General features: G+C 60.1%; 57 protein-coding genes (2 of these 57 cut by a window edge). 29 read left to right on the top strand and 28 right to left on the bottom strand.

Annotated features, from left to right (window positions below; translation table 11 throughout):
* From C5L12_RS06215 to C5L12_RS06205, 3 genes are all read right to left on the bottom strand, one after another.
* Positions 1 to 276 carry the start of an ATP-binding cassette domain-containing protein gene (locus C5L12_RS06215; RefSeq protein WP_105371154.1) on the bottom strand. It extends 504 nt beyond the left edge of the window, so the window shows 276 of its 780 coding nt (coding positions 1–276); the start codon lies at positions 274 to 276; its stop codon lies beyond the left edge, outside the window.
* A 1-nt stretch (position 277) separates the two neighbouring features.
* Positions 278 to 1342 (bottom strand): ABC transporter permease, encoded by a 1065-nt coding sequence (locus C5L12_RS06210; RefSeq protein ID WP_105371153.1) that lies wholly within the window; start codon positions 1340 to 1342, stop codon positions 278 to 280.
* Positions 1343 to 1480: 138 nt separating this feature from the next.
* On the bottom strand, positions 1481 to 2506 hold the full coding sequence (locus C5L12_RS06205) for a sugar ABC transporter substrate-binding protein (RefSeq protein WP_105371152.1): 1026 nt from the start codon (positions 2504 to 2506) through the stop codon (positions 1481 to 1483).
* A gap of 307 nt (positions 2507 to 2813) precedes the next feature.
* Between C5L12_RS06205 and C5L12_RS06200 the strand changes: the two genes are divergently transcribed.
* Positions 2814 to 4055: an ROK family transcriptional regulator gene (locus C5L12_RS06200; protein WP_105371151.1), complete on the top strand. Its 1242-nt coding sequence runs from the start codon at positions 2814 to 2816 to the stop codon at positions 4053 to 4055.
* A gap of 14 nt (positions 4056 to 4069) precedes the next feature.
* Here C5L12_RS06200 and uxuA read toward each other — a convergent pair whose 3' ends face one another.
* The 8 genes from uxuA to C5L12_RS06160 form a co-directional block, all read right to left on the bottom strand.
* Positions 4070 to 5266: a mannonate dehydratase gene (gene uxuA, locus C5L12_RS06195; protein WP_105371150.1), complete on the bottom strand. Its 1197-nt coding sequence runs from the start codon at positions 5264 to 5266 to the stop codon at positions 4070 to 4072.
* Between the two features lie 23 nt (positions 5267 to 5289).
* Entirely contained in the window at positions 5290 to 6333 is a 1044-nt protein-coding gene (locus tag C5L12_RS06190) for an L-idonate 5-dehydrogenase (RefSeq protein WP_105371149.1), read from the bottom strand.
* A gap of 9 nt (positions 6334 to 6342) precedes the next feature.
* Positions 6343 to 7755, bottom strand: coding sequence for a TRAP transporter large permease (locus C5L12_RS06185; protein WP_105371148.1), 1413 nt, complete (start codon positions 7753 to 7755; stop codon positions 6343 to 6345).
* A gap of 5 nt (positions 7756 to 7760) precedes the next feature.
* On the bottom strand, positions 7761 to 8333 hold the full coding sequence (locus tag C5L12_RS06180) for a TRAP transporter small permease (protein WP_105371316.1): 573 nt from the start codon (positions 8331 to 8333) through the stop codon (positions 7761 to 7763).
* A 66-nt stretch (positions 8334 to 8399) separates the two neighbouring features.
* Positions 8400 to 9374 carry a sialic acid TRAP transporter substrate-binding protein SiaP gene (locus C5L12_RS06175; RefSeq protein ID WP_105371147.1) on the bottom strand — a complete coding sequence of 325 codons (975 nt, stop codon included), beginning with the start codon at positions 9372 to 9374 and terminating at the stop codon, positions 8400 to 8402.
* Between the two features lie 40 nt (positions 9375 to 9414).
* On the bottom strand, positions 9415 to 10155 hold the full coding sequence (locus C5L12_RS06170; RefSeq protein WP_105371146.1) for a FadR/GntR family transcriptional regulator: 741 nt from the start codon (positions 10153 to 10155) through the stop codon (positions 9415 to 9417).
* A 147-nt stretch (positions 10156 to 10302) separates the two neighbouring features.
* Positions 10303 to 10557, bottom strand: coding sequence for a WGR domain-containing protein (locus C5L12_RS06165; protein WP_105371145.1), 255 nt, complete (start codon positions 10555 to 10557; stop codon positions 10303 to 10305).
* 84 nt (positions 10558 to 10641) lie between these two features.
* On the bottom strand, positions 10642 to 11397 hold the full coding sequence (locus C5L12_RS06160) for an IclR family transcriptional regulator (protein WP_105371144.1): 756 nt from the start codon (positions 11395 to 11397) through the stop codon (positions 10642 to 10644).
* A gap of 233 nt (positions 11398 to 11630) precedes the next feature.
* On the opposite strand from C5L12_RS06160, the gene C5L12_RS06155 reads away from it, so the two are divergent.
* The 4 genes from C5L12_RS06155 (at position 11631) to pcaF (ending at position 14728) form a co-directional block, all read left to right on the top strand.
* Positions 11631 to 11915 (top strand): acylphosphatase, encoded by a 285-nt coding sequence (locus tag C5L12_RS06155; protein WP_105371143.1) that lies wholly within the window; start codon positions 11631 to 11633, stop codon positions 11913 to 11915.
* A gap of 189 nt (positions 11916 to 12104) precedes the next feature.
* Positions 12105 to 12812 (top strand): 3-oxoacid CoA-transferase subunit A, encoded by a 708-nt coding sequence (locus C5L12_RS06150; protein ID WP_105371142.1) that lies wholly within the window; start codon positions 12105 to 12107, stop codon positions 12810 to 12812.
* Positions 12809 to 13513, top strand: coding sequence for a 3-oxoacid CoA-transferase subunit B (locus C5L12_RS06145; RefSeq protein WP_105371141.1), 705 nt, complete (start codon positions 12809 to 12811; stop codon positions 13511 to 13513). Before C5L12_RS06150 ends, C5L12_RS06145 begins: the two co-directional genes overlap by 4 nt.
* A gap of 9 nt (positions 13514 to 13522) precedes the next feature.
* Positions 13523 to 14728, top strand: a complete 1206-nt coding sequence (gene pcaF, locus C5L12_RS06140) for a 3-oxoadipyl-CoA thiolase (RefSeq protein WP_105371140.1) — start codon at positions 13523 to 13525, stop codon at positions 14726 to 14728.
* An 82-nt stretch (positions 14729 to 14810) separates the two neighbouring features.
* Here pcaF and C5L12_RS06135 read toward each other — a convergent pair whose 3' ends face one another.
* A complete protein-coding gene (locus C5L12_RS06135; RefSeq protein WP_105371139.1) occupies positions 14811 to 15188 on the bottom strand; it encodes a VOC family protein in 378 nt (125 codons plus the stop codon).
* 35 nt (positions 15189 to 15223) lie between these two features.
* Positions 15224 to 16753: a S10 family peptidase gene (locus tag C5L12_RS06130; protein ID WP_245422780.1), complete on the bottom strand. Its 1530-nt coding sequence runs from the start codon at positions 16751 to 16753 to the stop codon at positions 15224 to 15226.
* 165 nt (positions 16754 to 16918) lie between these two features.
* On the opposite strand from C5L12_RS06130, the gene C5L12_RS06125 reads away from it, so the two are divergent.
* The 4 genes from C5L12_RS06125 to C5L12_RS06110 all read left to right on the top strand — a co-directional run bounded on the left by C5L12_RS06125 (position 16919) and on the right by C5L12_RS06110 (position 20079).
* On the top strand, positions 16919 to 17290 hold the full coding sequence (locus C5L12_RS06125; protein WP_105371138.1) for an antitoxin Xre/MbcA/ParS toxin-binding domain-containing protein: 372 nt from the start codon (positions 16919 to 16921) through the stop codon (positions 17288 to 17290).
* Positions 17256 to 17798 (top strand): RES family NAD+ phosphorylase, encoded by a 543-nt coding sequence (locus tag C5L12_RS06120; RefSeq protein WP_425350747.1) that lies wholly within the window; start codon positions 17256 to 17258, stop codon positions 17796 to 17798. Before C5L12_RS06125 ends, C5L12_RS06120 begins: the two co-directional genes overlap by 35 nt.
* Before the next feature lie 161 nt (positions 17799 to 17959).
* Positions 17960 to 19666 carry a sensor histidine kinase gene (locus tag C5L12_RS06115; RefSeq protein ID WP_105371136.1) on the top strand — a complete coding sequence of 569 codons (1707 nt, stop codon included), beginning with the start codon at positions 17960 to 17962 and terminating at the stop codon, positions 19664 to 19666.
* Positions 19667 to 19677: 11 nt separating this feature from the next.
* Positions 19678 to 20079 (top strand): response regulator, encoded by a 402-nt coding sequence (locus C5L12_RS06110; protein WP_105371135.1) that lies wholly within the window; start codon positions 19678 to 19680, stop codon positions 20077 to 20079.
* Between the two features lie 91 nt (positions 20080 to 20170).
* On the opposite strand, the gene C5L12_RS06105 is transcribed toward C5L12_RS06110, so the two are convergent.
* Positions 20171 to 20662, bottom strand: a complete 492-nt coding sequence (locus C5L12_RS06105) for a MarR family winged helix-turn-helix transcriptional regulator (RefSeq protein ID WP_105371134.1) — start codon at positions 20660 to 20662, stop codon at positions 20171 to 20173.
* A 161-nt stretch (positions 20663 to 20823) separates the two neighbouring features.
* On the opposite strand from C5L12_RS06105, the gene C5L12_RS06100 reads away from it, so the two are divergent.
* A complete protein-coding gene (locus C5L12_RS06100; RefSeq protein ID WP_105371133.1) occupies positions 20824 to 20982 on the top strand; it encodes a YqaE/Pmp3 family membrane protein in 159 nt (52 codons plus the stop codon).
* Positions 20983 to 20985: 3 nt separating this feature from the next.
* Here the strand turns inward: C5L12_RS06100 and C5L12_RS06095 are convergent, their stop codons facing one another.
* The 4 genes from C5L12_RS06095 to C5L12_RS06080 all read right to left on the bottom strand — a co-directional run bounded on the left by C5L12_RS06095 (position 20986) and on the right by C5L12_RS06080 (position 25566).
* On the bottom strand, positions 20986 to 21984 hold the full coding sequence (locus tag C5L12_RS06095) for a GlxA family transcriptional regulator (RefSeq protein WP_105371132.1): 999 nt from the start codon (positions 21982 to 21984) through the stop codon (positions 20986 to 20988).
* A gap of 140 nt (positions 21985 to 22124) precedes the next feature.
* Positions 22125 to 23318 (bottom strand): NnrS family protein, encoded by a 1194-nt coding sequence (locus C5L12_RS06090; protein WP_105371131.1) that lies wholly within the window; start codon positions 23316 to 23318, stop codon positions 22125 to 22127.
* A complete protein-coding gene (gene ric / locus C5L12_RS06085) occupies positions 23315 to 23986 on the bottom strand; it encodes an iron-sulfur cluster repair di-iron protein (protein ID WP_105371130.1) in 672 nt (223 codons plus the stop codon). Before ric ends, C5L12_RS06090 begins: the two co-directional genes overlap by 4 nt.
* A gap of 65 nt (positions 23987 to 24051) precedes the next feature.
* Positions 24052 to 25566 (bottom strand): UbiD family decarboxylase, encoded by a 1515-nt coding sequence (locus tag C5L12_RS06080; protein WP_105371129.1) that lies wholly within the window; start codon positions 25564 to 25566, stop codon positions 24052 to 24054.
* A gap of 166 nt (positions 25567 to 25732) precedes the next feature.
* Here C5L12_RS06080 and napE point away from each other — a divergent pair, with 166 nt between their 5' ends.
* The 5 genes from napE (at position 25733) to C5L12_RS06050 (ending at position 30105) form a co-directional block, all read left to right on the top strand.
* On the top strand, positions 25733 to 25939 hold the full coding sequence (gene napE / locus C5L12_RS06075; RefSeq protein ID WP_105371128.1) for a periplasmic nitrate reductase, NapE protein: 207 nt from the start codon (positions 25733 to 25735) through the stop codon (positions 25937 to 25939).
* 226 nt (positions 25940 to 26165) lie between these two features.
* Entirely contained in the window at positions 26166 to 26453 is a 288-nt protein-coding gene (locus C5L12_RS06065) for a chaperone NapD (RefSeq protein ID WP_105371126.1), read from the top strand.
* Positions 26428 to 28932: a periplasmic nitrate reductase subunit alpha gene (gene napA / locus C5L12_RS06060; RefSeq protein WP_105371125.1), complete on the top strand. Its 2505-nt coding sequence runs from the start codon at positions 26428 to 26430 to the stop codon at positions 28930 to 28932. Before C5L12_RS06065 ends, napA begins: the two co-directional genes overlap by 26 nt.
* Complete coding sequence (locus C5L12_RS06055; protein ID WP_105371124.1) at positions 28902 to 29393, top strand: nitrate reductase cytochrome c-type subunit; 492 nt, start codon at positions 28902 to 28904, stop codon at positions 29391 to 29393. The genes napA and C5L12_RS06055 overlap by 31 nt, the downstream gene beginning before the upstream one ends.
* Before the next feature lie 4 nt (positions 29394 to 29397).
* Positions 29398 to 30105: a NapC/NirT family cytochrome c gene (locus C5L12_RS06050; RefSeq protein WP_105371314.1), complete on the top strand. Its 708-nt coding sequence runs from the start codon at positions 29398 to 29400 to the stop codon at positions 30103 to 30105.
* A 1-nt stretch (position 30106) separates the two neighbouring features.
* Here C5L12_RS06050 and C5L12_RS06045 read toward each other — a convergent pair whose 3' ends face one another.
* From C5L12_RS06045 to C5L12_RS06035, 3 genes are all read right to left on the bottom strand, one after another.
* The gene (locus C5L12_RS06045; protein ID WP_105371313.1) at positions 30107 to 31723 is read right to left on the bottom strand and encodes a copper resistance CopC/CopD family protein; all 1617 of its coding nucleotides are present in this window, start codon (positions 31721 to 31723) and stop codon (positions 30107 to 30109) included.
* Positions 31724 to 31744: 21 nt separating this feature from the next.
* A complete protein-coding gene (locus C5L12_RS06040; protein WP_105371123.1) occupies positions 31745 to 32272 on the bottom strand; it encodes a YcnI family copper-binding membrane protein in 528 nt (175 codons plus the stop codon).
* A 169-nt stretch (positions 32273 to 32441) separates the two neighbouring features.
* Entirely contained in the window at positions 32442 to 32798 is a 357-nt protein-coding gene (locus C5L12_RS06035) for a hypothetical protein (RefSeq protein WP_105371122.1), read from the bottom strand.
* A 335-nt stretch (positions 32799 to 33133) separates the two neighbouring features.
* Here C5L12_RS06035 and bcoG point away from each other — a divergent pair, with 335 nt between their 5' ends.
* Genes bcoG through C5L12_RS06015 form a run of 5 tightly spaced genes read left to right on the top strand, consistent with a single transcriptional unit; the run spans position 33134 to position 39562 of the window.
* A complete protein-coding gene (gene bcoG, locus C5L12_RS06030; protein ID WP_105371121.1) occupies positions 33134 to 34036 on the top strand; it encodes a 3-dehydrocarnitine:acetyl-CoA trimethylamine transferase BcoG in 903 nt (300 codons plus the stop codon).
* Positions 34037 to 34041: 5 nt separating this feature from the next.
* On the top strand, positions 34042 to 35532 hold the full coding sequence (locus tag C5L12_RS28360; RefSeq protein WP_170109058.1) for a carnitine 3-dehydrogenase: 1491 nt from the start codon (positions 34042 to 34044) through the stop codon (positions 35530 to 35532).
* A 27-nt stretch (positions 35533 to 35559) separates the two neighbouring features.
* A complete protein-coding gene (locus C5L12_RS28355; RefSeq protein ID WP_170109057.1) occupies positions 35560 to 36720 on the top strand; it encodes an acyl-CoA dehydrogenase family protein in 1161 nt (386 codons plus the stop codon).
* 2 nt (positions 36721 to 36722) lie between these two features.
* On the top strand, positions 36723 to 38780 hold the full coding sequence (locus C5L12_RS06020) for an acetate--CoA ligase family protein (protein WP_105371120.1): 2058 nt from the start codon (positions 36723 to 36725) through the stop codon (positions 38778 to 38780).
* On the top strand, positions 38777 to 39562 hold the full coding sequence (locus C5L12_RS06015) for a carnitinyl-CoA dehydratase (protein ID WP_105371119.1): 786 nt from the start codon (positions 38777 to 38779) through the stop codon (positions 39560 to 39562). Before C5L12_RS06020 ends, C5L12_RS06015 begins: the two co-directional genes overlap by 4 nt.
* 3 nt (positions 39563 to 39565) lie before the next feature.
* Here the strand turns inward: C5L12_RS06015 and C5L12_RS06010 are convergent, their stop codons facing one another.
* Positions 39566 to 39802 carry a hypothetical protein gene (locus C5L12_RS06010; RefSeq protein WP_105371118.1) on the bottom strand — a complete coding sequence of 79 codons (237 nt, stop codon included), beginning with the start codon at positions 39800 to 39802 and terminating at the stop codon, positions 39566 to 39568.
* A 189-nt stretch (positions 39803 to 39991) separates the two neighbouring features.
* Here C5L12_RS06010 and C5L12_RS06005 point away from each other — a divergent pair, with 189 nt between their 5' ends.
* Positions 39992 to 40339 carry a GNAT family N-acetyltransferase gene (locus C5L12_RS06005; protein ID WP_105371312.1) on the top strand — a complete coding sequence of 116 codons (348 nt, stop codon included), beginning with the start codon at positions 39992 to 39994 and terminating at the stop codon, positions 40337 to 40339.
* Here the strand turns inward: C5L12_RS06005 and C5L12_RS06000 are convergent.
* Genes C5L12_RS06000 through C5L12_RS05985 form a run of 4 tightly spaced genes read right to left on the bottom strand, consistent with a single transcriptional unit; the run spans position 40336 to position 46895 of the window.
* Positions 40336 to 40737, bottom strand: a complete 402-nt coding sequence (locus C5L12_RS06000) for a GFA family protein (RefSeq protein WP_105371117.1) — start codon at positions 40735 to 40737, stop codon at positions 40336 to 40338. The genes C5L12_RS06005 and C5L12_RS06000 overlap by 4 nt on opposite strands.
* 7 nt (positions 40738 to 40744) lie before the next feature.
* Positions 40745 to 41974, bottom strand: coding sequence for an aromatic ring-hydroxylating oxygenase subunit alpha (locus C5L12_RS05995; protein WP_105371116.1), 1230 nt, complete (start codon positions 41972 to 41974; stop codon positions 40745 to 40747).
* Positions 41975 to 41997: 23 nt separating this feature from the next.
* Complete coding sequence (locus C5L12_RS05990; RefSeq protein ID WP_105371115.1) at positions 41998 to 44448, bottom strand: GcvT family protein; 2451 nt, start codon at positions 44446 to 44448, stop codon at positions 41998 to 42000.
* The gene (locus tag C5L12_RS05985; RefSeq protein WP_105371114.1) at positions 44445 to 46895 is read right to left on the bottom strand and encodes a GcvT family protein; all 2451 of its coding nucleotides are present in this window, start codon (positions 46893 to 46895) and stop codon (positions 44445 to 44447) included. The genes C5L12_RS05990 and C5L12_RS05985 overlap by 4 nt, the downstream gene beginning before the upstream one ends.
* A 103-nt stretch (positions 46896 to 46998) precedes the next feature.
* On the opposite strand from C5L12_RS05985, the gene C5L12_RS05980 reads away from it, so the two are divergent.
* The 6 genes from C5L12_RS05980 to C5L12_RS05955 all read left to right on the top strand — a co-directional run bounded on the left by C5L12_RS05980 (position 46999) and on the right by C5L12_RS05955 (position 52050).
* Positions 46999 to 47880 carry a LysR family transcriptional regulator gene (locus C5L12_RS05980; RefSeq protein ID WP_105371113.1) on the top strand — a complete coding sequence of 294 codons (882 nt, stop codon included), beginning with the start codon at positions 46999 to 47001 and terminating at the stop codon, positions 47878 to 47880.
* An 82-nt stretch (positions 47881 to 47962) separates the two neighbouring features.
* Positions 47963 to 48736, top strand: coding sequence for a DUF1194 domain-containing protein (locus tag C5L12_RS05975; protein WP_105371112.1), 774 nt, complete (start codon positions 47963 to 47965; stop codon positions 48734 to 48736).
* A gap of 114 nt (positions 48737 to 48850) precedes the next feature.
* Complete coding sequence (locus C5L12_RS05970; protein WP_245422778.1) at positions 48851 to 49750, top strand: TIGR02587 family membrane protein; 900 nt, start codon at positions 48851 to 48853, stop codon at positions 49748 to 49750.
* 9 nt (positions 49751 to 49759) lie between these two features.
* Positions 49760 to 50170, top strand: a complete 411-nt coding sequence (locus C5L12_RS05965; protein ID WP_105371111.1) for a TIGR02588 family protein — start codon at positions 49760 to 49762, stop codon at positions 50168 to 50170.
* Between the two features lie 179 nt (positions 50171 to 50349).
* Complete coding sequence (locus C5L12_RS05960; RefSeq protein WP_105371110.1) at positions 50350 to 50883, top strand: DUF992 domain-containing protein; 534 nt, start codon at positions 50350 to 50352, stop codon at positions 50881 to 50883.
* 261 nt (positions 50884 to 51144) lie between these two features.
* On the top strand, positions 51145 to 52050 hold the full coding sequence (locus C5L12_RS05955) for a S1C family serine protease (protein ID WP_105371109.1): 906 nt from the start codon (positions 51145 to 51147) through the stop codon (positions 52048 to 52050).
* A gap of 44 nt (positions 52051 to 52094) precedes the next feature.
* On the opposite strand, the gene C5L12_RS05950 is transcribed toward C5L12_RS05955, so the two are convergent.
* The gene (locus tag C5L12_RS05950) at positions 52095 to 53351 is read right to left on the bottom strand and encodes a glycerate kinase type-2 family protein (protein ID WP_105371108.1); all 1257 of its coding nucleotides are present in this window, start codon (positions 53349 to 53351) and stop codon (positions 52095 to 52097) included.
* A 145-nt stretch (positions 53352 to 53496) separates the two neighbouring features.
* Here C5L12_RS05950 and C5L12_RS05945 point away from each other — a divergent pair, with 145 nt between their 5' ends.
* The gene (locus C5L12_RS05945) at positions 53497 to 53829 is read left to right on the top strand and encodes a hypothetical protein (RefSeq protein ID WP_105371107.1); all 333 of its coding nucleotides are present in this window, start codon (positions 53497 to 53499) and stop codon (positions 53827 to 53829) included.
* Here C5L12_RS05945 and pcaQ read toward each other — a convergent pair whose 3' ends face one another.
* Positions 53830 to 54756 (bottom strand): pca operon transcription factor PcaQ, encoded by a 927-nt coding sequence (pcaQ, locus tag C5L12_RS05940; RefSeq protein WP_105371310.1) that lies wholly within the window; start codon positions 54754 to 54756, stop codon positions 53830 to 53832.
* A gap of 94 nt (positions 54757 to 54850) precedes the next feature.
* Between pcaQ and pcaD the strand changes: the two genes are divergently transcribed.
* Positions 54851 to 55514, top strand: the 5' portion of a protein-coding gene (gene pcaD / locus C5L12_RS05935) for a 3-oxoadipate enol-lactonase (RefSeq protein ID WP_105371106.1). The gene runs 134 nt beyond the window's last position; 664 of the gene's 798 nt are visible here — the first part of the coding sequence; the start codon lies at positions 54851 to 54853; its stop codon lies off the right edge, out of view.

Here is a 55514-nt window from a genome sequence, read left to right as displayed (position 1 = left end):
GAGCGCGAGGTTCTGGTAGACCGTTTCGATGCCGGCTTCGCGCGCTTCCATCGGCGACTTGAACTGGACCTGCTGGCCTTCCAGCCTGATTTCCCCTTCATCGGGGGTGACCGCGCCGGATATGGCCTTGATCAACGATGACTTTCCGGCGCCGTTGTCGCCGATCACGGCAAGAATTTCGCCCGGGTAGAGATCGAAATCAGCATAGTCGAGTGCGGTGACCCGTCCGTAACGCTTGACGAGGCCGCGAGCCGAAAGAATGGGTTCGATTGCCATGTTACACCGACACCTTTCTGATCCACTGGTCGACCGCAACGGCCGCGATGATGAGAACACCGGTCAAAAGAACCTTCCACTGCGGATCGGCTCCGAGCATGTTCAATCCCATCGAGACCACGCCGACGATCATGGCACCGAACAGCGTGCCGAGGATCGAGCCACGCCCGCCGAAGAGGGAGATACCGCCGATCACAGTCGCGGTGATCGCCTGAAGGTTATAGTCGGTGACCGCAGCCGACGGCGAGATGGATCCATTGCGGCCGATCGATACCCAGGCCGCAAAGGCCGCGATCACGCCGGAGATCGTATAGACCGCGAGCAGGACACGCTTGGTCTGAATACCGGAAAGCTTTGCCGCTTCGGGGTCGTCGCCAACTGCATAGACATGCCTGCCCCAGGCCGTGTGATTGAGAATATACCAGAGCGCCAGAACAAGCAGGACCATGGCAATGACGCCCAGCGTCAGTACGGCGGTACCAAGTCTGAAACTGACAGCGAATAGATGCAGCAGAGGTGCCTGGGCGTCGACATCGGCATCGCGAATGGTTTCATTTGCCGAATAGATGAAGTTCGTCGCCATGACGATACTCCAGGTGCCGAGCGTCACGATAAACGGCGGCAGCTTCATAAAGGCGACGAGGAAGCCGTTCAGCAGGCCGCAAAGCCCTCCGGTCCCCATGCCGATCGCAATCGCGATGGGAGTGGGAAGTCCGTAGGTGATTGCGCAATTGCCCATAATAACGGCGGAAAAAACCATGATGACGCCGATCGAGAGATCGATGCCGGCCGTCAGAATGACGAGCGTCTGCGCAGCCCCGAGAATGCCGACGATGGCAATCTGCTGGAGAATGAGCGTCAGCGTATAGGACGAGAAGAACCGCCCGCCGATCGTCAAGCCGAAGATGATGATTGCCAGCACCAGGACGATCAGCGGTACTGCCGCAGGCGTCGAATGCAGAAAGTGCTGTGCTCGTTTGAGAAACGATATGTCGCTGTGCTCGAAAGAGGCGACGTTCTTGTCGCTCTCGTCAAGAACTCGTTCGAATTCCTGTGCTTCAGTCATGTTTCCTCCTCGGCCTACGCGCCGGGCGCGCAGAAGCTCTACCCTTCACCCCGCTCTTCCGTCGGTCGGGTAACGGCCATCGTCGGTTCAAAGCGGCCGAGGATCAAGTCCCCGGCCGGGTTGCCTATAGTATGCGGGTTAGCCCCAGCACTTGGCCGTGCCTTCCTTGGTGTCGATCGACTTGACACCGGACACAGGCTTGTCGGTCACCAGCGATACGCCGGTATCGAAGAAGGACTTGCCTTCGGTCGGCTTCGGCTTTTCCTTGGTGTCGGCGAACTTCTTGATCGCTTCGATGCCGAGGGACGCCATCAGCAGCGGATACTGCTGCGAGGTGGCACCGATAACGCCTTCCTTGACCGACTTGACGCCGGGGCAACCGCCGTCGACCGAGACGATCAGGACGTTCTTTTCCATGCCGACCGCCTTAAGGGCCTGGTAGGCACCCACGGCTGCCGGTTCATTGATCGTGTGGATGACGTTGATGCTCGGATCCTTCTGGAGAAGGTTTTCCATGGCCTTGCGGCCGCCTTCTTCGTTGCCGTTGGTCACATCATGACCGACGATTCGCGGATCGTTTTCGTCGCCGATCTTGTTCGGGTCCTTGGGATCGATACCGAAGCCCATCATGAAGCCCTGGTCGCGCAAAACGTCGACGGTCGGCTGCGACGGCGTCAGGTCGAGAAAGCCCACCTTGGCCTCCTTGGCCTTGTCGCCGAGCGTTTCCTTGGCCCACTGGCCAATCAGCTTGCCGGCGAGCAGATTGTCGGTTGCGAAGGTTGCGTCTGCGGCATCAGCTGGATCGAGCGGCGTGTCGAGCGCGATCACGAGGAGGCCTGCGTCACGCGCTTTCTTCACCGAGGAAACGATACCCTTGGTATCGGAAGCGGTGATCAGGATGCCCTTGGCGCCATCGGCGATGCAGCTTTCGATAGCGGCCACCTGGCTTTCGCTGTCGCCATCGATCTTGCCTGCATAGGATTTCAGGGTAACGCCGAGTTCCTTGGCCTTAGCGGTGGCGCCTTCCTTCATCTTGACGAAGAAGGGATTGGTGTCGGTCTTGGTGATCAGGCAGGCGGAAACATCAGCCGCATGAGCAGGTGCAGAAAAGGCTACGCCGAGGGCAAGTGCGCCGAATGCGGCGGAAAGTACGGATTTCTTCATGGTCTCCTCCCAGAGTTAACGCTGTCCGTCACGCGGACCGATGAGCGGCGCAGGCGCCAAGTTTGACAGGGTGTCTCCTCCAGCCCGTCCTGCACTCTTACATCGACAATTAAGAACAAATAAAAAGGACCTGTCAATAATTAATTCCGATTGAATTATTTATCCACCGTGCGATAGTCCGCAGCGGAGGAGATTCACGGCCCGGGAATTCCGGGGGTGCGACAACCAGAAATTTTGATCAATGTCCGCGCGGATATTTCGAAATCTGAGGTAATTCGCGGTGGCCGATGATCTGGGAGGAAAGCCGATGACGGTTTCAGATGGCGCGGGTCAGGTCCAAGCGCTGCCGGGCAACCTTACCGGCGGCGCCAACCAGGTGCGTGTCAGAGCCTATAATGAAAGGCTGGTTCTTTCATTGGTGCGTCTAAACGGCTCGATGTCCAAGGCCGACATCACCAGGCGGAGCGGGTTGTCGGCGCAGACCGTTTCCGTGATCATGCGGTCTTTGGAAAAGGACGGGCTGCTTTTGCGCGGAGAGCCGGTACGCGGCCGGGTAGGGCAGCCCTCGGTGCCGATGCGGCTCAACCCTGATGCCGTCTATTCCTTCGGAGTGAAGATCGGCCGCCGCAGCGCCGACCTCGTGCTCATGGACTTCATGGGCAAAATAAGACGGCAGTATCATGAGACCTACGCCTATCCGCAGCCGGCGAAAATCCTGGACATCATCATTTCGGGAATCGAGCGTATCGAATCCCAGATGGACGAGGCAGAGCGTGGCCGTATCGCCGGAATCGGCGTTGCCGCGCCATTCGAGCTATGGAACTGGGCAGACGAGGTAGGCGCTCCGGAGGGGGCGATGGACGTCTGGCGCAGTTTCGATCTGCAGGGCGAAATTGCCAGCCGTGTACGGCATGCCGTTTACCTGCAAAACGACGCGACAAGCGCTTGTGGTGCAGAACTCGTCTTCGGCGTCGGCCCGGCCTATCCGGATTTCGTGTACTTTTTTATCGGGTCGTTTATCGGCGGCGGTATCGTTCTCAATTCTGCGATTTTTTCCGGCCGTACCGGAACGGCGGGCGCGGTCGGTCCCTTGCCCGTTCGCGGCAAGGCGGGGGAAACCCGCCAGCTGCTTGATATCGCCTCTATTTTCGTACTGGAAAACCTCTTGCAGGAACGGGGCATCGATCCGCAGCCGCTCTGGTATTCTGCGGACGGCTGGGTCGATTTCGGAGAACCGCTGGATCTTTGGATTCAGCAGACGGCCGATGCGCTGGCGCAGGCGATCGTAGCCGCCGCCTCGATCATCGACTTTGGCGCAGCGGTAATCGATGGCGGTTTCCCCGGCTGGGTCCGCAAACGGATTGTCAGCGCCACTATAGATGCGGTTGGCAGACTGGACCTGCAGGGCGTGATCATTCCGGATATCGTCGAAGGCAAAGTCGGCTCGCAGGCAAGGGCGATCGGCGGAGCCAGCCTGCCGATCTTTGCCAAATATCTCACCGACCAGAGCGTTTTGTTCAAGGAAGTGAGCGGCGCGCCGTCACTGTAAATCCGCTTGCGAGATCACGGAAGCCCATATGTTCTGTGGGATAGCGCGCGTTCGATACCACGCAGTTCGGCAAGCCCTTTCAGCCGGCCGATGGCAGGATAGCCCGGCTGGGCGCCGCGCTTGAGGTCATCGAGAATTTCCTGTCCGTGGTCCGGGCGCATCGGTATCTGGTGATCGGAGCGGCCTTGGGCCTTGCGGCGCTTCTCTTCGGCGAGCAGTTCGGCGATGACCGCGACCATGTCCGTATCACCCTCAAGATGTTCGTCTTCGAAAAACGAGCAGGGGGTGCCTTCCTCTTCGCGATGAACGTTGCGCAGGTGGACGAAGTGAATGCGCGGAGCGAGACGCCTCACCATCGCGGGTAAGTCATTGGAGGCTCGCGCGCCAAGCGAACCCGTGCAGAAAGTCACCCCATTTGCCGGGCTATCGACAGCCGCCAGCATGCGAAGGTAGTCCTCTTCACTGGAGAGAATGCGTGGCAAGCCGAGCAATGCCCACGGTGGGTCGTCCGGATGCGCACAGATATTGATGCCGACACGCTCGGCCACCGGCGTGACTTCCGACAGGAAGTCGACGAGATGTTGCTGCAGTTTTTCGCGTGTGATGCCGGAATAGGTCTGCAAAAGCTCGAGCAGTTGCGGCAGCGTATAGCCGTCTGCCGAGCCAGGAAGCCCTGCGCCGATGTTCTTCGAGAGTGCCGTGCGCCGCTCGTCGGGCATTTGCGCAAATCGGACTGCTGCCTTTTCCCGAATGGCCTCCTCGTAGTCTTCGCTAGCGCCGGGGCGCTTCAGGAGATGAAGGTCGAAGGCGACAAAATCGATGAGGTCGAAGCGCATGGCCTTGGCGCCGTGGCGTGCCGTCCAGCGCAAATCCGTGCGGGTCCAGTCGAGCACCGGCATGAAGTTATAGCAGACAGTGCGGATCCCCGAGGCCGACAGACGCCTGAGCGTCTCCTGCCAGTTTGCGATATGACTGCGCCAGTCGCCGGTCTGGGTCTTGATGCTTTCGGAGATAGGGACGCTCTCGACCACATCCCAGACCAGGCCTCCGGCTCTGATTTCATCATGACGCTTGCCAATCTCCTCCATCGGCCAGACTTCGCCGGTCGGAATGTGATGAAGTGCACTGACAATCCCCTGTGCCCCGGCCTGGGCGGCGTCCTCTACGCCTACCTTGTCGATCGGACCGAACCACCGCCATGTATGTCTCATCGGAATGTCCTCGAAGGGCCTTTTCAGGCCAGAAATGTAAGTTGCACCTTGCAGGCTGTGGAACGGTCCCCGGCCTGTTCGAAGGCGGCGAGCGCTTGGGTAATCGGGAAAGTGTGGGAGATGATCGGCCGCACGTCGATCCTGCGGCTGGAAATGAGATCGACGGCAATCGAAAATTCCCTATCGAACCGTTGGGAGCCGATCCAACGCAGTTCCTTGCCGACAAGCGCATTGAGAGGAACAACTGTATCACCGGTAACGCCCACCTGAACGATCAGGCCACGAGGCTTGACCGTGGCGATTGCACTGCGAATCGCCGGCGCCGCAGCCGAGCATTCGAAGGCCAGGTCGAACTGTCCCTTGTCCTTTTCGTATGCTGTGAGTTCTGCCCCGTTTTTCACAATGTTAATGGTGCGGCTGGCGCCCATGGCGGACGCTCGCTCCAGGGCTGCATCCATGAGATCGGTGACGACGACCTCTGTTGCGCCGCCATGGCGCGCCGCTGCAACGACCAGTGCTCCGATTGGCCCGGCGCCAGTCACGAGCACTCTCTTCCCGGATAAGTCTCCCGCCTGCGTGACCGCGTGGAGGCAGACCGCAAGGGGTTCGGCGCAGGCAGCCTCGCCAGCGCTGACGATCTTGCCCGCGGGATGGCATTGGATCGCCGGCACGACCAGATAGTCCCGGAACATGCCCTGCGCATGGGGAAGGCGCATGGCACTCCCCATGAACTGCATCTCGAGGCAGTGGATCGGCAGCCCCTCCTTGCAGAAGCGACAATGCCCGCAGGGTCGACTTGGATTGACCGATACCAGGGCACCGACTTCAACGCCGGAAACACCCCGCCCCAGGGTCTCCACATATCCCGCCGCCTCGTGCCCGGGAATGATCGGTTCTCGCACCCGGACAGGGCCGAAGCCGCCATCCTGGTAGTAGTGGAGGTCGGAGCCGCAGATGCCGCCTGCCGCCATCCTCAACAAGACTTCGCCTTCGCGAGGAGCTGGAACCGGCCCCTCTTCGATGCGTAGATCGCGCTCGCCATACAGCCGTGCGAAACGTGTTCGCATGTCAGTTCCTCAATTGCCGCGGATAAGGCCGAATTCCGTCGGCAGCCAGAGCGTGATCGCCGGAACGAAGGTGATCAGGATGAGTGCGATGAACAACGGCACGAGCCAAGGCAGGATCGCCATCGTCGTACGCTCCACGGACAATTTTGCAACGCGCGACAATACGAAAAGCACCATGCCGAGCGGTGGATGGAGGAGTCCGATCATCAGGTTGAGCGTCATGATCAGACCGAAATGCACCGGATCGATGTCGAACTGGAGTACCAGAGGAAGCAGGATCGGCACCAGAATGGTGATTGCCGCGATCGTATCGAGGAAACACCCCACGAAAAGCATCAGGAGGTTGACGAGGATCAGGAAAACCCACTTGTTGTCGGTGATCGTCAGGATCGCGCCGGAGAGCATTTGAGCCGCTTGGCTGACCGTCAGGAGCCAGGCGAAAATCGACGCGGCCGTTACGATGAACAGAACCGAGGCGGTCGTCTCGATAGTATCAAATGTGGCGCGAGCCAAAGTGGACAGCGTCATGGTTCGATAACGCACGAGGCCGAGGAACAGTGACCACAGAACCGCTGCAACCGCCGCTTCCGTTGGGGTAAACCAGCCCATGGTCATGCCGCCGATCAGGATAACCGGCGTCATCAGCGCCAGAACGGCCGAAAAGTCGAAATACCAGTCAAGGGCAAGCAGAACGACTAGCGCGATGCCGACCGCCAGATTCATCGAGAGGCCTGCAGACATCAGCAGGTAGATCAGCAGTGGGACAGCGAAGACAATTACGACTTCCAGGGATGCCGATCCGAGCTGGCGAAGATTGAAAGGCGTGTCGGAACCCCAGCTTTTGATATAAGCGAAGATGGCGACTGTGATCATCATCAGCAGTGTCATGACGACGCCCGGCACGATGCCTGCCATGAACAAGGCGCCGATCGAGACATTCGCCATCATTCCATAGATGACGAAGGGCAGCGACGGCGGGAAGATCGGTCCGAGCGTTGCCGAAGCGGCTGTTACGCCGACCGCCGCCTCCACCGGATAGCCGTGATCCTTCATCGCCTTGATTTCGATGGTACCGATGCCGGCCGCATCGGCGAGTGCCGTGCCGGACATGCCAGAGAAGATGACCGAACCGATGATATTCACCTGCGCCAGGCCGCCTCGCATCCAGCCGACGAGAGCAACGGCAAAGGAGTAGATGCGTCCGGTGACGCCGGCGGAATTCATCAGGTTCCCGGCGAGGATGAAAAAGGGGACAGCGAGCAGGGGGAAACTCTCCACGCCGGCAATCATTCGCTGCGCAGCGATGATGTCGGGGGCAACGCCGTAGAGAACAAGGTAGAGGACCGAGGCTACCGCCATGGAGATGGCGACGGGCACGCCCACGAGCATCAAAACGAGGAAGGAACCAACGAGCAGCAACATGACGATCAGTCCTCGAGCTTCTGGAACATTTCAGGCCGTTCGAGAACGGAATAGCCGCGGCGCAGATTGCCGACGAAAACCTGGATGGAGCGGATAAGCATAAGAGCGAAGCCTGCCATGACGCTGTAAAAGACGATGTTCCGGGGCAGGTCGATCGTCACCATGCGCTCATGGGCGACAATTTCCACATAGCGCCACATCAGCCAGCAGGCATAGGCGAAGAAGGCGATACGAACGACATCGACAAAGATCGATAAAAACCGCGCAAATGCTGCAGGAAGATAATGATAAAGCACGTCCACCTGAATATGACGCGAGACGCGCACGCACATCGCCGATCCGAGGAAGACGACGCCGATCAGGCAGTTGATCGCGATCTCTTCGGTCCAGGCATAGGAATCGTTGAGGACATAGCGGGTGAAGAACTGCAGGAAGACACAGCCCGTCATCAGCCAGAAGACGATGAGCGTCAGCCAATCTTCAAAGCCGTAGTCGGAGGCGTGCGCTGTTGGCGCTGTATCTTCGAAAGTGTGGGCGATCTCTTCTGCGGTGATCTGAGTATGGATTTCTTTTGACATGATGGCCTTCCGGCGATGGCGGGAAAAAGCCGGCCTTACGATCCGCAAGGCCGGCGGCATCACTTGTTATTTGATGGCGCGGATGGCCTCCCAATCGGCTTTCTTGTAACCGAAGTCTTCCATCTTGGCCTTTTCCATTACGGTCTTTTCGAAGTCCGCCTTGTCGACTTCGGTAACCGCAATGCCCATGCCCTTGAACTTGGCGACCAGTGCCTTTTCGCGTTCGTCGATGATCTTGGTGCCGCGTTCAGCGGCCTCCGCCATGACTTCGGAAAAGATCTTCTTGTCTTCGTCGGAAAGGCTCGCCCACCTGCTCTTGGAAACGACCGTATTGAGGTGGTCGACGATGTGGCCCGTCAGAACGATGTTCTTCTGCACCTCGTAGAATTTCTTGGCCTCGATGGTTGTCAGCGGATTTTCCTGAGCTTCCACCGTACCGTTCTGAAGCGCGAGATAGACTTCCGCGAAGGCGATCGGCGTTGTGTTGGCGCCACAGGCGCGCGGCATGGCGAGATAGGCCGGAACATCCGGAACGCGGATCTTCAGCCCCTTCATGTCGGCGCATTTGGCAATCGGCTTGTTAGACGTGGTGTGGCGCGTCCCATAGTAGGTGACCGCGGTGATATGGTTGCCGGACGCCTTTTCGTATCCCTCGGCAAGGCGCTTGAAGACGTCACTCTTCGTATAGGCGATCAGATGGGCGGGATCGCGGAAGATATAGGGGAAATAGGTGACGCCGATCGGCGGATATTCGCGGGCTGCAAAACTCGACCCGGAGATGATCATGTCCACCGTTCCGAGCTTGAGGCCCTGGTTGATATCGGCTTCCTTGCCCAGCTGCGAGGCCGGGAAGACGTCGATCTTGTAGCGGCCGTTGGTTCGCTTGTTGATCTCCGCGGCCGCCCAGACGGATTCCGTATGGAAAGGCTCCGAGGTTTCGTAGACATGTGCCCATTTCAGCACCGTCTGCGCCTGTGCGGTCAAGGCCGACGCCAGAATGGCGGCGGTGGCACCTAGGATTGCGGTTAGTTTGAACTTCATTTTTTCATCCTCCCAGTTGAAGTCAAATGATGTTGTCACGTTAGCGCGCTGCAGCCGGCCCCCGTTTGGCGGGCGAGGTCCTGTCCTGCTCCTCCGCAAAACTCTGCGACAATCTCTGCTGCGACAGTTCAAGATGGTTTCGCATGGCTGCGCGGGCACCCTCGGGATCGCCGGCTGCGATCGCATTCCGGATCGCTCGGTGTTCTTCAAGCGCGCTATGCCATGTGTCCCGGTTCTCGAAATAGCCTGCCAGCTTTTCAAAATAAGGCGTCATCCGCATGTCATGGATTTCACCCACGAACCGCTCCAGCGTCGCGTTCGAGACGATGGAGGCCACGGCCGTATGGAAACCGCGATCCAGGGCAAGAGCGGTCGGCCGATCGTCCAATGCATCCGACATAGCACGCAGGTTTTGATCGAGCGCGGCAATGTGGTCAGGCCGGGCTGCGCGTGCTGCTTCTTCCGCGATAGCACATTCAACGATCGAACGCGCCCTAAGCAACTCGAAAGGGCCTTCGATATTTTCGGACGGGATGGGGTTGGGCGGCGCCTGTCGGCGGCAGACATAAACGCCCGAACCCATGCGGATGTTTACGAAGCCTTCCACTTCGAGCACAATCAGGGCTTCCCGGACCGTCGGACGCGAAACGCGCAACATTTCCGCGAGCTCCCGCTCGGCAGGCAGCCGGTCTCCGACAGCAAATTGGCCCCGCTCGATAAGCGTGCGCATTTGATCCGCGGCCTGCCTGTAGAGGCGGCGCGGTGCGATGACCGAAAACATTCAGGTCCTCCCTGGGCCCTCGAGCTCCTCCCGCGCGCCACTGGTCAACTGGCCTTACCAGTCTTCTGTTTTATATACTCGGCCCGAAAAATGTCAACGGTATGCATAGAACAATATACACGAAGCTTTGAGCGGTGCTGATATCCGCTATATGCCTGTCTTCGATGGCATCGCTTGGTAGCCGCGGCGTAGTTTTTGGCGCAAAATAAGGGCGAGCTGACGCTCTGCTTCCTGGCGGGAGCCGAAAAGCTGGATGCAAAAACGCCCCTTGGTGCCGATGCGGCCCCAGTGACGGGTCAGGGCACTACCGTGGAAGAGGTCGGCATCCACATTCAGTGCATAAAAGCGATACATGTTGCGAGAGGCATCGCAACGGGTGAGAAGCAGTGGTTCGTCAGTCATGGGAGCAGAATCGCAACTCGCGATTCAGCCGTCCAACGACTTGATTGAATCGATCATGGCGGATCGATTCACGATTGTGATGGATCAGTGCAAGAGTGGGCGCAGAGAACGGGTAATGCTCTTCAGAGGAGCAAGGAAGCGCGCCGCCATTTCGGTCGCTGCGACGCTTGCCGCTGGAGCGCCGATGTTCAGGGCGGCAACGACGCGCCCTCGATCGTTCTCGAGCGGTACTGCGATCGAGCAGAGGCCGAGTTCCAATTCCTGGTCGATCACTGCAAAACCCTGCGCCCTGACCCGAGCGATCTCTTCCATCAACTGATCGGGGTCGGTCTTGGTATGCGGTGTGAAGGCCTTGAGGGTGGTCCGGTTGAGCAACTGGCGCGCTTCCTCGTCGGGACGCGCCGCGAGCAACACCCGCCCCATTGAAGCGCAATAGGCCGGAAGACGGCTGCCGGGCATCAGGTTGATCGACATGACGCGCTGCTGGGAAGCACGCGCGATATAGACCACTTCCGTTCCGTCCAGCACGCTCGCCGATGCGCTCTGATGAACTTCCTCGGCCAGCCTGTCCAAAAAAGGCTGGACGATTTGAGGTAGTGGGGTTGCCGACAGATAGGCATGCCCCAGCCTCAGGATCTTGGGCGTCAACGCAAAGAACTTCCCGTCGTAGTCTGCGTAACCGAGCTCGGAGAGCGTCAGCAGACAACGTCTCGCCGTGGCACGGTCAAGCCCCGTCAGCTTCGAAACGTCCGCGATCGAAAGACGCGGCTGGGTTTGCCCGAAAGCTTCGATCACGCGTAGGCCCTTCGCAAAGCCTCCGATGAAATCTGTTTCCCGCATAATTGAATCCCTGCCGTGCCTCCTTTTCCATTTAGCCGATTATTTTCCGACTGTCTCAAGCCGACTTCAACGCACTTCGAGGTCGCTGCGGCCAAGGTAACCTAGCTTTTTTACGGGCGTTTTATAGAGTGACAGCGTCAGGAGGCTGCAAAAGCGGTTACAATAGTTGTTCGATATTTCTTGCCGCCCGCCCAGCCTCCGTTTTGACAATCGTTGTCGAATGGGAGGCAGCTATGCCTGATGATCATGAGGCGGTCCTGGTGCGGATAACGGGTATGGTGCAAGGGGTCGGTTACCGTGTCTGGACACGCAACGAAACAATGAAGCTAGGTCTGACAGGCTGGGTTCGCAACGAAACGGATGGGTCTGTAGTCGCTTTGATTTCAGGATCCGACAGTGCGATCTCGACCATGATCGAACGCTTCCGGCTCGGGCCTTCCGGGGCCTCAGTCTCCCGTATTGAGACGCAGCGGACTGAACTCGCGGAGAGACCGAGCGGATTCCTCATCACCGGTTGACAGCGAGCGTCTGTCTGCCCTGCCCGCGGGTATTCGGGCGAGGCGGTACACCTGGAAATTGCCAAATGACCAGTGTATATTACATGTGTGCGATATATGAACAAATATCAAATATCGCACAATCATGTTGACCTCTGGCTCCTCCCAGACCTTAATACGGCATCTCAGATCCATGGGAGAGAGACCAAGATGGACAAAACAGTCGGGAGCCTGGCGGAAGCCGTTTCCGAAATCCATGACGGCGCGACCGTCATGATCGGTGGTTTCGGCGGTTCCGGCGCGCCGATCGAGCTCATCCACGCCTTGATTGACAAGAGGCCGAAGAACCTCACCGTGGTCAACAACAATGCCGGCAACGGGCGGATCGGCATTGCGGCAATGATCGACGCGGGCATGGTCAGGAAGATGATCTGCTCGTTTCCCAAATCGTCCGATCCGCGCGCTTTCACCGACAAATATCTCGCCGGCGAGATCGAGCTCGAACTGGTGCCGCAAGGTACGCTCGCCGAACGTATTCGCGCCGGCGGCGCAGGTATTCCGGCCTTCTATACGCCGACCGCTTACGGGACCGAGCTTGCGCAAGGCAAGGTAATCGCCGAATTTGACGGTCGACATTACGTACAGGAGCGCTGGCTGAAGGCTGATTTCGCAATCGTCAAGGCGCATTTCGGCGACAGTTACGGTAACCTGACCTACAACAAGGCCGCCCGCAACTTCAATCCGCTGATGTGTATGGCGGCTGCCAAGACGATCGTACAGGTCTCGAAGATAGTGCAGGCTGGCGAAATCGATCCCGAGCATGTGGTCACGCCCGGCATCTTCGTGGATCGGGTCGTCGAGGTGGAAAATCCCCAGCAGGAAGAAGAACTCATTCGAGCCGGAGTGGCCTACCTATGACCGTCGATACCCGCCCCATCAATACCCGGGAAGATATCAAGCTTTCCAATGCCCAGATCGCTTGGCGTGCAGCTCAGGATATTGCCGATGGTGCCTATGTTAATCTCGGGATAGGTTTCCCGGAAATGGTCGCCCGCTACCAGCCGCCGGGCCGACAGGCGGTTTTCCATACGGAGAACGGTATCCTGAATTTCGGCGAAGCGCCCGCCGCCGGTCAGGAAGACTGGGACCTCATCAATGCCGGGAAAAAGGCGGTAACGCTGAAGCCTGGCGCGGCTTTCTTCCATCATGCCGATAGTTTCGCCATGGTGCGCGGCGGCCATCTCGACATTGCAATTCTTGGCGCTCTTCAGGTTGCTCAGAACGGCGACCTCGCCAATTGGCGGGTCGGTTCAAAGGGGGTGCCAGCCGTCGGTGGGGCCATGGATCTTGTCCATGGCGCAAAGCAGGTGTCGGTGATCACCGAACACGTCACAAAAAACGGTGAGCCGAAGCTGGTCGAAAAATGTACCTTCCCCCTGACCGGGGTTGCCTGCATAACCCGTGTCTATACGAGCCATGCCGTCGTCGACGTGGTAGGAGGCCATTTCGTCCTGCGCGAAAAGCTGGCCGGGATGACCGTGGACGAATTGCAGGCAATGACCGGCGCACAGCTTCATATCGAGGGGCCTGTAGGCGATCTCGTCGTGCCTGAACTCTAGGAAGAGATGATGACTGAAGCCTTTATCTGCGACTATATCCGCACTCCCATTGGCCGCTTCGGTGGCTCGCTTTCCTCCGTCCGTGCTGACGATCTTGCCGCCATCCCACTGAAGAGCCTGATGGAGCGCAACAGGTCGGTCGACTGGGAGGCTGTCAGCGACGTGATTTACGGCTGCGCTAATCAGGCGGGTGAAGACAACCGCAATGTCGCCCGGATGGCGGTTCTGCTCGCCGGACTGCCGGTTTCGTTGACCGGGACGACGATGAACAGGCTATGCGGCTCAGGCATGGATGCCGTGATCACTGCTGCCCGCGCTATCAAGGCGGGCGAGGCGGAGTTGATGATCGCCGGCGGGGTGGAAAGCATGAGCCGGGCCCCCTTCGTGATGCCGAAGGCGGAGACAGCCTTTTCCCGCAATGCCGAGATTTACGACACGACGATCGGCTGGCGCTTCGTCAACCCGTTGATGAAGAAGCAGTACGGCGTCGATTCCATGCCGGAGACCGGCGACAATGTAGCGATCGACTACAAGGTTTCCCGCGAGGACCAGGACGCATTTGCGGTGCGCTCGCAGGCGAAGGCGGCAGCGGCTCAGGAAAACGGTCGGCTCGACAAGGAAATTACCCCGGTCACCGTGCCGCAGCGAAGGGGTGAGCCGGTCGTCGTCGGCAAGGACGAACATCCGCGTGCGACCTCGATCGAGGCACTCGCCAAACTGAAACCGGTCAACAAGATCGAGGGCGGCACGGTGACTGCGGGCAATGCGTCCGGCGTCAATGACGGGGCGGCAGCGCTGATTATCGCTTCGGAAGCCGCAGCCAGGAAATATGGCCTCACGCCGATCGCGCGGATCATGGGCGGTGCGACCGCCGGCGTTCCCCCGCGCGTCATGGGGATCGGACCGGCGCCTGCAACGCAGAAGCTTTGCGCGCTCTTGAAGCTGACACCGAAAAGTTTCGACGTCATAGAGTTGAACGAGGCCTTCGCGAGCCAGGGAATTGCTGTTCTGCGTGAGCTTGGGCTTGCGGAGGATGCCGAGCATATCAACCCCAATGGCGGTGCGATTGCGCTTGGTCATCCGCTCGGCATGTCGGGCGCCCGCATTTCCGGTACGGCCGCGCTCGAACTGTCCATCCGCAAGGGCAGATACGCCTTGGCCACGATGTGCATTGGCGTCGGGCAGGGGATTGCCATAGCGCTGGAGCGCGCCTGATTTTTTGGATTTCCCTTCCCGAAAGGGACGGGAGGAACGTCCCTAAGCCTCGGCGAGAAGCCGACTCTCGACCACATCGATGTCAGGCGGGCTGAAACAGTTCGACCAGATTTCCCGAGGGATCGACCGCCAGAATCTGCGAGCCTCCCGGCCCCGTCACGATGTCGTTGCGGAAGTTGACTCCGGCTGCAGTAAGCCGCGCCACCTCCTGGGCGAGATCGCCGACGACGAGATGAATGCGGTTCCAGCCCCCGGGACGTGGCAATTCCCCGTCCGGCATAGGCCGCCCCGCTGAACTTGTCCGGCCACTGAGCAAGAGCCGTAATGCACCCAGCTTCACATCGGCAAAGGCCGGCAGATGAAGGGAAAGCAGCGTAAACCCGAAACTCTCCGTGTACCACCGTACCGAGGCTTCCACATCATCGACCATATATCTGACATTCACCAATGCCTCTGACATTCCGGCCTCCTCGCGCCTTTGGGTTGAGTGCATCTTCAATTGGACGGTTTAGCCTCGTAGAAGGCCCTTACATTCGTCGCGAAACCGTGTCGGGAATCGGGACGGGTGTAGAACATGTGCCCGCCTCGATACAGCTGAAGCTCCGTCCTGCCAGCCGCGAGCGCTGGCGGCAGGTGGTCGATAACATAGCGACTGGCGCCGTAAGGCGTCAGGGCATCGCTGTAACCGTGGGCGACCAGCAACCGGAAAGTGGAAATAGTCGAGAGCAAATCACGAATATCCGTTGAGGCGCTCGCAAGGGTGCGGCTATCTCCCCTATGCCCCCCGTTCCATTCCCAGCGGCGGTTCACCTCCTCGTTCAGAAGATTGTAGGTCATGTCGCTCGCGAAGCCCAGTTCATTACGCGCATAGGCGGCGAATGCAGAGCCGTAGGCACGCGTATAACCATCCAGTATCGGATCGTCATTACGGCTGTAGACGTCTTCAGGATAGGCATCAGGTACCGCGTAAGATGCGTCATAAGGGCTGACGATCCGGCTTTCGCCTGCCATCTGCTTGGCATAGATGTCACCGACGAAGCCGCGTGTGCGGGCAATGGCCTCCTTCGAAATGCCGGTAAGCGCAGCAACCCGGCTATAAAGGGAATCCGCAGCCGGCCCGATGGGAAAGGGGCCTGCGAGCGAAGCAAGATAGTCATGCATCGCAAACCGTTCGACTTCGATCAGCCTGTCCGGGGTAAAGGCGTTTTTCTGTTCGAGTTCGGCTGCCGCAAGCGAGGGAAGCTGCAGCGCTGCGCTCAAAGGGTCGTCCGAATTGGCGAGGAAGCGCCCTTCTATCATCGGCGACAGCATGATGATGCCGGAGGTTAGGATCCCTTGTGTGTTCTTTAGCGAAACAGCCACCTTGGCGGCGCGGAAGCCTCCATAGCTTTCGCCCAGCAGGTATTTCGGCGCTTCGAGCCTATTATTCTTCTGGACATAGAGAGCAATGACTTTGGCTAAACTGTCGGCGTCTTGGCGAACGCCGTAAAAGCTTTTTGCGGCGTCGTCGCTGGCGGGGCGGCTCCAGCCGGTACCGACTGGGTCGATCAGCACCAGATCGGTAAATGCAAGCCAGCTTTCCGGATTGTCCTTGAGGGCGGGCGTTGTGCCGTTGTCGCCGGTCTCACCGAATTCGAGGATCCGCGGGCCGACGAGACCCAGATGGAGATAGGCGGAAGACGCGCCGGGACCGCCATTGAACACGAAGGTGAGCGGGCGGTCCGAGGTGCCGTTCTTGGCGACATAGGCGGTGTAGAAGATCTTTGCGGAACGGGTGCCGTCCTGACTAAAGAGATCAAGCGTACCGGCCGTTGCGGTATATGGGACCTCTCCGGAACGCCCCTTGAACAGGAGTTCCTTCGTTGCGTCAGCCGGGATCAAAGCGAATATACCGCCGGCGGCGCCTTGTTCCGTCGAGTGGCTAGGTTCGCGGGGTTCGTCCGCGTTCGGCTGCTGTTGTGCAGAAACCGGCGAACAAAGAGCCAGAAGCACGACGATGGGCGCAACGAGATGGTGAAACTGCAAAACGGAATCCTCCTGGCCAGCCCAGCCTTATCTAGGGTCTCTTGTCGATCCGTAAAACTCAACTCCTTTTGATTGGCCGATGGAGGGGAACACTGATCTTGAAACGGAAACATTTTTTCCTCATATTGATCCACAAGATGTCAAATTTTGAAAGGAATGCGCTCAATGCCTGCCCATGCCTTTGAAGTCGGGGCGGCGTCCTTTGGTGCTCCGCAATCTTCATTCCTTTCGCCGCGGCGGGTGTCTGATCTGCTAGGCGTGACTCACGCCGAGTTGGCAAAGTTGATCGGTGTCGCCCGCAACACTCTGACGGCCAAGAGCGGAGCCCGTAAGGTGGATGCTGCGTTGAGCCCCGTTGTCCGCATTCTCGCGATGGCGAGCGAGATGGCGGGAGACGAAAACCGCGCGGCGATCTGGTTCAAGCATCAGCCCATCCCGGGATGGGCCGGCAAGACCGCCTATGACCTGGTGGGCGAGGGCAAGGCGGACAAGGTTCTCGCCTATCTGGAAGCGGTGCGTTCCGGCGTCTATGCCTGACGCCGGTTCTGCCCCTTTGGTGCTGTGGCGGGCTTATGTGCCGCGCTGGGCCCATGCACCGCTTTCCGGGGAGGGAGCGGCGCGTTTTGGCGGGCGCTGGAATCCCGTCGGAGCGCCGGCCATCTACGCTGCGCTCGAACTGTCGACTGCATGGGCCGAATACAATCAGGGGTTCGTCCAGCACCCGGCCCTGATCGCTCAACTGCGGCTAGAGGGCGCGCGATTGGCCGACCTCAACAATTCCGAAACCCTGGCGGAATTCGATATCGAAGAGACCATACATCGATGCGAATGGCGGGCCGACCTGGATGCCGGGCGGCTGCCGGCGACCCACGCCCTCAGGGGAAGGTTGATGGGATTGGGGTTTGACGGCGTCGTCTATCCGTCCTTCATGTCGCCCGGGGGCACCTGCGTCGCGCTTTGGCGCTGGAACGGTGCGGGACTTCCCAAAATCGAGGTCATCGATCCGGAAGGGCGTTTGCCGAAAGGGCCAGCTTCCTGGCTGTAGCCCAGCACCGCGAGCAAACGTCCATCCTGCGGTGTGACAGATGCCTCATCCTGATCCTAAACCGGTGGCTGGAGTCGGATGCATGCTCAACCTTAGCATTCAAAGTTTAGGATAATGTAATATTTTGGGATGAATGATGCGTCGAAACAAAAGCGGCGGACATGCAGCAGGACAATCGGATCAAATCGCACGTCACATTCGTGCTCACATTGTTGACGGCATTGGCTGCGGTTCTCATCGCAGGCTTTGCCTGGCTTGCATCGACAAAGGTCGACGACATCGCCATGGAGCGGCAGAAGGACTTCGTCAAGCAAGGCCTTGATGAGCAGGTGAGGGCCGTGGCGCGGGAGTTGGAAAGCGTCACCACCTGGGATGATGCCGTGCTTTTCGCCCCCACCGGGCCGCGCGAATGGGTTTCCTACAATCTCGGCATTTGGATGCATCAATATTTCGGCCATGACCGGACCTATGTGTTCAATCCGCAGGACGAACTGGCTTATGTTGTGCGGGACGGCAAGGATATCCCGGTTCCCACATTCCTCAATGATGCCGAGTCGGTGACCGCGCTGAGGGACGCCATTCGTCTAGTCCTGCGCAAGCGGGCCAGCCAGGAAGATGTTGCTCAACCGGAAATCGCCGAAATTTTCGAGACCAAGATCGTCAACATCGACGGCCATCCCGCCGTTGTCAGCGCAAGACCGATCGTACCGAGTTCGGAGAAAGTGTCCCTGGCTCCTGGGCAGGAATATGTCACCGTTGCCGTAAAATTCCTCGACAGCGCCGTCGTTGGTGAGATCGGCCGCTATGCACGGCTCGACAAATTGCACTATGCAAGCGCGTCGCCACCGTCCCTGGCGGCGGTTCCGATCGTCTCGACGGCGGGGCAACCGCTTGGATACCTTGTCTGGGAGCCGATCCGTCCGGGCATGATGCTGATTGAACAGATCGCGCCTGCCGGTCTTGCCGGCGCCGTCGTGGCAATGGGCGTGGTGATCTTCCTTGGTCGGGGTTTGCACAAGACTTCCGTCGATCTATCGGAAAGCCGGCTCGCGTTGATGCGCCACCGGGACGAGCTGGAGGAGACGGTCAAGCTCCGGACAATGGAAATCGAACGGCAGCGGGAAGAGCTTGACCGGCTTTTGGCCCAGGAACGTCACGTGAATGCCCTGCAGCGCCAGTTCGTGGCAATGGCCTCCCATGAGTTTCGCACCCCGCTTGCCGTCATCGATGCCGCGGCACAGCGCCTATCCCGCGCCAAGGCCAGCAGCAAACCCGATTATGTCGCCGAAAAAGCGGCCCAGATACGCTCGGCAGTCTTGCGTATGGTCGATCTTATGGAAAGCATATTGTCTGCGGGCAGACTGGAAACCGGAAAGGCAGAGATCAAGTTGGAGCGGTTTTCGCTAACGGACTTGATTGAGAGCTGTTGCGAACGCCAAGCCGAGATCCGTAAATCGCACGTCTTTCACCGGGATCTGGTTAAATTGCCAGAGACGGTTCTTGCCGATCGCGCCGCAATCGAGCAGGTCATTACAAACCTTCTGTCCAATGCCACCAAATATGCTCCGCAGGCACCGGACATTCATATTACTGCCTGGTTGCAAGACCGGATGGCGGTCGTGTCGATTGCCGATGGCGGCATCGGCATGGATGCCGAGGACCTGCCCAAGCTCTTCCAGCCTTACTACCGAGCCCGTAGCGCGAGCGGTATCGCGGGCACCGGCATCGGTCTCAATATCGTCAAGCAGATTATCGACCTTCATGGCGGCTCCGTTTCCGTTGAAAGCTCTCTTGGTAAGGGAACGACGTTCACCGTTGCGCTTCCAACCGACGGACCTCTCGCCAATCTTGTCAAACAGGCAGCATAAGGAATGCCCCAATGATGACCGTACTTTGCATCGATGACGAAGCTGACATTCGCCAGCTGATCGTCGAGGAACTGACCGATGCCGGGTTCAAGACCCTGGAGGCTGCCAATGGGCAGGAAGGGCTTGAGGTCATCTTGTCCCACTGGCCGGATATCGTCATCTGCGACATCTCCATGCCGATCATGGATGGGCAGCAACTGCTTGCCGAAATTCAAGTCAATCACCCCGAGCTTTCCAACATTCCCTTCATCCTGCTGACGGCACTGACGGACAAGGAAAACGTGCTGACGGGCCTGCGTGCCGGAGCGGCGGACTACCTGACCAAGCCGATTGATTTCGACCTGCTCCTGGCCAAGCTCGCCGGCTGCGTCACGCGTATCGAAAATGACAGGGCGGTTGGTCGAGCCCTTTGAAGACGTCAGGTCAGGTAGCGTTTCTCATGTCCGGGCGCAGGTGGCTCGGTAACGGGTCAGGATTCAGACGCTTGCGGCCGCGCCGCATTCGTCATTCCGGCTTTGTTGCCTCATCGCGCTCGCGCAGATTGCGGGCGATCAGACGACAGAGATCGCGGAACTGCTCGTATGTCTCTTGCGGAAGAAAGGAAAAGATCTCGCGCTCGATTGCATCGGCCGCGATATCGCATGCCTCGACCAGCCGCTTGCCCTCCGCAGTCAGACTCATTCGGAGAATCCGGCGGTTGGCCGGATCCTCCTTGCGGACAATGAGCTTGCGGCGCTGTAGGCCCGCAATCAGTTCGTTCATCGTCTGCGGCGTGACGAAGAAGCGGCGGGAGAGATCGGCCGAGGAGAGGCCGTCTCGAGCGCCAATGACACTGAGGACTGTGTACTGGATTGGAGTTATCTGCAGTGAGGCGAGCCCCAATTCGAGCCGGCTCCGCACTGCGTGGCTCGTCTGATTGAGGAAATAGACAGCGCGAGGATGCTGCATCCTCCATTCCGTGGAAGTTGCGTTCTTGGACTGCAGATCTTCAGCCATCACTGGGCGGTGATCCTTCTTGCTGAAATGGTTAGGTAAGCGGGGTAGCGGAGAAACGGAGAGGGCACAAGCAGGTTCCGCGGATTGGTGACGTGAGGATCGGCTGAAACCTTCCTCCTCGGGGAACGTTGTCCGCGGAATTTCCACTTGGAGGAACTCTTTTGGACATCATCCGCATTCTCCTTGCTTTCATCCTTCCACCGCTCGGCGTGTTTCTGCAGGTGGGTCTGGGTCTGCACTTTTGGTTGAACATCCTGCTGACCCTGCTTGGCTGGCTGCCCGGCATCGTGCATGCGCTCTGGGTGATCCTAAAGAAGTGACGCTCAGATCCTCGCTTTGAGCCTGCGGCGGGTGTCGCTCGGACTTTCACGATAATGGGCGCGGTAGCAGCGTGAAAAAGCCGAGGCGGAATTGAAACCGGTCGCGGCAGCGATGTCTGCGAAAGTAGCGCGAGTTTCGATAACCTTCCGGCGAGCGGCATTGAGTCTCAGCGCAAGATAATGTTCGCGCGGTGCAACCCCCATCGTGCCGCGGAAAATGTCCTGCAAATGGCGAGAGCTCACGCCCGCCCGCCTCGCCAGCCGGGATAGGGGAAGCGGGGCCTCGACCGTTTCCTCCATCAGCCTGATGGCGGCTTGCACGCGGCTATCGATGATCCGCATGTTGCCGATCGCCGGCATCTGAAGGAGGTCGCCGCGGGTGCGTTCCTGCTCATAGATGAAGAGACGCGACACTTCGAGCGCCAGCGAATAGCCATGTGCGCGCCGGATCAACTCCAGCATCAGATCCAATGTCGGCAGCGACCCGCCGGTGGTGATGCGTTTGCCGTCGATAACGAAGCGTTCCCGGATCATGTTCACCTGTGGATAGGCGGCCGAAAAATCTTCGAAGTCTTCCCAATGCGTGGTGGCGGAAAAACCGTCGAGCAAGCTGGTGTCCGCCAGAACGAAGGAGCCCGCTTCAATACCGGCGATCAAGGAGCGATGGCGTGCCGTTTGCGAGAGCAGGAATTTTAGCTCGCGCGTGGTGCTTTTTTTCCAGCTGTAGCTTGAGAGCACAAAGAGCGGGTCCGTCTCGCGCGCAGGACGGAAAGGAGCTGAGACGGGGATGGGTATGCCGGCCTTCGTTTCGATAGGACCACCATCCGGCGAGAAAAGCTTCCAGCGATAAAGCTCGCGGCCGGTAATACGGTTGGCGGCACGAAGAGGTTCGATGACCGAGGCCACGAGGATCAGGTTCGTCTCCGGCAGCACAAGAATGTCGAAATGCTGCTCGTCGGCAAATGGCCCGCCCTCCGGCGACGGTGTGCTCTGGTAAGCCATTGTTCCTGCTCATTCGGTCATAGATGTCGTCAGTGAGCGGAAAGGAATGTCGATCTCCCGCTCCTGCTTTCCCGGAAGCTGCCACAGGTTTCAGTTTAAAAAAACTGCAAAGGCAATTGATCGACTGCAGGTCCGGCTGCTCACTCCCGATCGATGTCGGCTCTCAGTCCTGAACTGAGGACGGGTCTCCGCACCGGTCCTTTCAATGCTGGCAGATAGCTCCACAAGAAGAGTGCCCAGCCCGTCATCCAGCACCCGGCCGACGAGATAATGGGATCGACAATTCCATGGCCAAGCGATGCCCCGAATATTCTGAGAAGGCTCGACAGGCAGATAAGCGAGAAAGCGGCCGCCATTACTGGACTGAGAACGAGTTGACGACCCTTACGAAGCATGGCGGTCCGCATCATGATGGAAATGATCATGGTACCCATGGCGCCCATGGTGACGGCATGGACCGCGTCTTTCAGTGTAAGCCAGTGCGGGTTGAGCAGGGATGAGCCGGTGAGCAGCAAGGCGACCGGCGTCCACATCCACGCGATATGCAGCATGAGCAATGCCGGATAACGAAAGGCCTTGTAACCGCACCACCCTGCGGTCCGGGCAGACAGAAGCAATGCCGCCACGACGAGAAGAGAACCTGCCGCGGTATTATGGTTCGCTGTGCCGAGATAGGCAGCGCCCAGAACGGTGAGGATTGCTGCGCGTGAAAGCCAGGGCCAGTCCCATCCGAACGCCATATCGCCGGTCTGTTGGCGCCAATGGCGCGTGAATGCGGGCACGGCCCGGCCACCCACGATGATGATGATCATGGCGAACAGCAAGGGATTGCCGGTCATTTCTTCCAGATGCACCCACGAGCCTCCGCCTGAAAAGGAGAGCGCGGCAGCCGTTCCAAGCGCGGCCGTTGCGAAGACGGCCCACAGCCGGCCCAAGGCTCCGGCCAAGAGGAGATAATATCCAAGGATCAGGGCCAGACTGAAGAAATAGATGCTGCCTCCGAGCGCGCGGGCCGGAGAGGGCATGACGTCGAAAGCAGCGACGACGCGTGCAGCAATCCAGAGGGTGGTGACGAGCTTCGAAATCGGCGGCGGAATCGGCCCCCGTTTTGCCCAGGCAGGTAGCGCGGTCAGCAGATAACCACCCACTGCCGCACCACCCATCCCGAACAATAGTTCGTTCTGGTGCCAGCTTGCCCGATCCGGCAAGAGACTTTCTGGAAGCAACCAGACGCCGGGTGTGATGAATGCCCAAAGACCGGCCAGAAAGAACAGCGGACGGTGCGGTGCGTCCCACAAGGAGCGCCAGACGGACTCCGAAGAGCGGGTGGTCAATCCGCCAACTCTGCCTTCTCGAAACGAGGAAAGAGCACGGCGTTTTCGAGATGCATGTGCGTGACGAGATCGTCGGTGAATTTTCGCAGCCCGGTATAGAGAGCCGTCCAGGAGCCGCAGGCGCCGGCCGGCAGGGAGAGCCCGTGCGTCACATGCTCGATGGCCTTCAGATGCTCCATTTCGTCATCGTGCTCATGCCGCATCTCGGCTATCGGATGCCCGATAGACGGGCTGCCGCCCCGTTGCATCATCGGGAAAAGTATCTGCTCTTCCCGCGCCATATGAGCATCGAGATCGTCCCGAAGCTTGGCCAGAGCGTCAGCAAGTCCGACCGGCGCCGAAGGATGGCTTCCGTGGACCCGCTCGACCTTCTGGGCAAGCGGGATGAGCCAGGCGAGTTCTTCCCGGTGGGTGGCGTGATACCGGCTCAGAAGGTGAGAGATGAGTTCCTTCGTTTCGGACGGCGCGTCGCGCCCGGCAGCTTGCGCCAGCGCTTTAAGATCGGCCAGCAGAGCTTCGGGTGCCAGGCCCGCATCTTGCGCCGCTTCGCCGAGAGGTACGTTGCCACCGCAGCAGAAGCTGATGTCATGGCGGCGGAAGAGCTCTGCAGCGCCCGGCAGCGTTGCGGCAATTGAACTGACGGTCTGGTCCAGTGCGAGGTCGGTCATCTTGTCCTCCTGAGGTTGATCGAGTTGGGTCTTTCGTCTTTCACGGTCGCGGATCGACTGTTCCTTCAATGGTCATGACGATTGCCGTCGAGCCCCAGCGACGCCCACAGGGCGTCGACCCTGTCGGCCACCTCGGAAGGCATGGTCAGCACCTCGCCCCATGCCCGCTCGGTTTCGGCGCCGATCTTGCTCGTCGCATCCAGGCCCAGCTTGCCGCCAAGTCCGGGCTGCGGGGAGGCAAAGTCGAGGTAATCAATCGGTGTTCTATCTACGACGAGGAGATCACGGCTGGCGTCAAAGCGCGTCGAAAGCGCCCAGACGACGTCCGGCCAGCTTCTGACATTGATATCGGGATCCACTGCGATGATGAGCTTGGTGTAGCTGAACTGCGGTAGGATCGACCACAATCCCATCATGATCCGCCTTGCCTGACCCGGATATCGCTTGTTGATCGAGACGACGATGGCGCGATAGGAACACGCTTCCGGGGGAAGCCAGAGGTCGACAATCTCCGGGAACTGCCCCTTGATCAGCGGCAGAAAGAGATCGTTCATGGCCTCGCCGAGCCGTGAGGGTTCGTCCGGCGGTCGGCCGGTATAGGTCGAGAGGTAGATCGGCTGGTGACGCATGGTGATGGCCGACAGGCTAAGCACGGGGAACGGCTCGACGGCGTTGTAATATCCGGTATGGTCTCCGTAGGGGCCCTCTTCGGCGGCCTCGGTCGCAGAGACCGTGCCTTCCAGCACGATTTCGGCTTGCGCGGGAACGGGAAGGGGAACCGTCAGCCCGGTTGTCGTTTCCTGCCGTCTGCCTTTCAGGACACCCGCAAAACTGAGTTCGCTCATCCCGTCGGGAAGGGGCATGACGGCGGCAAGGATCGTCGCAGGGTCGGCTCCGATCGCGACGGCTACCGGCATGTCGCGGCCGAGCGCTTGCCACATGCGATGATGCCGGGCGCCGCCTCGATTTGCCAGCCAGCGTACGATCAGGCGGTTTCGGCCGAGCTTTTGCATGCGGTAAATGCCGACGTTGAGATCGCTCGGGTCGTCCGGCGCGTGAGTGATGACCAGCGGCCAGGTGATGAGGGGAGCCGGCTCCCCCGGCCAACAAGATTGAATCGGCAGCCGGTCGAGGTCGATCTCACGTCCTTGCCAGACAAGCTGCTGGCAGAGGGCGCGAGAAACCGGACGCGCGTTCATGGACAAGGCGGCCCTCAAATGAGGCAGTTTTTGCCAGGCGTCACGCATTGATTTCGGCGGCTTCGGTTCACGCAGTTCGGCGAGGAAGGCGGCAAGTTGAGGAAGCCCTCCGGCCTCAAGGCCCAGGCCCCATTCGATCCGTTCGCGGGTGCCGAAGAGATTTGCCAGAAGCGGGATGGTATGCGTTGTTCCCGACGCGTCGACGGGTTGTTCGAACAGGAGCGCAGGCCCGTGGTCCGCAAGCACCCGCCGGTGGATTTCGGTAATTTCGTGAACCAGGGAAACGGGGCGGGCTATCCGTTTGAGACTGCCGCGCTTTTCCAGGAAGCTGACGAAATCCTGAAGGCTTGCGTGGCGACGAGGAGTGACATCTGCTTTCATGCGCGAGATGTGCCGGGCTGCAGACAATATGTCTTTGCGCTGGCGCAAGTTACGGAACCGTCGATGCGCTAGTCTCAGTCATAGTTGCCTCGCCTTCCGCGGCGGCGAGAATAGGTGCAGACCTTGGGTTGACGAGTTCGGACGATGATCCATCTTAGAGCAAGAGATGGCCCCAGAGGAGGTGAGCGTGCCTGATCTTCCCCTTCAGCAACACGAGGAGCTGCCCCGGAGCCGGTGGAGGGAGTTACTCACTTTCCTTGTGCTGGCATTCGGCATCTGGCCCATCGTGGCTGTAGGAGTGGTGGGCGGCTACGGCTTTCTCGTTTGGATGTACCAGATCATCACCGGTCCGCCCGGACCTCCCGGTCATTGAGGTGTTCAGATGTCTGCGGCGTCATTTTCCCTGCGAAAGACCGATACCGGCAGGGTGGCTGTCTCGCCCACCTCCTTGCGTAATGCGGCGCGCGGCTTTGCAACCGATGTTGGGCTTGCCGGCCGATGTCCCTCCTTGATCGCTGGCAAACAAGCTGGCGGGCGCCGTGCCTGCGTCCGCAGGCTTCAGACAAATACGGCCTTGAGCAAGCGCCGAAGGATGACGCATGCCTGAAAAAGCGAACCGCCACTACATCTCCAGCGCCGTCATCGTCGTGAGGCCTGAAGCCGAAGAACGCGTTGTGCGGGATTTAATGGCGATGGAGAGGGTGGAAGTTCACGCCATCCAGGGCGGCAAGATCGTTGTCGTCATCGAGGGCGCCAGCAGCGGCGAGCTCGGTGCGTCTCTCGCGGCAATATCTGCAATCGACGGGGTGGTGGCCGCCAATATGGTGTTCGAACACTCCGAAAACGTGGAGGCAATGTCTGATGATCGGAGAATTGACGCGGCGTGACCTTATCAAGGCGCATGCGGCGGGGATAGCGGCCGCGACTGCCGGGATCGCGCTTCCGGCCGGCGCCCAGCCGGTACCTGGCGGGGTAGAGTCGCTGGAGATCAAGTGGTCGAAGGCCCCATGTCGGTTCTGCGGCACGGGTTGCGGGGTCATGGTCGGCGTCAAGGAAGGCCAGGTCGTCGCCACCCACGGCGACATGCAGGCCGAAGTCAACCGTGGCCTGAACTGCATCAAGGGCTACTTCCTCTCCAAGATCATGTATGGTGAAGACCGCCTGAAGACGCCGCTTCTGAGGAAGCGAAACGGCAAATATGCCAAGGATGGCGAATTCGAGCCTGTAAGCTGGGACGAAGCCTTCGATGTGATGGCCGATCAGTGCAAGAAGGTGCTGAAGGAGAAGGGGCCGACAGCAGTCGGAATGTTCGGCTCCGGACAATGGACGATCTTCGAGGGCTATGCCGCGACCAAGCTGATGCGCGCCGGCTTCCGTTCGAACAATCTCGATCCCAACGCCCGCCATTGTATGGCGTCGGCTGCCTACGCCTTCATGCGCACCTTCGGCATGGATGAGCCGATGGGCTGTTACGACGACTTCGAAAATGCGGATGCCTTCGTGCTCTGGGGCTCGAATATGGCGGAGATGCATCCGATCCTCTGGACGCGCCTTGCGGACAGGCGGCTCGGACATCAGCACGTCAAGGTTGCCGTCCTGTCGACCTTCACTCACCGCAGCATGGATCTTGCGGATATTCCCGTCATCTTCACGCCCGGGACCGATCTCGCCATCCTCAACTATATCGCCAACCACATCATCACCAGCGGCAAGGTCAACGAGGAATTTGTCAGGAACCATACGACCTTCATGAAGGGCGTGACCAATATCGGCTACGGCCTGCGGCCGGAAGATCCGCTGGAGCTCAAGGCGGCCAATGCGGCCAACCCCGCCAATATGGAACCGACCGACTTCGAATCCTTCAAAAAGTTCGTCTCCGACTACACCCTTGAAAAAGTGGCAGACCTGACGGGCGCGGACCCGGGGTTTTTGCAGCAGCTTGCGGACCTCTACGCAGACCCGAACCGGAAGGTGATGTCGCTCTGGACAATGGGCTTCAACCAGCACGTCCGCGGCGTCTGGGCAAACCACATGCTGTACAATCTCCATCTGTTGACCGGTAAGATCTCCGAACCGGGCAACGGACCGTTTTCATTGACCGGTCAGCCGTCGGCCTGCGGTACTGCGCGCGAAGTCGGCACCTTCGCACATCGGCTTCCGGCCGACATGACGGTAACCAACCCTGAACACCGCCACCATGCGGAGGAGATCTGGAAGCTGCCGGAGGGCCTTCTTCCGGATAAACCCGGCTACCATGCCGTGCAGCAGGACCGCATGCTCAAGGACGGGAAGCTCAGCTTTTATTGGGTGCAGGTCAACAACAACGTTCAGGCTGCACCGAACACGAAGAACGAGACCTATCAGGGCTACCGCAATCCGGACAACTTCATCGTGGTGTCCGACGCATACCCGACGATCACCGCCATGTCGGCGGATCTGATCCTGCCTGCGGCGATGTGGGTCGAGAAGGAAGGCGCCTACGGTAACGCCGAGCGCCGCACCCATGTCTGGCATCAGCTTGTTCAGGCGCCGGGTGAAGCCCGGTCGGATCTCTGGCAGTTGGTGGAATTCTCAAAGCGTTTCACCACGGATGAGGTCTGGCCGGCGGAAATGCTGGACAAACATCCCGATTACCGTGGCAAGACATTGTTCGAGGTATTGTTCAAGAACGGGCAGGTAGACCAGTTCCCGCTCAGCGAGGTGGACAAGTCGTACCCGAACAACGAAGCCTATGCATTCGACTTCTATATCCAGAAGGGGCTGTTCGAGGAATACGCGTCCTTCGGGCGGGGTCATGGCCATGATCTGGCGCCCTATGACCGATATCATCAGGAGCGCGGCCTGCGCTGGCCGGTGGTGAACGGCCAGGAGACCAAGTGGCGTTATCGCGAAGGTTACGATCCCTATGTCAAAGCCGGGGAGGGCGTAAAATTCTACGGTCGTCCAGACGGCAGGGCCGTCATTCTCGCGGTTCCCTACGAGCCTCCGGCTGAATCTCCCGATAACGAGTACGATTTCTGGCTGGTGACGGGTCGCGTCTTGGAACATTGGCATTCCGGCTCGATGACCATGCGCGTACCGGAACTGTACAAGGCTTTCCCTGGCGCCCGATGTTTCATGAACGCCGATGATGCCAGGAAACGTGGTTTCAATCAGGGAATGGAAGTCAGGATCGTTTCCCGAAGGGGTGAAATCCGGTCGCGTGTGGAAACCCGCGGGCGAAACCGCATGCCGCCGGGCGTGATCTTCGTGCCATGGTTCGACGCCAGTCAGTTGATCAACAAGGTCACCCTAGACGCTACCGATCCCATCTCGAAACAGACGGACTACAAGAAATGCGCTGTGAAGATTCTCCCCGTCGCATAATCCTCCGTTCCTTTTTGGCCGCCCTTGCCGTCTTTGCTGCAGTGTTCTCAACGAACCTCGCAGTCGCTCAAATGGTTCGGGAATTGTCGGGACCACCTGGCGGAATGGACATGGTTCCCGCAAAGCCGATGCCGAAATGGAACGTGGACGACGTCCGCAAAATGCGGGCCTACCCGGACCAGCCGCCGGTCATTCCCCATTCGATCGAAGGTTACCAGCTTTCCGTCAATACCAATCGCTGTCTTTCCTGCCACAAGCGGGAATTCACCGAGGGCGCAGGCGCCCCGATGATCAGCGTCACCCATTACATGACCCGCGAGGGGCAGATGCTCGCGGACGTCTCCCCACGGCGCTATTTCTGCACCGCCTGCCATGTGCCTCAAGCGGAGGTGCAGCCGCTTGTCGGCAATACGTTCCGCGACATGAGCGAAATGGGCGTCGAGCATCTGGGAGGAAAGTAGCTTGATTGCACGCATCAAAAGGCTGGCCGCCTGGGTCTGGAAAATTCTCAGTACACCTGCGGCTACTCTGAGTTTGGCATTCCTGACGCTTGGCGGTTTCGTGGGAGGGGTGGTTTTCTGGGGAGCGTTCAATACGGCGCTGGAGCTTACCAATACAGAACAGTTCTGTACCGGGTGTCACGAAATGCGGGCCAATGTTTACGAGGAGATGACGCGCACGGTGCATTTTTCGAACCGGTCCGGCGTGCGCGCTTCCTGCCCGGATTGCCACGTGCCGCACGAATGGACAGATAAGATTGCCCGCAAAATGCAGGCCTCGAAGGAGGTATGGGGCAAGATCTTTGGTACGATCAACACTCGCCAGAAATTCCTGGACGAACGGCTGCGTCTGGCGCAGCACGAATGGCATCGGCTCAAGGCGAATGACAGCCTGGAATGCCGCAACTGTCATTCATCCGTGGCGATGGATCTCTCCAAGCAGACCCAGCGCGCCGCTAACATCCACACTCGCTATCTCCTGAGCGGCAAGGCGACCTGCATCGACTGCCACAAGGGGATCGCGCATGAATTGCCCAATATGCAAGGTGTGGATCCGGGCTGGCATATGCCGGACGAATTGGAGGGCGACGTGCTGCCGAGCGCCAATGCCGTCGATGAACTGAGGAAGGTGATGGCCGAGGCGCATTCGAGCGGAGAAAAGAGCTTGCCGTGACCTACGGCTTGATCTCGACCTCGCCTTCGAGCTTCATGATCTCGAAATCGCTGACGATGACGTCGACCCTGACGATCCAGACACCCGCCACGGGCAGCACCAGACCTGTAACACTCCAGGTGTTGCCTTGCTGCCTGTCGGCCTTGCGTCTGATTGGTTCGATTCCTGCCTTCGGATTTGAAAACACGAAGGACACTTCCTGAGGATCGAGGGGAGAAAAATCCTCTTTCATGATTATTGCGGCTGCCGTTACCGGGCCGGCATTGCCGGGGGTGACCTGCATTTCCGCCATTCCCTTTGCGGAGTGGATATGGACAATCGCAGGCTCGGACGCCTCCAGGATCAGCGAGCGCGGCGGCGGGGTGAAGCGCCAGGAGGCAGCAACTCCCAGTATGAAAAGCACAAGGAGGCTTTCGGCCACTATCGAGCGTATGAGCTGTTTGACTGCAGCAGCCTCGCCGCGTTCCGCCCGGTTCGTCAGCCTCCACCTGTTGATGCAGGCTAGGGCGAAGAGCAGGATGAGAAGGCCGAGCTTGATGAGAAGAACCCGTCCGTAGCTTGTGGTGACGAGCGCCTCGATCTTCAGAACCTGTATATAGGTCAATATCAGGCCAGCAATGAGCAGCACGGCGACAGAAAGCGGAATGAAGTTCGAGAAGCGGCGGAGCGCGATTGCGGCGTCAGAGCCACCTCTTCTGAACTCGGCTGCGAGAGGGAGCAGGGCGCCGACCCAGGAGGATATTGCCGCCACATGGAGGAAAACGGCCGGTCGCATGATCCATTGCGGCTCAGCAGCGCTGGCGTGCCCGCTCAGGCTCAGGGCAAAGGCCGCCGTGACCAGTGCCGAGAGCGAGATCCACCGCGCACTCCGGCCTGGACCGCTTGCTAGAGCGAGAGCCGCAAGCGCGAGCGCCGCAAACATGAAGACGACGGTCCGGCCGAAGCTGGTGGCGAAGCCGGCCTTCCAGACCTCGGCATCGAATATCCGCCCGATCGGCTCTCCGACGGTGTCCAGTCCTTGAAATCCTGCTGAAATCATCGTGCCGGCGAAGCCAGCCAGAAGCGCGGTGACGATGGGCTGCAGTGCGTTCCTTGACCCGTTTGCGAACCAGGAGGCCGCGAAAGTTCCGCCGATCCCGAAGAAGAGGCCGACGTACAGCGCAATCTTTCCGCCCCAGAGACCAACCCGCACCTGCCAGTCCACCCCGTCTCCTATCCGAGGAGACGCGGCGCCCGGATGTCCGATCGAAAAGATGATCGAGCCGCCGATCGGATGACCATCCTGGGAGACGACCCGCCAGGAGAGCACATGGGTGCCGTTCGAAAGGTCGGCGGGCGGGACGACCTCGACCAGTTTGTCCTTGACGACGAAGGCATCAAGAACGACCGGGCGGCCGTCGGGCAAAGTCAATTTCAGGCTGGTCGGTGAGACGGGTTCGCTGAACGTCAGCCTTATGACCGCCGGTGATACAGCCATGACCGAGCCATCGCGTGGCTCGGTCGCGTTCAAGGAAGCGTGGGCAGATGCCGTCGCCGCGAGGCCCAGCCATAGCAGCATCGCCAGAGCAATTTGCCGCAGAATGCTGAACGGCAGGAATTTCGTTCGAAGCGACGTCATCGTCAATGTCATGCCCAGGTGTCAGTTGCTCAGTCTTTGCAAAAGCTTGACGCCTGGTGCGGGCATTTCCAGATCAGATGCCTTCTGGCCTTCAGCTGGAACTTCGATCCAGCGCTCCTTCAGCCCTTCCGGGCATTCCTGAACCACTGGAAAATACAAGGTGCCGCCAGCCTTGAGGTCGCTTGCGATCGTGCCTCGAACGACAAATTCGTCGTATTCATCGTCACCGAGATTGCCGCCGCTCCAGACAACTTCCTTGACCCCCTCGCTTACCAGCGTTCCGTGATTGTCGTAGGCCTTAGCATAGGCGCCTTTGACCTTCTCAAGCTTCCAGCCTGCTTTGGGCTGCGGCTTGACGGCGTAGAACCCTTCCGGAAGCTGGACCCGTACGACGTTTGTCGGCTTGCCTTCGCAGCCGTGGGGTACCCGCAGCACTGCCTTATAGGTCGTTCCTACCGGGGTTTCTTTTCCCTCAAGAGTGACGTGCGAAAATGCTGCGGTGCTGGTGAGCATGGTAACAGCAGCGGTAACAATGATCTTCTTCAACATAGAATTCTCCATGGATGCCGACAGCGGTCGGCCGATGACAAGCCGGCGGCCTGTGGCGCTTGGCATGTATTGTTGGTCTGAGTGAACACGGAAATGGACGGCCGTGCGGTCCGGCTGGATTGTCATCTAGGCGAGGACATCCCGAGGCGGAACTCGTTTGGCCGAAGGACTAAATGTCGAGTGGCGGGCCTCGTGGCCTTCCCGGTTCCGTTTCCGGTCGCTTCACAAATCCCGCTTCAGCCTCGATGCGAGTCTCTGTCGCAACAGCAACCAGCCGGTTCACCAGGAAATTGCCTGGAGCCGGTGCCGCAAAAAGCGAGATAGGCGTGCTGCATGCCTGGGTGCAGCATTGGAGGGCCTGAGAGTGATCCCTGTCGCCGTTATCGGCGGGGCCTTCCACATGCGTGATGCAGAGAGGATTGCCGAATTCATCGTATAGGGGCGCGGCAAGCGCGGTCCCCATGCTGAGAGACGCTAGCAGCATCTGCACAACGAGCGCATGTGCCGCGATGAACGCGGTTATCATGCTCCATTTATGCGGTCTGCGTTTTCTCACGGTAGCGTCTTCGCCTGCAGGGTGCCATCAATCTGCCGCTGCTTAGTTGCATGCATCAGTCAGTTTTGTCTATGCGCTCTTCCGCCACAGCGCTCTTTGATAGGCATCAACTGCGAGGCGAATTGTTGAGGTGCGGGCTTGTCGCATCAGCGACCGGCAGTAACACAAGCGGTCAATGCACCGGCACGCATGTGAGCCGTGCCACGGCAATCATGGTCACCGACAATGTATGGAATGGTACCGATTGTGCAAAGCATTGTTGGCTTTTCCGGCACGTAATGGACGGAACGAAAAAGGAGGGAAGCATGCCGCTCGAGATGAACCGCGACGTTTTCATCACCTGCGCCGTCACCGGCGCCGGCGATACGGTGAGCAAGTCCGCCCACGTTCCAATCACCCCGAAACAGATCGCGGAATCCGCAATCGACGCCGCCAAAGCCGGAGCGGCGGTTGTCCATTGCCATGTTCGGAGCCCGGAAACGGGTGCTGCGGCCCGCAACAGGGAACTTTACAAGGAAGTGACCGATCGCATCCGTTCAGCGGATATCGACGTAGTGCTGAACCTCACCGCCGGCATGGGCGGCGACCTGGTGTTCGGCAATGTCGAAGCGCCTTTCCCGGTCAATCCGAACGGCACGGACATGGCCGGCGCCACCGAGCGCGTCGCGCATGTCGCCGAATGTCTGCCGGAAATCTGCACGCTCGATTGCGGCACGATGAACTTTTCTCTCGGCGACTATGTGATGACCAACACGCCCTCGATGCTGCGCGAAATGGCGCGGCAGATGACAGCACTCGGCGTGCGGCCCGAGATCGAGGCTTTCGACACCGGCCATCTCTGGTTCGCCAAGCAGCTCGTTGAAGAAGGGCTGATCGAGGATCCCGTGCTGATCCAGCTCTGCATGGGCATTCCCTGGGGCGCGCCGGACGACCTCAACACCTTCATGGCGATGGTCAACAACGTGCCGAAGCATTGGACCTTTTCAGCCTTCTCGATCGGCCGTAATGCGCTGGCCTATCCGGCCGCCGCCGTTCTCGCCGGCGGCAATGTACGCGTCGGTCTGGAGGACAACCTTTATGCCGGCAAGGGGCAGTTGGCGACCAACGCACAGCTCGTCGAGAAGGCCGTCGGCGTGATCGAGGGCATGGGCGCCAGGATCATCGGCCCGGCTGCCGTGCGTGAAAAACTCAAGCTGACGAAGCGGTGATCGCCATGAGCAAGATAGGAAAAGCAGCCTGCATCGGCGGCGGCGTCATCGGCGGAGCCTGGGCCGCCCGTTTCGTGCTCGCCGGCATAGACGTCAACATGTTCGACCCGCATCCGGAGGCCGAACGCATTGTCGGGGAAGTGCTCGCCAATGCCGAACGCGCCTATGCCATGCTCACCATGGCGCCGTTGCCGCCGCAAGGGAAAATTACTTTCTGCCAGACGGTCGAAGAGGCCGTAAGAGGCGCCGACTGGATTCAGGAAAGCGTGCCCGAGCGGCTGGAACTGAAGCGCAACGTCATCACTCAGATCGACGCGGCCGCTGACCCCAAGGCGCTGATAGGCTCCTCGACCTCCGGCCTGATGCCGACGGATCTCCAGCGCGACATGAGATATCCGGAGCGCATGTTCGTCGCCCATCCCTACAACCCCGTCTATCTGCTGCCGCTCGCCGAATTGGTCGGCGGTCAAAAGACTGCCGCCGAAACGTTGAAGGCGGCACAGGAAAAGCTCGCCCCGATCGGCATGAAGGGGGTCATCATCAAAAAGGAGATCGAGGCGTTCGTCGGCGATCGTCTGCTGGAAGCCGTGTGGCGCGAGGGCCTGTGGCTGATCCACGACGACATCTGCGACACGGAAACGCTGGACGACGTGATCCGCTATTCCTTCGGCATGCGCTGGGCGCAGATGGGCATGTTCGAGACCTATCGCATTGCCGGCGGAGAGGCGGGCATGCGCCACTTCCTCGCGCAGTTCGGCCCCTGCCTTTCCTGGCCCTGGACGAAGCTCACCGATGTCGTCGATCTCGATGATGCGCTGGTGGACAAGATCGCGGCCCAGTCCGACGCCCAATCCGGCGCCCGTGGTATTCGCGAACTGGAACGCATCCGCGACGAAAACCTCGTCGGCATCATGCAGGCGCTGAAGAGCGGGGATGCAGGGCGCGGTTGGGGCGCTGGCAAAATCCTCGCCGAATTTGAAAAACATCTCTGGAAAAATTCGCCGAAACCTGCGGCCAAGCTCAGCAAGGAGCCGCTCGACCTCCTGCAGATCAAGGTTCATCCGTCCTGGATCGATTACAATGGTCACATGACCGAGTTCCGTTACGCGCAATGCTTCGCCGATGCCAGCGACGCACTGCTCCGCCTGATCGGCGTCGATATGGATTATGTCGCGGCCGGCAACAGCTATTACACGGTAGAGACCCACACGCGGCTGCTTGACGAAGCCAAGCTCGGCGATCTCCTCAAGGTCACCGCACAGATATTGCCCTCATCCGATGGCAAGAAGCTGCAGAGCTTTATGTCTCTCACCCGTGCCTCGGATGGCGTGCTGCTTGCGACCTGTGAACACCTGATGCTGCATGTCACCTCGGCCGAGGGCAAAGCCGTGGCGCCGGGGGCGGAGGTGATGGGCAGGCTGCAGCCGCTGATCGATGCGCATGCGGACTTACCCGCGCCGGAAGGGGCTGGGCGGTCCGTGGGGCAGAAGCGCTGATCGAAAGCCGGCGAGGGGAGGGAATATATGAACTTCGGATTGACCGACGAGCAGGAGATGATCGTCAAGACCGTCCGCGATTTCGTCGAGACGGAAATCTATCCGCACGAAAACGAGGTGGAGCGCACAGGCATTGTGCCGCCCGAGCTCGGCCAGGAGATTGCCCGCAAATGCCGTGAGATCGGCTTCTTCGGCTGCAATTTCCCGGAAGAGGTGGGCGGCGCAGGCCTCGACCACACCTCCTTCACGCTGGTGGAGCGCGAGCTCGGCCGCGGCTCGATGGCGCTCACCGTCTTCTTCGGCCGCCCCTCCGGCATCCTGATGGCCTGCAATGCCGAACAGCGCGAAAGATACCTTTTTCCGGCGGTGAAGGGCGAAAAGTTCGATGCGCTTGCCATGACCGAGCCCGATGCCGGCTCAGACGTACGCGGCATGAAATGTTTCGCGCGGAAGGACGGCGGCGATTGGGTCGTCAACGGCACGAAACATTTCATCTCCCACGCCAATATCGCCGATTTCGTCATCGTCTTTATCGCGACCGGCGAGGAGGAAACGCCGCGTGGGCCAAAGAAGCTAATCACCTGCTTCCTCGTCGATCGCGGCACGCCTGGGTTCGAAATCCGCGAGGGTTACAACTCCGTCTCGCATCGCGGTTACCAGAACTGCATCCTGACCTTCGACGAATGCCGCCTTCCGTCGGCACAGATCCTCGGCGAGGTACATAAGGGTTTCGATATCGCCAACGACTGGCTCTACGCCACGCGCCTCACCGTCGCCGCTACTTCCGTCGGCCGGGCGCGACGAGCTTTCGACTATGCTTTGAACTACGCCGCCGAGCGAAAACAATTCGGCAAGCCGATCGGCGCCAACCAGGGCGTTTCCTTCAAGCTTGCCGACATGATCACCGAGATTGACGCCGCCGACCTCCTGACGTTGTCGGCCGCCTGGCGGCTTGACCAAGGTCTGCCGTCGAACCGCGAGATCGCTTCGGCCAAGGTTTTCGCGACCGAAATGCTGGCGCGAGTCACAGATGAAGCCATCCAGATCTTCGGCGGCATGGGGCTGATGGACGACCTGCCGCTGGCGCGGTTCTGGCGGGATGCGCGAGTGGAGCGCATCTGGGACGGCACGTCGGAAATTCAAAGGCACATCATCAGCCGCGATCTTTTGCGGCCGCTGGGGGCTTGAGGATGCCCCGCTCCCTCGAACGCCTGACCCGCCCGAAGACCATTGCCGTGTTCGGTGGCAAGGAGGCCCGGCGTGTCATCGAGCAATGCGACAAGATGGGTTTTGCGGGCGAAATCTGGCCCGTCCATCCGAAAACCGACGAAATACTTGGCCGCAAATGCTATCGCACGGTAGCCGATCTGCCCGCCGCACCCGACGCCTCCTTCGTCGGCGTCAACCGGCAGCTTACGATCGAGATCATCCGCGAGCTCTCCGCCCGCGGGGCAGGCGGGGCCGTATGTTACGCTTCCGGTTTCCGGGAAGCAGCAAGTGAGCTTGGGGATGGTGACGAACTGCAATGGGCGCTGGTCGGGGCGGCCGGCGACATGCCAATTCTCGGGCCGAACTGCTATGGCTTCATCAACATGCTGGATGGCGCGCTGCTGTGGCCGGATCAGCACGGCATGCTGCGGGTGGACCGGGGCGTGGCTGTGCTGACGCAATCCTCCAACATTGCCTGCAATATTTCCATGCAGCAACGCGGTTTGCCGCTCGCCTATCTGATGACTGCCGGCAATCAGGCTCAGACGGGGCTTGCAGAACTCGCGTGCACAGTCATCCAGGATCCCCGCGTCACGGCGATTGGCCTGCATGTGGAGGGTTTCGACAGTCTTGAAACCCTGGAGCGGCTGGCCGATCTTTCTCGCCGCTTGAAAAAGCCGGTCGCCATGCTGAAGGTCGGAAAATCGGAAGCCGCGCAGCTCGCCACCGTCTCGCACACTGCTTCGCTGGCCGGCAACGACCGTGTCTCCTCCGCGCTGCTGGAGCGCGTCGGCATCGGCCGCGTCGGGACCCTGCCGGAACTCCTGGAAACCCTGAAACTGCTGCATCTTTACGGCCCGCTGGAAAATGCCGACATTTCCTCCATGAGCTGTTCCGGCGGCGAGGCTTCGCTGATGGCCGATGCCGGCGTGAAGCGGATGATTTCCTATCGGCCGCTCAGGGAAGAGCAGTTGAAGCCGCTGCGCGAAACGCTCGGCCCGATGGTGACGCTCGCCAATCCGCTCGACTACCATACCTTCGTCTGGGGCAACGGCGAGAAGCAGACGGCCGCCTTCACCGCCATGATGCAGGGCGGTTACGCGCTGAACCTCGTCGTGCTCGATTTCCCCCGCCTCGACCGCTGCGACGCGACCGACTGGTTGACAACAGTCAACTCGGTCGTTGCAGCGCGCACGGCAACCGGCGCCAATGCCGGCATCGTTTCTAGCATGGCAGAAAACCTGCCGGAAATGGTGGCCGAGCAATTGATGCGCGATGGCCTCGTGCCTTTTTACGGCATCGAGGAAGCGCTCGCCGCCGCCGAGACCGCGGCCTTCATCGGCGCGGCCTGGAAAGGCCCGGCGCCCGAGCCGCTTCTCAGGACCGCGACCGGCTCAGCGGAAATCGTGACGCTCAACGAGGACGAAGCCAAACGCGAGCTTTCCGCCTTCGGCCTGCCGGTGCCGGAAGGGCTGGTGGAGATCGAACCCGAGGATACCGGACCGGCGGCGGAAAAACTCGGCTTTCCAGTGGCGCTGAAGGGCCGCGGGATTGCCCACAAAACCGAGGCCGGTGCCGTGAAGCTCAATCTCCGGACTGCCGAGGAAGTCGTTGCCGCCGCACGTGCAATGGCCGGCACCGCGAACGGTTATCTGGTCGAGAAGATGGCCGGCCGGCCGGTGGCGGAGATCATCATCGGCGCGATGCGCGATCCGGTGGCGGGCCTGGTGATGACCGTCGGCGCCGGAGGCATCCTGGTCGAGCTTCTGGACGATTCCGCGCTGCTCACCCTGCCGGCCTCTCTGGAGGCGATTTCGGCCGCGATATCCGGTCTGAAGGTGAAGAGGCTGCTCGATGGTTATCGCGGCGCACCGAAGGGCGATATCGCAGCGCTCGAGCAGGCGGTCGCAGCGGTTGCGGCCTATCTTGTTGCCAACGCGGCAGATATCGATGAACTGGACATCAACCCGGTCCTAGTGCTGCCGGAAGGCGAGGGTGTCGTGGCGGTAGATGCGCTGGTGAGAAGGAGGATATCGTGACCGATCGACCCATCAAGACCCGCCGCGATGGCGGCATTCTGGAAGTCACCATCGACCGGCCGAAGGCGAACGCCATCGACCTCAAGACCTCGCGCATCATGGGCGAGATCTTTCGCGATTTTCGCGACGACGACGCGCTGCGTGTCGCAATCATCACCGGGGCCGGCGAAAAGTTCTTCTGCCCCGGCTGGGATCTGAAGGCGGCAGCGGCCGGAGACGCGGTTGACGGTGATTACGGCGTGGGCGGTTTTGGCGGCATGCAGGAGCTGCGCGACCTCAACAAGCCGATCATCGCGGCCGTCAACGGCATCTGCTGCGGCGGCGGGCTGGAAATCGCCCTGTCGACCGATCTCATCCTTGCCGCCGAACACGCCACATTCGCCCTCCCGGAAATCCGTTCAGGAACGGTGGCGGATGCCGCCTCGATCAAGCTGCCGAAACGCATTCCCTATCACATCGCCATGGATATGCTGTTCACCGGCCGGTGGCTCGACGTGCAGGAGGCGCATCGCTGGGGTTTCGTCAACGAAATCCTGCCGGCGGACAGGCTGATGGCACGCGCCTGGGACCTGGCGCGGCTGCTCGAAAACGGCCCGCCGCTCGTCTATGCGGCGATCAAGGAAGTGGTGCGGGAGGCGGAAGGCGAAAGATTCCAGACGACCATGAACCGCATCACCCGCCGTCAGCTCAAGACGGTCGACCTGCTCTATTCCAGCGAAGACCAGCTCGAAGGCGCACGTGCCTTCGCGGAAAAGCGGGATCCGGTCTGGAAGGGGAAATAGCCGTTACGCCGCGATGTCGGCGATTTCGCCCGCTTGCCACAAGACTTTCGGGTCCGACATGTCGCCGCTTTCCATGTCCACCTGAACGGAATAGGCGGCCACGCCGACAAAGCGTTCGGCCATGGCGCGGGCGATCTTCTCCGCGGAAGCGGCGTTGGAGGCTGCCCGCATCTCGCCCGGCGCGATGTTTCCCCGTACCTTCTTGAATGGCAGGACGATGAACTTTTCCGATTTTGACATGTCAGTCCCTTTTGATGTTCCCATTCTGTTCATGGAGAGGAAGAAGTCAACACCGGCCGCAACACTCGTGAAAAAATTCGGGGCTAGGCTTGGCGGTTTCGGCCTGGCAGCTTCATTGGGATGACAGATTTGGATATAGGCTTTTTCGAACTGGCGGATGCGGAAGATCTCGCCTCGCTGCTTGAGGAAATGCAGGCCTATTACGGCGTCTTCTGCCCGCCGCACGAGGCTGTGCTGGAAGGCATCCGCAGCCGCCCGCAAGCTTCCGAAATCCTGCTGGCGAAGACTGACCGCATCGTCGGCATGGCCGCTTTCGGCGCCAGTTATCCCGGCCCGGGCCTGAAGCCCGGTTTCTTTTTGAAAGACCTCTACGTCGCCAATGCCGAGCGCGGCTTCGGCCGGATCGACTGGACCGCGGCGCGCTCCAACGAAAGGCTGCTGCGCTTCTATGACGAACTCGGCGGCGACCGGAAGGAAGACCGCGTTTTCTACCGCCTCGAAGGCGAAAGGCTGAAGGTGCTGGCGGCCAAGGCCTAGGCGCTCTTGTGCCCCTCATATTGCGGCAGGTCGTCGGTGATCTCGTACCACGGCGCCTTAGAGCCGACGAAGATATGATGTGTCGGTCGGATGGTTGGCGCATCCACGAGCGTTCCCATCGCCACATGCACCCACGCCGCCTCGCGTACCAGCGAATAAAGAAGCGAACCGCAGGCGCGGCAATGGGCATCGTGATTGTCCGGGCCGCCATAGATCAGCAGGCTATCGGCGCCCTTGGTCAGCGCAAGTTTTTCGCGCGGGATTCCTGCGAACGGCTTGAAGGCCGAGCCGGTGGTGCGGCGGCAATTCGAACAATGGCAGATGGCGGCGTAGACAAAGGCATCCTCGACAGCATATGCCACCGCGCCGCAAAAGCACTCGCCCGACAATCTCTTCATCTGTGCCTCACGCCCGGCTGATCTCGTCCAGATACCAGCCGATATAGCGCAATTCGTTCTGTTCCATAGGGGCGATCGGGCCGGGCACGAAGAAACGCGAGACCACGCCGCGGGCGGTGTGCTCGATGATCGCCTTGTCCTCGTCGGTCGTTACCGTCCAGAGCCAGGTGAGTTTTTCGAGATCGTAGTCGCGGCCTTCCTCGGCCCCGGCATCCACCAGCCAGATCAGCTCCATCTCGCAGGTGTCGACCGTCTTCGGGATGAAGCGGTAGATCATGCCGTGGTCGGCATAACAGACAAGGAAGCTGGTGCCGCCGAGATGGATGGAGGTGACGCCGCCGTCGAAATCGGAGAAGCGGCCCATCAACGGAGCGAGCGGCTGGCCGTCCCTGCTGCCGGTCTTCACCCCGTCATAAAGCGCATATCGGAAGGCATGGATCGCCTCCCGGCCTTCCCGTGAGGTCTCCCAGTGATTGCCGGAACCGACCTCGATGCCCAAAGCGCAGGTACGCTCTTCCATCTTCGCGTTCAGCTCTTCGATCATATGCAGCGGCTGTTCCAGCGCATGGGTTTCGGAATATTCGGGATGTGCCGGGCCACAGTGATAACATTCGACGTAGTTTTCGACGGCGAGCTTCCAGTTCGCATTCAGCGGATAGCTCTGGCGATATGCGACTTTGGCCGAAGCCCAGCCATATTGGCCGCAGGTGGCGCGCAGCAGATTTTCCACCGCGGAGAAATCCAGCGGGTTTTCCGCAAACGAGATAAAGACGAGGCCTTCGACCACGCGAACGTGGAGCTTTTTCAGCCCGTGGTCTTCACGCTTGAAATCCTTCGGCATCAGCCGGGCTGCCTTTAGCCGGCCGTCATTCGCGAAGGTCCAGGCGTGGTAAGGACAAACGAAAGCCTTGGCATTGCCCCTTTCCTGCGTGCAAACCTCGGCGCCGCGATGACGGCAGACATTCAGCATCGCATGCACTGTCCCATCGCCGGCGCGGGTCAGGATCACCTGTTCGGCGCCGAGCTTGAAGAGTTCGAAATCGTGGAGGTTGGGGATAACGCTTTCATGCGCCAGGCAGTGCCAGTGGCGGAAGAAGACCCGCGCCATGTCCCGTTCGAAGATGTCAGGATCGTGATAGAAGGGGCGGGCGAGGCCATGGCCGGGGCGGTGTTCAGCGATCAGCCGGTCGATGCGGTCGCCCTCTGTACGGTCTTTAGTCGGTTCGGATGCGAGCATTGTCGTCTCCTTGAAAATTGCGGTTATATCCGCACCCGCTCGGCCTTCGGGTCATACATCGGCGCCAACGACGCTTCCGCCTTCACCCTCTTGCCGGCAATCTCGATCTCGTAGCTCGACCCCAGCATATCCGCCGCGCTCTCGCCCCTGCAGGGCACGTAACCCAGGCCGATCGCGCCGCCGAGGAAGTGGCCGTAATTGCCCGACGTGATCGTCCCGACGATCCTGCCGTCGCGCACAACCGCCTCGTTATGGAAGAGCAGCGGGTCGGGATCGGTCAGCCGGAACTGCACCAGCCGGCGGTCGAGGCCGGAATCCTGTTTGCGCAGCACGGCATCGCGGCCTATGAAATCCCCCTTGTCCGTCTTCACCGCAAAACCGAGGCCGGCTTCCAGCACGTGATCCTCATCGGTGATGTCATGGCCGAAATGGCGGAAAGCTTTTTCGATGCGGCACGAATCCAGCGTGTGGATGCCACAGAGTTTGAGGCCGATATCCGCGCCCGACTGTTCTAGCACCTCGAAGACATGCGCCGTCTGGTCGGTCGAGATATAAAGCTCCCAACCGAGTTCGCCGACATAGGTGACGCGATGGGCGCGGGCGAGACCCATGCCGATCTCAATCTCGCGGGCCGTGCCGAAGGGATGCGCCGTATTGGAAAAGTCGTTTGGGCTGATCTTCTGGAGCAGTTCACGTGATGTCGGACCCATGACGCAGAGCACGCTTTCGGCGGCGGTGACGTCGGTAATGACGGCGAATTCCTCGCCGACGTTTTTCCGCAGCCAGGCGAGGTCGCGCTGCAGCGTGGCGCCCGGCACGACGACCAGGAAGGCGGTTTCGGAAAGCCGCGTGACTGTGAGGTCGCTTTCGATGCCCCCCTTGCGGTTCAGCATCTGGGTATAGACGATGCGGCCGGCCGACACGTCGATCTGGTTGGCGCAGACGCGGTTGAGGAAAGCCATCGCATCGCGGCCCTCGACACGGATTTTCCCGAACGATGTCATGTCGAACAGCCCGACGCCGGTCCTGACCGCCAGATGCTCCTCGCGCTGATTGTCGAACCAGTTCTGCCGCTGCCAGCTATAGCGGTATTCGCGTTGCTGATCCGGTCTCGCAAACCAGTTGGCGCGTTCCCAGCCGGCCACTTCGCCGAACACCGCACCGCGTGCTTTGAGGTGCTCGTGGATCGGCGAACGGCGCACGCCTCGGGCGGTCGCCATCTGGCGATAGGGGAAATGGTCGGCATAAAGCAGGCCGAGCGTTTCGGTGACGCGGTTCTTGAGATAGAGCCGGTTCTTCTGGAAGGGCTGGGCGCGGCGGATATCCACCTCCCAGAGATCGAAAGGCGGCTCGCCGTCGTTCATCCACTGGGCAAGCGCCATGCCGGCACCGCCGGAGGAGACGATGCCGATCGAATTGTAGCCGGCCGCCACCCAATAACCTTTGAGTTCCGGCGCCTCGCCGAGATAATAACGGTCGTCGGGGGTGAAACTTTCCGGACCGTTGAAGAAGGTGTGAATGCCGGCAGTTTCCAGTATCGGCATGCGGTTGATCGCCATTTCAAGGATCGGCTGGAAGTGGTCGAAATCCTCCGGCAACTGGTCGAAGCAGAAATCCTCCCGGATTTTCTCGCCGGCCGGCGGCCAGGGCTTTGCCACCGGTTCAAAGGCGCCAACGAGCATCTTGCCGGCATCCTCCTTGTAATAGGTGCATTCGTCCGGCACCCGAAGCACGGGAAGTTGGGTCAGCCCTGCAATCGGTTCGGTGACGATATAAAAGTGTTCGCAGGCATGCAGCGGCACGGCGATACCCGACTGCGCCGCCAGATCACGGCCCCACATGCCGGCGCAGTTTACGACGTTTTCCGTCTCGATGAGGTACCGCTCGCCGGCCTTCTCGCAGGCGACGCCGGTGACGCGACCATCCTTGGTCAGTACTTCGGTGACCTTGATGCTCTCGATGATGGTCGCGCCGTTCTGCCTGGCGCCTTTCGCCAAGGCCATGGCGATATTGGCCGGATCGCATTGGCCGTCGAGTGGCAGGTGGACTGCCGCCTTCACGTCGCCGATGTTGAGATGCGGATACATCGCTTTCGCCTCTTCCGGCGAAATCTCGCGAACGTCGATGTTGAAGGCGCGGGCGAGCGAGGCCTGACGGTAGATCTCTTCCTTCCGCTCTTCGGTCAGCGCAACGGTCATCGAGCCGTTCTGCTTCATGCCGGTGGCTATGCCGGTCTCGGTTTCGAGCTGCACGTAGAGATCGCGGGAATATTTGGCGAGCCGCGTCATGTTCTGGCTGGCCCGCAACTGGCCGATCAGGCCGGCCGCATGCCAGGTCGTGCCGGAAGTGAGCTGCTTGCGTTCGAGCAGTACGACATCCGTCCAGCCGAGCTTGGCAAGGTGATAGGCGACCGAACAGCCGGAGACGCCGCCGCCGATGATGACCGCCCGGGCTTTCGAGGGGATCGTCTTCATGCGCGGATCCTCTCATTCGCCGGGTCCCAGAGCGCCTGTTCCGCTTGCACGACTGCCTTGAAACGGTCGCCGAAGATTTCGACTTCGAGTTCGGTCCCGGGTTCGGCAAGGTCGGCGCGCAGCATGCCGAGCGCGATGGATTTACCGACGCGGTAGCCCCAGTTTCCGGAGGTCGTTTCGCCAACGACCTGTCCGCCATGCCAGAGGGTGGACATATAAGGCGCATCGCAATCGCCGGCCTCGACGACGAGGGTGACAAAACGCTTCCTCACACCCTGCTGTTTCTCCGCAGCAAGTGCGGCCTTACCCTTGAAATCCGGCTTCGACCAATCGACAAAGCGTTCGAGCCCGCCCTGCAATATGGTGTAATCGGTCGAAAGGTCGCCCTTCCAGGCGCGGTAGCCTTTCTCGATCCTGAGACAATCGAGAGCCTCCATGCCGAAAGGCTTCAAGCCGTGTTTCTGCCCTGCCGCCCAGACGGTGTCAAAAACGGGCGCGGTATTCTCCACCTTCGTGTGGATTTCCCAGCCGAGTTCGCCGGCAAAGGAGACGCGCAGCAGATGGCAGGAGTGGCCGGCGATCTTTGTTGGCTGGTGGGTGAGCCAACCCGCCGAAAGATCGGCATCGCAGAGTTCGGCAAGAATATCGCGGCTCTTCGGACCGGAGAGGATCTGGCAGGAAAACGGCTCCGTGACGTCCTCGATGGCGAAGCCCGCATCGGTTGGCAGGTGCTTTTTCAGCCAGTCGAGATCGTGCCATTGCGCGGTCGCGGCGGTGATGAGGAAGAAGGAGTCCTCCTCGATCGCCATCACCGACATTTCCGTGACGATACGGCCCCTGTCGTCGGCAAAATAGGCAAGCCCGATGCGGCCAGGTTTCGGCACCTTGCCGGTGATCAGCGAGGAGAGCCATTCGGTGGCACCCGGTCCCTCGACCCGGTAGCGGGAAAAGCCGGGCAGGTCGAGGATGCCGGCAGCATCGCGGACCGCGAGACATTCTTCCTCCATGCGCGGGCTCCACGGCCCTTCTCGGTTCCAGGTCTGCGTCGCTTCTTCGGATGTGTCGTCGCCCGGTTTCGCATACCACATGGCACGTTCCCAGCCGTTATAGGGCTTGAACTGGGCGCCGAGCGCGGTAATGCGATCATGGATCGGAGAGAGTTTCTGGCCGCGGCCGGCTGGCCAGTAGTGCTTCGGGAAATGCATGGCGTATTCATGGCCGTAGATTTCCATTCCCTTGGCGACGCAATAATCCGGATCGGAGGCGAAGCCCGTGTAGCGGCGCGGGTCGCAGCTCCACATGTCCCATTCTGTTTCGCCTTCCGTCACCCATTCGGCCAGAACCTTGCCGGCGCCGCCCGCCTGGCAGATGCCGAAGGTGAAGACGCAGGCCTCGAATGCATTCGGCACGCCGGGCATCGGCCCGATCAGCGGGTTGCCGTCCGGCGCATAGGGGATCGGCCCGTTGATGATGCGCGACAGGCCGGCGGTGCCGAGGATCGGCACGCGGGAAACGGCATCGTTCAGATACCATTCCAGCCGGTCGAGATCGTCGGGGAAAAGCTGGAAGGAAAAATCCTCCGGCATCGGATCGTCAGGAGTGGCCCAATGCGCCTTGCAGTTCCGCTCGTAGGGACCGAGATTCATGCCGGTCTTCTCCTGCCGGAGATAGTAGGAGCTGTCGACATCGCGCAAGAGCGGCAGCTTGTGGCCGGCCTCCTTCGACCAGACGGCAAGCTCCGGGATTTCGTCGAACAGAATATATTGGTGGCTCATCACCATCATCGGCACGTCGCGGCCGAAGAGTTTTCCCACTTCGCGCGCATAATAACCGGCCGCGTTGACGACGTATTCGCAGGCAATCTCGCCCTTCGGCGTGGTCAGGACCCACTCGCCCTTCTCCCGGCGCGCTGCCGTGACGGGACAGAAGCGGATCACCCTGGCGCCCATGTCGCGGGCACCCTTCGCCAGCGCCTGGGTCAGCTGCGCCGGGTCGATATCGCCGTCATAGGGGTCGTAGAGCGCGCCGGTCAGCTCGTGGGTTTCGAGGAAAGGGTATTTCGAGCGCATCTCGTCAGGTGAGAGGATGTCGAGGTCCATGCCCTGGTAACGGCCCATGCCGACGACGCGCTTGAACTCGCGCAGCCGCTCGTTGCTGTGCCCGAGCCGGATCGAGCCGGTAACGTGGTAGTTCATCGGGTAATCGACGAGCGCTCCCAGCTCGCGGTAGAGCGAGGCGGAATAACGCTGCATGTTCATGATGGACCAGGAGGACGAAAACGTCGGAACATTGCCCGCCGCATGCCAGGTGGAGCCGGCGGTCAGCTCGTTCTTCTCGATCAGCACACAATCCGTCCAGCCGGCCTTGGCGAGATGATAGAGCGACGATGCGCCCACCGCTCCGCCGCCGATGATCACCACGCGCGCCCGTTCCGGCAGTTCCGCCATTGCTCTTCCCCTGATTTCACAGCGAGATTTGCAGCTGAATTGACCGGCATCAAGTTGGAAGTTCGGGCTTTATTGATCGAAGATTTCGATTAGATTGGGGACCATGCAGTTCGAGTTGATCGAGACCTTCCTGGACCTCATGGAGACGCGGAGCTTCAATCGCACCGCCGAGCGCCTCAACATCACCCAGTCGACGGTTTCGCACCGCGTGAATGCGCTGGAGGCAATGTTTCGCCGGAAGCTTTTCGTTCGGGGGAAGGGCGGTACGGTGCCGACGGTGGCCGGGATGCGTCTGCTCGACCATGCCAAGGCGTTGCAACAGCAATGGCATGAGGCAGCACGCGCGGTCGAGGCCGCCGGCGCCTACGAGCGGGCAATGCGGATTGGCATTCAACATGACGTCGCGGAGATGTTTGCCGGACGTTTTTTGAAGGCGGTGCGTGAAGAATTGCAGGGCATGTCGATCTATCTGGAGGCGGATTATTCCAATCAGATGAATCGTGATCTTGGCGCAGGCGATCTCGATCTCGCCGTTCTCTATACGCCCCATCACCTGCCGGACCTGCATTATGAACGGCTTGGAGAGATCTCATATATTCTCGTGAGCACGCAAGCGACAACACTCAGCAACATAAGGCAGCAGGATTATATATACGCCAACTATTCACCAGCCTTCGACCGCGCGCACAGATTGGCATTGCCGCAGTTTTCCGCCTCACCCCTTTCGACCGGTCGCAACCTCATGGTCGCCGAACTTATCACGACGTTGGGCGGTGCCGCCTATGTCACGCGTGCGACTGCCGAAGACCTGGTGAAGAAAGAGGTTGCGCAAATCGTCTCCGATGCGCCTGTGATCGCCCAAACGGCCTACGCTGCCACCAATGTTCGCTCGCGTCATTCCCATCAGCATCGCCGTCTCATCGCAACCCTTGCAAAACTTGTTGCCGAGGAGAGGCAAGAGGGCTCCACCATCACCGAAAGTTGAAGGGATCGAGAATACCGGGAGTCGCCCGCTGACGCGGCTGTGTTACAGTTTTGCGACTTCAAACGCAGTGACGGGATTGCCGATGCTTACCACACTCGCGATGCTGATAAGTCTCTCCGCCACGCCGGTCATGGCACAGGCCGGGGGTGGGGAGGTCGACGTGGAGCTGGTGCTTGCCGTCGATACGTCCCGCTCCATGGATTACGAAGAAGTGCGCATTCAGCGGGAGGGTTATGTCGAGGCCCTCAAGCACAGAGAGTTCATCGAGGCGGTGGAAACGGGGCTGCTCGGCAAGATCGCGATCAGCTATTTCGAGTGGGCCGGCGATGTGGTGCCGAATTCCGTCATAGGGTGGCAGGTTATCGAGACGGCGCAGGATGCGATCGATTTCGCGAACCTGCTTGAAGCGAGACCGATCAATACACAACGACGAACGTCGATATCCGCGGCAATTGCCCAGGGCGCGACGATGATCGTTGCGAATTCCTATCGCGGCATGCGTCAGGTGATCGATATTTCCGGCGATGGTCCGAACAATTCCGGCAATCCGGTCGTTCCCGCCCGTGACAAGGCGATGGAGGCGGGCATTGTCATCAATGGGCTGGCGCTTATGCTGCGCCCTTCCGGCGCACCGGGCGGCCTCGACAAATATTATGCGGATTGCGTCATCGGTGGACCCGGCTCCTTCGTGCTGCCGGTCCACAAGATCGAGGATTTTGCCGTTGCCGTGCGTCGCAAGCTTGTGACGGAGATCAGCGAAATCACACCTCCCGCAACCGTACAGAAAGCCGCCGGCGTGCCCAGCACCGATTGTCTTATTGGTGAAAAACAGTGGCAAGACCTCTTCGACCGGTAAACCGGCAGATACGAACTGATCGAACGTAACGCTTTCTCGTCTTCCTGATCGGCTCCCGGAACATTTTTTCACTCCATGTGTTTAGGTCCGCCTGTCTGACTGAGGAGGAGGATCTTGAGCAGCGTGACGAGGGGCCAGCCAACCGATATCAGCCCGTCTCGCCACTTGCTGGTCGGCTTAGGCCGCGGCGCCGCCGGTGCAATGCTGTTCGGCATGCCGATGCTGATGACGATGGAGCTTTGGCAGCTCGGTTTTTATATCGACGGGTTCCGTCTGTTCCTCCTTTTAACGGTCAACATTCCGCTTCTCATTGTGCTCGCCGATCGCATCGGGTTTGAACATACGTCGACATGGCAGGAGGCGATCCGCGACGCGACCATAGCCTATGGCCTCGGCATCGTTATGAGTGGGCTCGTCCTCGCACTCCTTGGTGACCTTGAACCGCACATGCCGTTTTCTGAAATCATCGGAAAGATTGCCATCCAGGCGGTTCCGGCGAGCATCGGGGCGCTGCTTGGCCGGTCGCAACTCGGCGGGCAGGCGGGGAGCGATGAGAGCAGCGATGAAGAGGGTCGGCAAGGTAAGGGTAAAGAGGGCGACGCGGTACCGGACGAAATGTCCACCAGCTATAGCCGAGAGCTGTTTCTCATGGCGGTCGGCGCCTTGTTCCTCAGCTTGAATGTCGCTCCGACTGAGGAGATCATCTTGATCTCCTTCAAGATGACGCCCTGGCACGCGCTCATGACGGTCGTCATATCGATTGCCATCATGCATGGCTTTGTCTACGCCGTTGCCTTCAAAGGTGCGCATGAGCTTGGGGAGAACACCCCCCGGTGGCATGCTCTCATCCGTTTCACACTGCCCGGCTATATGGTGGCGATGCTGATCAGCCTTTACGTCCTCTGGACCTTCGGCCGCCTCGACGACAGCGCCGCGACGCAAGCCCTGATGTCGGCCATTGTATTGGCCTTTCCAGGTGCGATCGGTGCCGCCGCCGCCCGGCTTATCCTTTAGCGAGCAGCCATGACCACGATATCCACGCGACCACATCGAGAAACCGGAGACCCCCACTGGATAGAATGGGTCACCGGCACGGTTTCGGCGCTGCTGGTTATCGCCATGATTGGCTGGATCGGCCTTGAGGCGTTGATGGAAGAGGATCTGCCCCCTGAATTTGCGGTCACCATTACCGGCCGCGCGGCAGTCGAGGGTGGACATCGAGTGGAGTTCGAGATCTTCAACAGGGCCAACCAGACGGCGGCGGCCGTCGTCGTGCGGGGCGAGGTGATCGATGGGGGGCAGGCAGTCGAAGAGGCCGATATCACCTTCGACTACGTCCCGGCGGAATCGAAAGCCTCAGGAGCAATCCTGTTCCTTCAGGATCCGGGTGAGCGCGAGATCAGGATTAGGGCTCTGGGATATACGGACCCCTAAGATCGGGAATAGCGCGCGATTGAACCCGCTGCGTCATCACGTTGACGCCGAATTCGTGACAAATTGTGCGCCGCCACACCGGGATCATTCTTCCGCCACATGCGTTAGCCAACGCTGCTTCGCCGGCTCGCTCGAAGCTTGGGCATAAGAGCGGCGACGATAATATAAGGAGTACAGGGATGAAGAAATTTGTTGTGGTGGCGATTGCCGCCTTGCCAGTGATTACAAGCGCGGGAGCCGCCGTTGGGGCCGACGTGATTTCCCGCCGTGACCCGGTTCCGACCTATGAGGAACCGGATCAGCGCGGCGGCGTGCGCATCGGTTATCTCGATTGCACGATTGGCGGCGGTGTCGGTTACGTTCTTGGTTCCGCCAAGGAAGCGGACTGCGCCTTTACGTCGGCAATCGGCAGCGAGCCGATCGACCACTATACAGGTGTTGTCCGGAAGATGGGCATCGATGTCGGCTTTACCACCCGTTCGCGCCTGATCTGGGCCGTCTTCGCCCCGACTGCCGGATATCACCACGGGTCGCTGGGCGGCCTCTATCAGGGAGCCACGGCCGAAGCGACTGTCGGCGCAGGCGTCGGCGCCAACCTGCTCGTCGGCGGGACCTCCGGTTCCATCCATCTGCAGACAGTGAGCGTCACCGGCCAGCTCGGCCTCAACCTCGCCGCAACTGGAACGTCCGTAACACTGACTCCGGCGAGCTGATTGTCTCTGGACACAGCTCTTCCCGAGCGAGGAGCTGTGTCCGTTCTAGGTTGTATTACAGCACTGCGGAAACCGCATAGATAGGCCAGACCCATAACCTCGAACCCATGTCGCACTCGGAGCCAGGCGTTTAGTCTTGCCGCTTCGATAGACCCCCTTGCCGCAGGCCCTTCATATTCATACCTTAATAGCAAGATACGGCTTGATCCTGCAGAACTTGCGGGGTTTTGAGCCAGTAAGCGCCTCATCAGGATTTGCATCATGGATACGGAGAAGATTTTGCGGTCCGTCGTGGCCGTACGAGCATCAATTCCCGAGAATGCCTTTACGGCCAATACGCTCGGCACCCGCCGGGAAGGAAGCGGAGTCGTCATTCGCGAGAACGGGTTGGTGCTGACGATCGGTTATCTGATCACCGAAGCTGAGGAAGTGTGGCTGACTAGGCATGACGGTAAGGTCGTGCCCGCACATGCGCTGGCTTACGATCAGGAAAGCGGTTTCGGCCTGGTCCAGGCGCTTGCCCCGCTCGATTTGCCGGCTCTGCCGATCGGCGATTCCGATGGCGCCTTTCTTGGCGACCCGATTGTGCTTGCGGATGGCGAAGGCCACTACATACGCGGCAACATCGTCGCCAAGCAGGAGTTTGCAGGTTATTGGGAATATCTTCTGGAGGAGGCAATCTTCATCGCGCCGGCGCATCCGTCCTGGGGCGGAGCAGCATTGATCGACGCGGAAGGTAAGCTGATCGGAATCGGTTCGCTCAGACTGCAGATGAGCCGAGGCGGAGAAATCGCCGATATCAACATGGCCGTGCCGATCAACCTGTTGAAGCCGATCCTAGACGATCTTCTCAACCGCGGCGAGTTCAATCGTTTGCCTCGCCCATGGCTCGGGGCCTATTCGGCCGAAAACAATGGCGAGGTCGTGGTAATGAGCGTCACCGAAAACGGTCCGGCCGCGCAGGCAGGGCTTCGCCGTGGCGATGTGATTTCCGAAATTCGCGACGACGAGATCGACGGGCTTGCCGATTTTTACCGCAAGCTCTGGAAGACGGGTCCGCCGGGATCGGAGATCCCCATGCGCATCCTGCGCGATGGGCGCGAAGCATGGTTGAGGGTGCGATCCGCCGACCGCAATGATTTCCTGCACAAGCCGCAGTTGCAGTAGTTCCGTTCCTGCTTGAACTTCGGCAAGGACTTAGCCGGGTTGTTCTACCTTATCAGGATGGCTCGGAAGTCATTGACATTCGTGCCGGTCGGCCCCGTCTGAAAGACGTCTCCGATCGCCGAGAAGCCGGTAAAGCTGTCATTGGCGTCGAGAAGCTTCCTGGCGTCCAGGCCGGCTGAGCGAAGTCGTCTTGCCGTGGTGCCATCGGCAAAGGCGCCGGCATTGTTTTCCGAACCGTCAATGCCGTCCGTATCCGCTGCAAGCGCCGTGATCCCGTGACCATCGATTGCGAGCCCAAGAGCCAGCGCGAACTCACCGTTGCGTCCGCCTCGGCCGCCTTTTGCACGCAACGTCACGGTCGTCTCGCCGCCCGATAACAGGACGGCCGGCTTTGAGAAGGGTCTGTCGCGCAAGGCCACCTCGCGGGCCAGGGCCGCGTGAACCAGCGCCACATCCCTGGCTTCACCTTCAATGGAGTCGGAGAGGATATGGGGGGTAACTCCATTTGCGCGGGCTACTTCCGCTGCGGCTTCGAGCGAGACGCCGGCGGAGGCGATGACGAAATGCTCGTGGCGGGAGAAGACGGGATCGTCGGGTGTTGGCGCGTCGGCCGCAGAGGAATTTAAATGCGCAAGCATCGCATCGGGCAAATCCAGCTTGTACTGTTCGATGATGGCGAGAGCGTCATGCCTGGTCGTGTCGTCGGGTATGGTCGGGCCGGAGGCAACGAATGCCGGATTGTCCCCTGGAATGTCCGAAACGATAAGACTGACGACGCGCGCCTTGGTGGCGGCGGCCAAACGTCCGCCTTTGATGGTCGAAAGATGCTTGCGAACCACGTTCATCGCCGAGATCGGCGCACCGGAGGCAAGCAAGACCTCATTAAGCGCGATCTCGTCGTCAAGCGTCAGACCCTCAGGCGGGGCGGGCAAGAGAGCCGAGCCCCCGCCGCAGATCAGCGCAATGACAAGATCCCGCTCGTTGAGATCGCTGATTGCCTGCACCAGGCGTTTTGCACCGGCAAGCCCGGCGGCGTCAGGCACCGGATGGGAGGCTTCCAGGATCTCGATCGAATTTGTGCGGCAGCCGTAGCCATAGCGGGTCACGACCAGGCCCGAGAGTGGCCCCTGCCAGACGCTTTCAAGGGCTGCCGCCATCTGCGCGGCTCCCTTGCCTGCGCCGATTACGACCGTGCGTCCGCCATTTGGCGGGGAGGGAAGATGGTTCCTGATGCCGGTCAGCGGATCGGCGGCATTGACGGCGGCGTGGAACAGCGCCGCCAGAAAGTTCCTGTCTTCCATTTCTCACTCCTCGAAGTCCGGCATCTTTCGATCACGGCGGCTGACGACCGTCAACCGGGCTTGATCGCCCGCTACCGCGTAGCGCGGGAACAAACCGAGCGGCACTCGGTTGTCCTTGAGATTCGCCGCATGGAAGGAGTGACAAATGACCGAACATATCAAGGAAGCGGGCTATCCGGGGCAAATCGACATCGGCGGCAGTCGATCGGCCGTCACCTATAAGCTCAAGGCTCGCAAGGAGGACGATGGAGCCTTTCACGTCGCCGTCAGCCTCACGGCGCCCCGCGATTGGCTGCTGAAAAACGGGTTCCGCAAGGAGGCAACCCTGGTGCGGCAGGATGGAAACCGGATTCCGGTGCATTTCGAAGAGACATTGAACGTTGCCGACAACATATCGGTGACACTGCGCGCCGATGACGCCGTGGTCGGTTCAATGGAGGAGCTGCGCAACAAGTTTCCGGAGTTGCGGGCTAGCTGATTACCGGGCAGGCATGATCTCGGCAGCGGATTGCCGAATGGTCTGCATTAGAATGGCAAGCGGGGTTGAGGTTTCTGCGTCGACCCGCATGGTCAGGCCTACGGGCCCCCGGGTCTCGGTGGTGTCGATTGGCAGCGCTGCCAAATTGCCGTCCGCAATCTCTGCTGCAACGACACCGGCCGAAATGATCCATATCGCATCGCTCGATTTGACGAAAGCGCGTCCAAAGGCATCCGAAACCGTCTCCACCTGGGTCGGCAGAGTTGCGACGCCGTTGGCGATAAGGAATTGCTCCACCGACGGCCGGATGATCGAGCCGCGCGAGGGCATCAGCACCGGATAGTCGGATAACCCCTCGAAAACCGACTGCTTGCTTTCCAGCAGCGGGTGGCCGCACCGGACCGCAAAGACCACCTGTTCGGAATAAAGGTGTTCGAAGGAAAGGCCGGCCATCTTCTCCGGGGAGGCCAGGCGGCCGACGACGAGGTCAAGATCGCCGACCCTGAGCTGCTCCATCAACACCGCATTATCCCCGGTTACGATCTTGACGCGGCTCCCGGTCTTCTCGGCCAGAAACAACCCCATGGCGCGCGGCATGATCCGGGTCGATACGGTCGGCAGAGCGCCGATCCTCACGGGAGGAGCGGAATCGAAGAGCTCCTGCGATACGGAGTCTATGCCTTGCCGCAGCGCCGTCAGCGCGGCGCCGGCATGGCGCAGGAACACTTCCCCGTAGCGGGTAATGCGGATGCCCCTCCCTTCGCGCTCGAATACCGAAACGCCCAGGGCATCTTCCAGTTCGCGGATGGTCTTTGTGACAGCCGGCTGACTCACGTGGAGTATTTCGGCAGCTCTTACGACGCTTTTCTGACGCGCGACTTCGACAAATGTATGCAAGTGTCGAAACTTGACTCGAGAATTGATCAAGATCAAATAACCTTGGGGTTAGGAGAACATGCTGAAAATATCATTTTACCTAACCAGAAACTAGTGCAATCTACCAATGCGAGAGGAGGCGCGGATGCAGTTTGTGCACATTAACGATATCGTGATCCATTACGACATCCGCCGCGCGGATGACGGCCGGCCCACCATCGTCTTCATCAATTCGCTGGGGACCGATAGCCGCATATGGCATCAGGTACTCCCGAAGCTTGCCGAGGATTACACAATCCTGACTTACGACATGCGTGGCCACGGCTTGTCGGGCCTGGGAAACCCTCCCTACTCAATCGAGGATCACGCTTCCGATCTCGCCGGCCTGCTGGATCACCTTGCGCTGTCTCGCGTCATCGTCTGCGGCTTGTCCGTCGGCGGGTTGATTGCTCAGGGTTTGTATGAGAGCCGGCCGGATTTGGTAAAGGCGCTTGTGCTTTCCAACACGGCCCACAAGATCGGCACGAACGAGATGTGGGCGGCGCGCATTGCGGCGGTGGAAGAAAAGGGAATCGGCAGCATCCTGGAGGCCATCATGCAGCGATGGTTTACCGAAGGCTTCCGCAGGCCGGAAAACGCAGCTTACCAGGCATATTGCAATATGCTCGTGCGTCAGCCCGTGAGCGGCTACAGCGGTACCTGCGCGGCAATTCGCGATGCCGACTTCACTGCTGCGGCAAAGGAAATCGCCGCGCCGACGCTCTGCATCGTTGGCCGCGAGGATGGTTCCACGCCGCCTGACGTGGTGA

Origin of the sequence: Neorhizobium huautlense (genome assembly GCF_002968575.1) — a bacterium.
Classification (GTDB): Bacteria; Pseudomonadota; Alphaproteobacteria; order Rhizobiales; family Rhizobiaceae; genus Neorhizobium; species Neorhizobium huautlense.
This window is presented reverse-complemented; position numbering and strand designations above follow the sequence as displayed.

What these genes read in the sequence shown, in the direction of transcription:
- C5L12_RS06135 (WP_105371139.1), bottom strand. Translation starts at nt 15,188, where the DNA reads ATGTCAGAGGCATTGGTGAATGTCAGATATATGGTCGATGATGTGGAA.
- C5L12_RS28360 (WP_170109058.1), top strand. Translation starts at nt 34,042, where the DNA reads ATGAGCAAGATAGGAAAAGCAGCCTGCATCGGCGGCGGCGTCATCGGC.
- C5L12_RS06185 (WP_105371148.1), bottom strand. Translation starts at nt 7,755, where the DNA reads ATGTTGCTGCTCGTTGGTTCCTTCCTCGTTTTGATGCTCGTGGGCGTG.
- C5L12_RS06175 (WP_105371147.1), bottom strand. Translation starts at nt 9,374, where the DNA reads ATGAAGTTCAAACTAACCGCAATCCTAGGTGCCACCGCCGCCATTCTG.
- C5L12_RS28355 (WP_170109057.1), top strand. Translation starts at nt 35,560, where the DNA reads ATGAACTTCGGATTGACCGACGAGCAGGAGATGATCGTCAAGACCGTC.
- C5L12_RS06105 (WP_105371134.1), bottom strand. Translation starts at nt 20,662, where the DNA reads ATGGCTGAAGATCTGCAGTCCAAGAACGCAACTTCCACGGAATGGAGG.
- C5L12_RS06110 (WP_105371135.1), top strand. Translation starts at nt 19,678, where the DNA reads ATGATGACCGTACTTTGCATCGATGACGAAGCTGACATTCGCCAGCTG.
- C5L12_RS06000 (WP_105371117.1), bottom strand. Translation starts at nt 40,737, where the DNA reads ATGAAGAGATTGTCGGGCGAGTGCTTTTGCGGCGCGGTGGCATATGCT.
- C5L12_RS06065 (WP_105371126.1), top strand. Translation starts at nt 26,166, where the DNA reads ATGCCTGAAAAAGCGAACCGCCACTACATCTCCAGCGCCGTCATCGTC.
- C5L12_RS06145 (WP_105371141.1), top strand. Translation starts at nt 12,809, where the DNA reads ATGACCGTCGATACCCGCCCCATCAATACCCGGGAAGATATCAAGCTT.
- pcaF (WP_105371140.1), top strand. Translation starts at nt 13,523, where the DNA reads ATGACTGAAGCCTTTATCTGCGACTATATCCGCACTCCCATTGGCCGC.
- C5L12_RS06190 (WP_105371149.1), bottom strand. Translation starts at nt 6,333, where the DNA reads ATGCGAACACGTTTCGCACGGCTGTATGGCGAGCGCGATCTACGCATC.
- ric (WP_105371130.1), bottom strand. Translation starts at nt 23,986, where the DNA reads ATGACCGACCTCGCACTGGACCAGACCGTCAGTTCAATTGCCGCAACG.
- C5L12_RS06125 (WP_105371138.1), top strand. Translation starts at nt 16,919, where the DNA reads ATGCCTGCCCATGCCTTTGAAGTCGGGGCGGCGTCCTTTGGTGCTCCG.
- C5L12_RS05955 (WP_105371109.1), top strand. Translation starts at nt 51,145, where the DNA reads ATGGATACGGAGAAGATTTTGCGGTCCGTCGTGGCCGTACGAGCATCA.
- C5L12_RS06160 (WP_105371144.1), bottom strand. Translation starts at nt 11,397, where the DNA reads ATGCGGGAAACAGATTTCATCGGAGGCTTTGCGAAGGGCCTACGCGTG.
- C5L12_RS06155 (WP_105371143.1), top strand. Translation starts at nt 11,631, where the DNA reads ATGCCTGATGATCATGAGGCGGTCCTGGTGCGGATAACGGGTATGGTG.
- C5L12_RS05965 (WP_105371111.1), top strand. Translation starts at nt 49,760, where the DNA reads ATGACCACGATATCCACGCGACCACATCGAGAAACCGGAGACCCCCAC.
- C5L12_RS05950 (WP_105371108.1), bottom strand. Translation starts at nt 53,351, where the DNA reads ATGGAAGACAGGAACTTTCTGGCGGCGCTGTTCCACGCCGCCGTCAAT.
- C5L12_RS06010 (WP_105371118.1), bottom strand. Translation starts at nt 39,802, where the DNA reads ATGTCAAAATCGGAAAAGTTCATCGTCCTGCCATTCAAGAAGGTACGG.
- C5L12_RS06020 (WP_105371120.1), top strand. Translation starts at nt 36,723, where the DNA reads ATGCCCCGCTCCCTCGAACGCCTGACCCGCCCGAAGACCATTGCCGTG.
- C5L12_RS06170 (WP_105371146.1), bottom strand. Translation starts at nt 10,155, where the DNA reads ATGTTTTCGGTCATCGCACCGCGCCGCCTCTACAGGCAGGCCGCGGAT.
- C5L12_RS05990 (WP_105371115.1), bottom strand. Translation starts at nt 44,448, where the DNA reads ATGAAGACGATCCCCTCGAAAGCCCGGGCGGTCATCATCGGCGGCGGC.
- C5L12_RS06180 (WP_105371316.1), bottom strand. Translation starts at nt 8,333, where the DNA reads ATGTCAAAAGAAATCCATACTCAGATCACCGCAGAAGAGATCGCCCAC.
- uxuA (WP_105371150.1), bottom strand. Translation starts at nt 5,266, where the DNA reads ATGAGACATACATGGCGGTGGTTCGGTCCGATCGACAAGGTAGGCGTA.
- C5L12_RS05985 (WP_105371114.1), bottom strand. Translation starts at nt 46,895, where the DNA reads ATGGCGGAACTGCCGGAACGGGCGCGCGTGGTGATCATCGGCGGCGGA.
- napE (WP_105371128.1), top strand. Translation starts at nt 25,733, where the DNA reads ATGGCCCCAGAGGAGGTGAGCGTGCCTGATCTTCCCCTTCAGCAACAC.
- C5L12_RS06200 (WP_105371151.1), top strand. Translation starts at nt 2,814, where the DNA reads ATGACGGTTTCAGATGGCGCGGGTCAGGTCCAAGCGCTGCCGGGCAAC.
- C5L12_RS06040 (WP_105371123.1), bottom strand. Translation starts at nt 32,272, where the DNA reads ATGTTGAAGAAGATCATTGTTACCGCTGCTGTTACCATGCTCACCAGC.
- C5L12_RS05960 (WP_105371110.1), top strand. Translation starts at nt 50,350, where the DNA reads ATGAAGAAATTTGTTGTGGTGGCGATTGCCGCCTTGCCAGTGATTACA.
- C5L12_RS06045 (WP_105371313.1), bottom strand. Translation starts at nt 31,723, where the DNA reads ATGACGTCGCTTCGAACGAAATTCCTGCCGTTCAGCATTCTGCGGCAA.
- C5L12_RS06055 (WP_105371124.1), top strand. Translation starts at nt 28,902, where the DNA reads ATGCGCTGTGAAGATTCTCCCCGTCGCATAATCCTCCGTTCCTTTTTG.
- bcoG (WP_105371121.1), top strand. Translation starts at nt 33,134, where the DNA reads ATGCCGCTCGAGATGAACCGCGACGTTTTCATCACCTGCGCCGTCACC.
- C5L12_RS05945 (WP_105371107.1), top strand. Translation starts at nt 53,497, where the DNA reads ATGACCGAACATATCAAGGAAGCGGGCTATCCGGGGCAAATCGACATC.
- C5L12_RS06080 (WP_105371129.1), bottom strand. Translation starts at nt 25,566, where the DNA reads ATGAAAGCAGATGTCACTCCTCGTCGCCACGCAAGCCTTCAGGATTTC.
- napA (WP_105371125.1), top strand. Translation starts at nt 26,428, where the DNA reads ATGATCGGAGAATTGACGCGGCGTGACCTTATCAAGGCGCATGCGGCG.
- C5L12_RS06210 (WP_105371153.1), bottom strand. Translation starts at nt 1,342, where the DNA reads ATGACTGAAGCACAGGAATTCGAACGAGTTCTTGACGAGAGCGACAAG.
- C5L12_RS06035 (WP_105371122.1), bottom strand. Translation starts at nt 32,798, where the DNA reads ATGATAACCGCGTTCATCGCGGCACATGCGCTCGTTGTGCAGATGCTG.
- C5L12_RS06005 (WP_105371312.1), top strand. Translation starts at nt 39,992, where the DNA reads ATGCAGGCCTATTACGGCGTCTTCTGCCCGCCGCACGAGGCTGTGCTG.
- C5L12_RS05980 (WP_105371113.1), top strand. Translation starts at nt 46,999, where the DNA reads ATGCAGTTCGAGTTGATCGAGACCTTCCTGGACCTCATGGAGACGCGG.
- C5L12_RS06095 (WP_105371132.1), bottom strand. Translation starts at nt 21,984, where the DNA reads ATGGCTTACCAGAGCACACCGTCGCCGGAGGGCGGGCCATTTGCCGAC.
- C5L12_RS06205 (WP_105371152.1), bottom strand. Translation starts at nt 2,506, where the DNA reads ATGAAGAAATCCGTACTTTCCGCCGCATTCGGCGCACTTGCCCTCGGC.
- C5L12_RS06165 (WP_105371145.1), bottom strand. Translation starts at nt 10,557, where the DNA reads ATGACTGACGAACCACTGCTTCTCACCCGTTGCGATGCCTCTCGCAAC.
- C5L12_RS05975 (WP_105371112.1), top strand. Translation starts at nt 47,963, where the DNA reads ATGCTTACCACACTCGCGATGCTGATAAGTCTCTCCGCCACGCCGGTC.
- C5L12_RS05995 (WP_105371116.1), bottom strand. Translation starts at nt 41,974, where the DNA reads ATGCTCGCATCCGAACCGACTAAAGACCGTACAGAGGGCGACCGCATC.
- C5L12_RS06150 (WP_105371142.1), top strand. Translation starts at nt 12,105, where the DNA reads ATGGACAAAACAGTCGGGAGCCTGGCGGAAGCCGTTTCCGAAATCCAT.
- C5L12_RS06115 (WP_105371136.1), top strand. Translation starts at nt 17,960, where the DNA reads ATGCAGCAGGACAATCGGATCAAATCGCACGTCACATTCGTGCTCACA.